The organism is Micromonospora sp. CA-248089 (assembly GCF_050948515.1).
Classification (GTDB): domain Bacteria; phylum Actinomycetota; class Actinomycetes; order Mycobacteriales; family Micromonosporaceae; genus Micromonospora.
In genome coordinates this window covers 6,400,341-6,456,886 of record NZ_CP192016.1, presented here as the reverse complement: position 1 = coordinate 6,456,886, position 56,546 = coordinate 6,400,341, and the positions used below count along the sequence as shown (strand labels likewise).

At 72.7% G+C, this 56,546-nt stretch carries 49 protein-coding genes and 1 pseudogene (2 of these 50 cut by a window edge); 24 read left to right on the top strand and 26 right to left on the bottom strand.

Translation table 11 applies throughout. From position 1 onward, the window contains the following. Both ACQP26_RS30320 and ACQP26_RS30315 read left to right on the top strand, forming a co-directional pair. Positions 1 to 1,456, top strand: partial view of a CCA tRNA nucleotidyltransferase gene (locus ACQP26_RS30320; protein ID WP_433494603.1) — the 3' portion only. The gene continues 5 nt to the left of window position 1, outside the view; only the last 1,456 of its 1,461 coding nucleotides appear in the window; its start codon lies beyond the left edge, outside the window; it ends in the stop codon at positions 1,454 to 1,456. Between the two features lie 177 nt (positions 1,457 to 1,633). Continuing rightward, the gene (locus ACQP26_RS30315; RefSeq protein WP_269703357.1) at positions 1,634 to 3,670 is read left to right on the top strand and encodes a S8 family serine peptidase; all 2,037 of its coding nucleotides are present in this window, start codon (positions 1,634 to 1,636) and stop codon (positions 3,668 to 3,670) included. Positions 3,671 to 3,727: 57 nt separating this feature from the next. On the opposite strand, the gene ACQP26_RS30310 is transcribed toward ACQP26_RS30315, so the two are convergent. Continuing rightward, positions 3,728 to 5,236 (bottom strand): flotillin family protein, encoded by a 1,509-nt coding sequence (locus ACQP26_RS30310; RefSeq protein ID WP_433494602.1) that lies wholly within the window; start codon positions 5,234 to 5,236, stop codon positions 3,728 to 3,730. A 25-nt stretch (positions 5,237 to 5,261) separates the two neighbouring features. Next, positions 5,262 to 5,804, bottom strand: a complete 543-nt coding sequence (locus ACQP26_RS30305) for an NfeD family protein (protein WP_281579462.1) — start codon at positions 5,802 to 5,804, stop codon at positions 5,262 to 5,264. 80 nt (positions 5,805 to 5,884) lie between these two features. Between ACQP26_RS30305 and ACQP26_RS30300 the strand changes: the two genes are divergently transcribed. Then, entirely contained in the window at positions 5,885 to 6,364 is a 480-nt protein-coding gene (locus ACQP26_RS30300; protein ID WP_433494601.1) for a methylated-DNA--[protein]-cysteine S-methyltransferase, read from the top strand. Positions 6,365 to 6,429: 65 nt separating this feature from the next. On the opposite strand, the gene ACQP26_RS30295 is transcribed toward ACQP26_RS30300, so the two are convergent. Both ACQP26_RS30295 and ACQP26_RS30290 read right to left on the bottom strand, forming a co-directional pair. Continuing rightward, complete coding sequence (locus ACQP26_RS30295) at positions 6,430 to 7,509, bottom strand: inositol-3-phosphate synthase (RefSeq protein WP_269703364.1); 1,080 nt, start codon at positions 7,507 to 7,509, stop codon at positions 6,430 to 6,432. Positions 7,510 to 7,532: 23 nt separating this feature from the next. Continuing rightward, the gene (locus tag ACQP26_RS30290) at positions 7,533 to 8,171 is read right to left on the bottom strand and encodes a PadR family transcriptional regulator (protein WP_269703365.1); all 639 of its coding nucleotides are present in this window, start codon (positions 8,169 to 8,171) and stop codon (positions 7,533 to 7,535) included. 175 nt (positions 8,172 to 8,346) lie between these two features. On the opposite strand from ACQP26_RS30290, the gene ACQP26_RS30285 reads away from it, so the two are divergent. The 3 genes from ACQP26_RS30285 to ACQP26_RS30275 all read left to right on the top strand — a co-directional run bounded on the left by ACQP26_RS30285 (position 8,347) and on the right by ACQP26_RS30275 (position 13,491). Beyond that, the gene (locus ACQP26_RS30285) at positions 8,347 to 8,793 is read left to right on the top strand and encodes a DUF5318 domain-containing protein (RefSeq protein ID WP_013289362.1); all 447 of its coding nucleotides are present in this window, start codon (positions 8,347 to 8,349) and stop codon (positions 8,791 to 8,793) included. A 194-nt stretch (positions 8,794 to 8,987) separates the two neighbouring features. Beyond that, positions 8,988 to 11,816 (top strand): transglycosylase domain-containing protein, encoded by a 2,829-nt coding sequence (locus ACQP26_RS30280; protein WP_269703366.1) that lies wholly within the window; start codon positions 8,988 to 8,990, stop codon positions 11,814 to 11,816. Positions 11,817 to 11,934: 118 nt separating this feature from the next. Further along, a complete protein-coding gene (locus tag ACQP26_RS30275) occupies positions 11,935 to 13,491 on the top strand; it encodes a glycosyltransferase family 87 protein (RefSeq protein ID WP_269703368.1) in 1,557 nt (518 codons plus the stop codon). Between the two features lie 21 nt (positions 13,492 to 13,512). Here the strand turns inward: ACQP26_RS30275 and ACQP26_RS30270 are convergent, their stop codons facing one another. Both ACQP26_RS30270 and ACQP26_RS30265 read right to left on the bottom strand, forming a co-directional pair. Next, positions 13,513 to 15,534, bottom strand: a complete 2,022-nt coding sequence (locus tag ACQP26_RS30270) for a hypothetical protein (protein WP_433494600.1) — start codon at positions 15,532 to 15,534, stop codon at positions 13,513 to 13,515. Further along, positions 15,531 to 16,313, bottom strand: a complete 783-nt coding sequence (locus ACQP26_RS30265) for a deoxyribonuclease IV (RefSeq protein WP_281579467.1) — start codon at positions 16,311 to 16,313, stop codon at positions 15,531 to 15,533. Before ACQP26_RS30265 ends, ACQP26_RS30270 begins: the two co-directional genes overlap by 4 nt. Positions 16,314 to 16,948: 635 nt before the next feature. Between ACQP26_RS30265 and rpsF the strand changes: the two genes are divergently transcribed. The 4 genes from rpsF (at position 16,949) to rplI (ending at position 18,591) form a co-directional block, all read left to right on the top strand. Then, positions 16,949 to 17,239 (top strand): 30S ribosomal protein S6, encoded by a 291-nt coding sequence (gene rpsF / locus ACQP26_RS30260; RefSeq protein ID WP_013289357.1) that lies wholly within the window; start codon positions 16,949 to 16,951, stop codon positions 17,237 to 17,239. 82 nt (positions 17,240 to 17,321) lie between these two features. Further along, a complete protein-coding gene (locus ACQP26_RS30255; RefSeq protein WP_018788497.1) occupies positions 17,322 to 17,849 on the top strand; it encodes a single-stranded DNA-binding protein in 528 nt (175 codons plus the stop codon). Positions 17,850 to 17,890: 41 nt separating this feature from the next. Beyond that, entirely contained in the window at positions 17,891 to 18,130 is a 240-nt protein-coding gene (gene rpsR / locus ACQP26_RS30250; RefSeq protein WP_013289355.1) for a 30S ribosomal protein S18, read from the top strand. A gap of 14 nt (positions 18,131 to 18,144) precedes the next feature. After that, a complete protein-coding gene (rplI, locus tag ACQP26_RS30245; protein ID WP_018788496.1) occupies positions 18,145 to 18,591 on the top strand; it encodes a 50S ribosomal protein L9 in 447 nt (148 codons plus the stop codon). Between the two features lie 78 nt (positions 18,592 to 18,669). On the opposite strand, the gene ACQP26_RS30240 is transcribed toward rplI, so the two are convergent. After that, on the bottom strand, positions 18,670 to 19,497 hold the full coding sequence (locus ACQP26_RS30240; protein WP_433494599.1) for a hypothetical protein: 828 nt from the start codon (positions 19,495 to 19,497) through the stop codon (positions 18,670 to 18,672). Between the two features lie 1,260 nt (positions 19,498 to 20,757). On the opposite strand from ACQP26_RS30240, the gene dnaB reads away from it, so the two are divergent. After that, positions 20,758 to 23,577: a replicative DNA helicase gene (gene dnaB / locus ACQP26_RS30235; RefSeq protein WP_433494598.1), complete on the top strand. Its 2,820-nt coding sequence runs from the start codon at positions 20,758 to 20,760 to the stop codon at positions 23,575 to 23,577. A 6-nt stretch (positions 23,578 to 23,583) separates the two neighbouring features. Here the strand turns inward: dnaB and ACQP26_RS30230 are convergent, their stop codons facing one another. The 5 genes from ACQP26_RS30230 to ACQP26_RS30210 all read right to left on the bottom strand — a co-directional run bounded on the left by ACQP26_RS30230 (position 23,584) and on the right by ACQP26_RS30210 (position 29,277). Continuing rightward, positions 23,584 to 24,264, bottom strand: a complete 681-nt coding sequence (locus tag ACQP26_RS30230) for a maleylpyruvate isomerase N-terminal domain-containing protein (RefSeq protein WP_433494597.1) — start codon at positions 24,262 to 24,264, stop codon at positions 23,584 to 23,586. 94 nt (positions 24,265 to 24,358) lie between these two features. After that, entirely contained in the window at positions 24,359 to 24,754 is a 396-nt protein-coding gene (locus ACQP26_RS30225; protein ID WP_281579470.1) for a zf-TFIIB domain-containing protein, read from the bottom strand. 23 nt (positions 24,755 to 24,777) lie between these two features. Further along, a complete protein-coding gene (locus tag ACQP26_RS30220; protein WP_269703381.1) occupies positions 24,778 to 25,410 on the bottom strand; it encodes a phosphoribosyltransferase in 633 nt (210 codons plus the stop codon). Further along, entirely contained in the window at positions 25,407 to 26,750 is a 1,344-nt protein-coding gene (locus tag ACQP26_RS30215) for a glycosyltransferase 87 family protein (protein ID WP_281579472.1), read from the bottom strand. Before ACQP26_RS30215 ends, ACQP26_RS30220 begins: the two co-directional genes overlap by 4 nt. 40 nt (positions 26,751 to 26,790) lie before the next feature. Next, positions 26,791 to 29,277, bottom strand: a complete 2,487-nt coding sequence (locus ACQP26_RS30210; protein WP_433496232.1) for a putative bifunctional diguanylate cyclase/phosphodiesterase — start codon at positions 29,275 to 29,277, stop codon at positions 26,791 to 26,793. 642 nt (positions 29,278 to 29,919) lie between these two features. Here ACQP26_RS30210 and ACQP26_RS30205 point away from each other — a divergent pair. From ACQP26_RS30205 to ACQP26_RS30185, 5 genes and pseudogenes are all read left to right on the top strand, one after another. After that, positions 29,920 to 30,579 (top strand): annotated as a pseudogene (locus ACQP26_RS30205) (AfsR/SARP family transcriptional regulator); the annotation flags it as partial. Between the two features lie 520 nt (positions 30,580 to 31,099). Further along, a complete protein-coding gene (gene moaC, locus ACQP26_RS30200; protein WP_357902186.1) occupies positions 31,100 to 31,591 on the top strand; it encodes a cyclic pyranopterin monophosphate synthase MoaC in 492 nt (163 codons plus the stop codon). Beyond that, on the top strand, positions 31,588 to 32,058 hold the full coding sequence (locus ACQP26_RS30195; protein WP_269703386.1) for a MogA/MoaB family molybdenum cofactor biosynthesis protein: 471 nt from the start codon (positions 31,588 to 31,590) through the stop codon (positions 32,056 to 32,058). The genes moaC and ACQP26_RS30195 overlap by 4 nt, the downstream gene beginning before the upstream one ends. 37 nt (positions 32,059 to 32,095) lie before the next feature. Continuing rightward, a complete protein-coding gene (locus tag ACQP26_RS30190) occupies positions 32,096 to 33,355 on the top strand; it encodes a molybdopterin molybdotransferase MoeA (RefSeq protein ID WP_433494596.1) in 1,260 nt (419 codons plus the stop codon). 47 nt (positions 33,356 to 33,402) lie between these two features. After that, positions 33,403 to 33,816: a molybdenum cofactor biosynthesis protein MoaE gene (locus ACQP26_RS30185; protein WP_269706962.1), complete on the top strand. Its 414-nt coding sequence runs from the start codon at positions 33,403 to 33,405 to the stop codon at positions 33,814 to 33,816. Positions 33,817 to 33,820: 4 nt separating this feature from the next. On the opposite strand, the gene ACQP26_RS30180 is transcribed toward ACQP26_RS30185, so the two are convergent. Both ACQP26_RS30180 and ACQP26_RS30175 read right to left on the bottom strand, forming a co-directional pair. Then, positions 33,821 to 35,245: a glycosyltransferase 87 family protein gene (locus ACQP26_RS30180; RefSeq protein WP_433494595.1), complete on the bottom strand. Its 1,425-nt coding sequence runs from the start codon at positions 35,243 to 35,245 to the stop codon at positions 33,821 to 33,823. A gap of 207 nt (positions 35,246 to 35,452) precedes the next feature. Next, positions 35,453 to 35,998 (bottom strand): DoxX family protein, encoded by a 546-nt coding sequence (locus ACQP26_RS30175; RefSeq protein WP_269703391.1) that lies wholly within the window; start codon positions 35,996 to 35,998, stop codon positions 35,453 to 35,455. Between the two features lie 135 nt (positions 35,999 to 36,133). Here ACQP26_RS30175 and ACQP26_RS30170 point away from each other — a divergent pair, with 135 nt between their 5' ends. Then, the gene (locus ACQP26_RS30170) at positions 36,134 to 36,682 is read left to right on the top strand and encodes a GNAT family N-acetyltransferase (protein ID WP_269703392.1); all 549 of its coding nucleotides are present in this window, start codon (positions 36,134 to 36,136) and stop codon (positions 36,680 to 36,682) included. Between the two features lie 19 nt (positions 36,683 to 36,701). Here the strand turns inward: ACQP26_RS30170 and ACQP26_RS30165 are convergent, their stop codons facing one another. Together ACQP26_RS30165 and ACQP26_RS30160 are read right to left on the bottom strand one after the other, a co-directional pair. Further along, a complete protein-coding gene (locus ACQP26_RS30165; protein WP_269703393.1) occupies positions 36,702 to 37,937 on the bottom strand; it encodes an ATP-binding protein in 1,236 nt (411 codons plus the stop codon). 143 nt (positions 37,938 to 38,080) lie between these two features. Then, a complete protein-coding gene (locus ACQP26_RS30160; protein WP_433494594.1) occupies positions 38,081 to 38,926 on the bottom strand; it encodes an LppU/SCO3897 family protein in 846 nt (281 codons plus the stop codon). An 85-nt stretch (positions 38,927 to 39,011) separates the two neighbouring features. On the opposite strand from ACQP26_RS30160, the gene ACQP26_RS30155 reads away from it, so the two are divergent. After that, a complete protein-coding gene (locus ACQP26_RS30155) occupies positions 39,012 to 40,019 on the top strand; it encodes an EamA family transporter (protein ID WP_433494593.1) in 1,008 nt (335 codons plus the stop codon). Between the two features lie 10 nt (positions 40,020 to 40,029). Beyond that, positions 40,030 to 40,659, top strand: a complete 630-nt coding sequence (locus tag ACQP26_RS30150; RefSeq protein ID WP_433494592.1) for a prepilin peptidase — start codon at positions 40,030 to 40,032, stop codon at positions 40,657 to 40,659. 51 nt (positions 40,660 to 40,710) lie between these two features. Here ACQP26_RS30150 and ACQP26_RS30145 read toward each other — a convergent pair whose 3' ends face one another. From ACQP26_RS30145 to ACQP26_RS30125, 5 genes are all read right to left on the bottom strand, one after another. Next, positions 40,711 to 43,896, bottom strand: coding sequence for a UvrD-helicase domain-containing protein (locus ACQP26_RS30145; protein ID WP_433494591.1), 3,186 nt, complete (start codon positions 43,894 to 43,896; stop codon positions 40,711 to 40,713). A gap of 94 nt (positions 43,897 to 43,990) precedes the next feature. Continuing rightward, on the bottom strand, positions 43,991 to 45,253 hold the full coding sequence (locus ACQP26_RS30140; protein WP_281579478.1) for a metallophosphoesterase: 1,263 nt from the start codon (positions 45,251 to 45,253) through the stop codon (positions 43,991 to 43,993). Positions 45,254 to 45,273: 20 nt separating this feature from the next. Further along, entirely contained in the window at positions 45,274 to 45,519 is a 246-nt protein-coding gene (locus ACQP26_RS30135; RefSeq protein WP_433494590.1) for a MoaD/ThiS family protein, read from the bottom strand. Between the two features lie 2 nt (positions 45,520 to 45,521). After that, complete coding sequence (moaA, locus tag ACQP26_RS30130) at positions 45,522 to 46,535, bottom strand: GTP 3',8-cyclase MoaA (protein WP_281579480.1); 1,014 nt, start codon at positions 46,533 to 46,535, stop codon at positions 45,522 to 45,524. Further along, on the bottom strand, positions 46,532 to 47,446 hold the full coding sequence (locus ACQP26_RS30125) for a fructosamine kinase family protein (RefSeq protein WP_433494589.1): 915 nt from the start codon (positions 47,444 to 47,446) through the stop codon (positions 46,532 to 46,534). Before ACQP26_RS30125 ends, moaA begins: the two co-directional genes overlap by 4 nt. Positions 47,447 to 47,598: 152 nt before the next feature. On the opposite strand from ACQP26_RS30125, the gene ACQP26_RS30120 reads away from it, so the two are divergent. Beyond that, entirely contained in the window at positions 47,599 to 48,798 is a 1,200-nt protein-coding gene (locus tag ACQP26_RS30120; protein WP_433494588.1) for a DUF4192 domain-containing protein, read from the top strand. A gap of 119 nt (positions 48,799 to 48,917) precedes the next feature. On the opposite strand, the gene fdhD is transcribed toward ACQP26_RS30120, so the two are convergent. Continuing rightward, positions 48,918 to 49,772 (bottom strand): formate dehydrogenase accessory sulfurtransferase FdhD, encoded by an 855-nt coding sequence (gene fdhD / locus ACQP26_RS30115; RefSeq protein ID WP_269703408.1) that lies wholly within the window; start codon positions 49,770 to 49,772, stop codon positions 48,918 to 48,920. A 237-nt stretch (positions 49,773 to 50,009) separates the two neighbouring features. On the opposite strand from fdhD, the gene mobA reads away from it, so the two are divergent. From mobA to ACQP26_RS30100, 3 genes are all read left to right on the top strand, one after another. Next, entirely contained in the window at positions 50,010 to 50,648 is a 639-nt protein-coding gene (mobA, locus tag ACQP26_RS30110; RefSeq protein WP_433494587.1) for a molybdenum cofactor guanylyltransferase, read from the top strand. Further along, positions 50,645 to 50,902, top strand: a complete 258-nt coding sequence (locus ACQP26_RS30105; RefSeq protein WP_091415945.1) for a DUF6457 domain-containing protein — start codon at positions 50,645 to 50,647, stop codon at positions 50,900 to 50,902. Before mobA ends, ACQP26_RS30105 begins: the two co-directional genes overlap by 4 nt. Before the next feature lie 65 nt (positions 50,903 to 50,967). Continuing rightward, positions 50,968 to 52,095: a T3SS (YopN, CesT) and YbjN peptide-binding chaperone 1 gene (locus ACQP26_RS30100; RefSeq protein ID WP_281579484.1), complete on the top strand. Its 1,128-nt coding sequence runs from the start codon at positions 50,968 to 50,970 to the stop codon at positions 52,093 to 52,095. A 7-nt stretch (positions 52,096 to 52,102) separates the two neighbouring features. Here ACQP26_RS30100 and ACQP26_RS30095 read toward each other — a convergent pair whose 3' ends face one another. Together ACQP26_RS30095 and ACQP26_RS30090 are read right to left on the bottom strand one after the other, a co-directional pair. Continuing rightward, positions 52,103 to 53,059: a zinc-binding dehydrogenase gene (locus ACQP26_RS30095; RefSeq protein ID WP_433494586.1), complete on the bottom strand. Its 957-nt coding sequence runs from the start codon at positions 53,057 to 53,059 to the stop codon at positions 52,103 to 52,105. 55 nt (positions 53,060 to 53,114) lie between these two features. Continuing rightward, positions 53,115 to 53,573: an Lrp/AsnC family transcriptional regulator gene (locus tag ACQP26_RS30090; protein ID WP_091413428.1), complete on the bottom strand. Its 459-nt coding sequence runs from the start codon at positions 53,571 to 53,573 to the stop codon at positions 53,115 to 53,117. 59 nt (positions 53,574 to 53,632) lie between these two features. On the opposite strand from ACQP26_RS30090, the gene ddaH reads away from it, so the two are divergent. Then, positions 53,633 to 54,466, top strand: a complete 834-nt coding sequence (ddaH, locus tag ACQP26_RS30085; protein ID WP_269703417.1) for a dimethylargininase — start codon at positions 53,633 to 53,635, stop codon at positions 54,464 to 54,466. A gap of 67 nt (positions 54,467 to 54,533) precedes the next feature. On the opposite strand, the gene ACQP26_RS30080 is transcribed toward ddaH, so the two are convergent. Next, positions 54,534 to 55,754 carry an ABC transporter substrate-binding protein gene (locus ACQP26_RS30080; protein ID WP_433494585.1) on the bottom strand — a complete coding sequence of 407 codons (1,221 nt, stop codon included), beginning with the start codon at positions 55,752 to 55,754 and terminating at the stop codon, positions 54,534 to 54,536. A gap of 48 nt (positions 55,755 to 55,802) precedes the next feature. Beyond that, on the bottom strand, positions 55,803 to 56,546 hold the 3' portion of the coding sequence (locus ACQP26_RS30075; RefSeq protein WP_433494584.1) for an alpha/beta hydrolase family protein. The gene runs 84 nt beyond the window's last position; the window shows 744 of its 828 coding nt (coding positions 85-828); its start codon lies beyond the right edge, outside the window; it ends in the stop codon at positions 55,803 to 55,805.

Genomic DNA, 56,546 nt, shown 5'->3' with positions numbered 1-56,546 from the left:
CGAAGCCTCCGCCTCCCACGCCGCCGACCGCCGCGAACTGACCGCCGCGCAGCGCAACGCCGTCGCCGAACTGCTCCGAGTCTCGCCGGTCGCCGACGAGCTGGGCCGGCGCTTCGCCCGGGCCGGTCACGAACTGCACCTGGTGGGCGGATCCGTCCGCGACGCGCTGCTCGGCCGGCTCGGCAACGACCTCGACTTCTGCACCGACGCCCACCCGGACGACACCATCAAGGTCATTCGCGGCTGGGCGGAGTCGATCTGGGAGACCGGACGCGAGTTCGGCACCATCGCCTGCCAGCGCGACGGCCTCAACCTGGAGATCACCACGTTCCGCGCGGAGGTCTACGACCAGGTCAGCCGCAACCCGGTGGTGCAGTACGGCACGAGCCTGACCGAAGACCTCAAGCGCCGCGACTTCACCGTCAACGCGATGGCGGTCAGCCTTCCCGACCACCGGTTCACCGACCCGTACGGCGGGCTGGCCGACCTGGCCGCCAAGATCATTCGTACCCCCGGGACGCCGCAGGAGTCGTTCCGCGACGACCCCCTGCGGATGCTGCGCGCGGCCCGGTTCGCCGCCCAGCTCCGCTTCGCCGTCCACCCGGACGTCCGCGCGGCGATGACCGAGATGGCCACGGACCTGGACCGGATCACGGCCGAGCGGATCCGGGACGAGTTCACCAAGCTGCTCTGCGGCGCCGACCCGATCACCGGGCTGCGCCTGCTCGTCGACACCGGGCTGGCCGAGCGCTTCCTGCCCGAGCTGACCGGCCTGAAGCTCACCATCGACGAGCACGCCCAGCACAAGGACGTCTACGAGCACACGCTCACAGTGGTCAGCAACGCCATGTCGCTGGAGTTCGACGGCTGCGACTTCGTGCTGCGGATGGCCGCGCTCATGCACGACGTCGGCAAGCCGGCCACCAAGGCGGTCGGCGCGGACGGCCGGGTCAGCTTCCACCACCACGAGGTGGTCGGCGCCCGGCTGACCAAGAACCGGATGAAGGCGATGCGCTACTCCAAGGAGATCACCTCCCAGGTGGTCAAGCTGGTCGGGCTGCACCTGCGCTTCTACGGGTACGGCCGGGGCGAGTGGACCGACTCGGCGGTGCGCCGGTACGTCACCGACGCCGGTGACCTGCTGTCCCGGCTGCACAAGCTGACCCGGTCCGACTGCACCACCCGCAACCGGCGCAAGGCCGCGCAGCTCGCGGCCGACTACGACGCGCTGGAGGAGCGGATCGCCCGGATCGCCGCCGAGGAGGACCTGGCCCGGGTACGGCCCGACCTGGACGGCAACGCGATCATGGAGCTGCTCGGCGTACCGCCGGGGCCGGTGGTCGGTCGCGCCTGGCAGTACCTCAAGGAGTTGCGCCTGGAGCGCGGGCCGCTGGACCGCGACGAGGCCGAGGCGGAGCTGCTGCGCTGGGCGCGCGACGAGGGCATCACCGGCTGAGACCGGCGTCCTTGATCTGACGACGATACGGCGGCGTGTCGACCGAACGGGTGACCCGTTCCGGTCGATGTCTCCCGCATGATGAGTCATCGGCAGCCGCCGAATCGACAGATGCGGCTGGTCCGATCTCATCCGCCCGTCCGCTCCGGACGGTCGCTTGACACGGGGAGTCAATTCATGACACGTCACGGCGGCCTGCGCCGCTCCGCGCTGGTGGGGATCGCCCTCACCAGCGCCACCTCCATCCTCTGCGCCACAGTCGCCGGGCCGGCCCTCGCCGACCCGAAGCGACCGTCGGTCCGCGGCGCCGGCACGGCCGAGGCGGTGCCCGGCCGGTACATCGTGGTCCTCAAGAAGGGCAAGACCCCTCCGGCCAAGGTGAAGTCCGCCGCGTCCGCGCTGGCCGGCGAGCACGGCGGCACCGTCCGCCGGGTCTTCGGCAAGGCGCTGAACGGCTACTCGGCCACCATGGACGCCCGGCAGGCCGCGCGGCTCGCCGCCGACCCGGACGTCGAGTACGTCCAGCAGGTCCAGCGCTGGAGCACCGCCGGCACCCAGACCACCCCGCCGTGGGGCCTGGACCGGATCGACCAGCTCAAGACCCGGACCGACGGCAAGTACACCTACCCGGCCACCGGCGCCGGGGTGACCGCGTACGTGATCGACACCGGCATCGACATCGACCACCAGGACTTCGACGGGCGGGCCCGCAACGGCTACGACGCGGTCGAGCAGGACAACGTCGCGCAGGACTGCGACGGGCACGGCACCCACGTGGCGGGCACTATCGGCGGCACGACGTACGGCGTCGCCAAGGGCGTCGACCTGGTCGCCGTCCGGGTGCTCAACTGCGACGGCGCGGGCGACACCGAGCAGGTGATCGCCGGCATCGAGTGGGTCACCGCCAACGCCACCGGGCCGTCCGTGGCGAACATGAGCCTCGGCGTCGACCGGGTCGACCAGGCCGTGAACGACGCGGTCACCCGCTCGATCGCCTCCGGCATCACCTACGCGGTCGCCGCCGGCAACAGCATGCAGGACGCCTGCGCCTCCTCCCCGGCGAGCGTGCCCGCCGCCATCACCGTCGGCGCCACCGACCGGGTCGACATGCGCGCCTGGTTCTCCAACTACGGCCGTTGCCTGGACCTGTTCGCCCCCGGCACCGGCATCGTCTCGGCCAAGGCCGGCACCAGCGCCGGCACCGAGTCGATGAGCGGCACGTCGATGGCGTCCCCGCACGTGGCGGGCGCCGCCGCACTGCTGCTGGAGGAGCACCCGGGCTGGTCGCCGCAGCAGGTGCGGGACTCGGTCGTGACCACCGGCATCGGCGGCGCGGTACACGACATCATGGGCTCCACCGACCGGCTGCTGCACATCGGCTCGGCCGTGACGGCGCGCGGCTCGTACGGGCTCAAGGCCCGGGTCAACGGCCGGTACGTCACCGCGGAGAGTGCCGGGACGAAGCCGCTGATCGCCCGGGGCACCGCCATCGGCGCCTGGGAGAAGTACGACGTGGTCGACGCCGGCGGAGGGCTGTTCGGCCTGCGGGCGCGGGTCACGAACAAGTTCGTCACGGCGGAGAGTGCCGGCGCGAAGCCGCTGATCGCCCGCGCGGCCACCATCGGCGCCTGGGAGAAGTTCCAGATCATCGACAACACCGACGGCACGATCAGCCTGAAGGCGGCGATCAACGGCAGGTACGTCACCGCGCCGAGCGCCACCTCCCCGCTGATCGCGAGCAAGACCGCGATCGGCACCGCCGAGAAGTTCGACTTCGACGCACCGGCGCCGCTCGTGAGCATCAAGTCGGTGGCCAGCGGCAAGTTCGTGACGGCGGAGAGCGCCGGGGCGAAGCCGCTGATCGCCCGCGCGGCGACGGTCGGCGCCTGGGAGAAGTACGAGCTGGTAAACGTCGGCGACGGTTTCGGCACCTTCGGCCTGAAGGCCCAGATCAACGGCAAGTTCGTGACGGCGGAGAGCGCCGGGGCGAAGCCGCTGATCGCCCGGGGCGCCTCGATCGGCGCGTGGGAGGGGATGTCGTTCCTCGACTACAACGCCGACGGCTCGGTCTACCTTTACGCGAACATCAACGAGAAGGCGGTCACCGCCGGCAGCGCCGGCACCAGCCAGCTCATCGCGGGCCGGACCATCGACTGGAACAGCCCGACCCTCGGTCTGGGTGCCGGCGAGAAGTTCGTCGTCGCCGTGCTCTGACCCGTACCACCGCGCGACGCCCGCCGGCTCCCCGAGGGGAACCGGCGGGCGTCGTCGTCACGGGGTGACGGTGGTGCCGTCCACGGTGGTCTTGCCGTTGTTCTGCGCGCTGCTGCCCAGCCGGGCTAGCAGGCCGGCCAGGTCGATGCCGGTCAGGTCGCTGCCGAGCTGCAGCCCCTGGGCGACGTTCCCGGCCACCGACTTGGTCAGCGACGACGCGCCGTCGGTGGAGATCACCGTCATCTTGTCGATCGCGCCGATCGGGGCGCTGGCCGCGCCGACCACCTCGGGCAGCACCTTGACCAGCAGGTCGAGCACGGCCGCCTCGCCGTACGCGGCGAACGCCTCGGCCTTGCGGGCCATCGCGTCGGCCTCGGCCTGACCCTTGGCGAGGATGGCCGCGGCCTCGGCCTGGCCCTCCCGCTCGACCGCCTCGGCGATCGCGGAACGGCGACGCTGCTCGGCCTCACCCTCCTTGGCGCCCTCGATCGCGTTCGCCTCGGCCAGCGCGGCCCGGCGGGCCCGCTCGCCCTCACCGGTGAGGCGGGCCTGCTCGGCGGAGGCCTGCGCGGCCGCGATCGTGGCCTGGCGCTGCGCGTCGGCGTTGAGCACCGCCGCGTTGCGGTTCGCCTCGGCCTCCTGCTCGACCTTGTACCGGGCGGCGTCGGCCGGCTTGCGCACCTCGGTGTCGAGCTGGCGCTGCTTCAGCTCGGCGTTGCGCTCGGCCACCTTCTGCTGCTCGGAAAGGATCGCCTGGTCCCGCTCGGCCTGCGCGAGCGGACCGGCCGCGGCCGACTTCGCCTTCGCCGCGTCGATCTCGGCCTGGATGCCGGCCTGCTTGAGCGCCAGGTTCCGGTTCGCCTCGGCGATCGCCTCCTCGGCGAGCAGCCGCTCCTGCTCGGCCTGCTGGCGGGCCCGCGCCTCGGCGATGGCCGCGTCCTTGAGCACCCGGGCCGCCTCGGGCCGCCCCAGGTCCTGGAGGTAGGAACCCTCGGCCGAGATGTCCTGGAGCTGGAACGTGTCCAGCACCAGGCCCTGGTTGGTCATCGAGTGCTCGGCCTCCTCGGCGACCGCGCTGGCGAACGCCGCCCGGTCCCGGATGATTTCCTCGACGGTGAGCCGCCCGACGATCGAGCGCAGCGCGCCGGCGAGCACCTCGCGGGTGAAGTTGTCGATCTCCTCCTGCTGGTTCAGGAAGCGCTGGGCGGCGGCGCGGATCGCGTCCTCGGTGCCGCCGACCTTCACGATCGCCACGCCGTGCAGCTCGGTGCGGATGCCCTGCTTGCTCACCGCGCCGCGGATGCTGACGTCGATCCGGCGGCTGGACAGGTCGAGCGACTGGAGCTTCTGCACCACCGGCAGCACGAACACCGAGGCGCCGAGCACGACCTTCTGCCCGGACATGTCGGTGGAGCGGGCTCCGTCGGCGGACTGGGTGGTGCGGCCCTTGCGGCCGGTGACGATGAACGCCTGGTTCGGCCCGGCCACCTTGATCCGGGACAACACGAAGAGGACGAGGACGACGGCGAGGAGGACCGCGCCGCCGATGGCGACGAGCAGGGGCATGGGGGTTCCCGTCTGTGTGGTGGTGTCAGTAGGTCTCGACGTGCACGCTGGTCTCGCTCAGGGCTTCGACCACGAAGATGCGGGTGCCGACCGGGATCGGCCCGTCGGCGCGGGCGTTGAGCTTCACCGGCTGGCCGGCGAGGCGTACCCGCACCTCGCCGTAGCCGCCGCTGGGGATCGGCGTCACCACCAGGCCGATCGCGCCGGCCAGGTGGTCGCGGGTGGGTGTGGCGTCGGTGCGCATGGTGCGGGCCGCGCGGCTGAGCCGGGCCGCCAGCCAGCCGGTGGGCACGGCGGCGAGCGCGCCGCCGGCCACCGCCGCCGCGATCATTCCGGGGGTACGACCGCCGAGCAGCTCGTTGACGATCGCGCCGCCGAACCCGAACGCCCCGGTGAAACCGGCGGCCGCCTCCAGCGACACCGGCCCGTCGACGTCCGGCTGGCCGAAATGGAGCACGCCCGAGCCGAGCAGGGCGAGGGTCAGCACGCCGACACCGATCCCGCCGATGATCAGGAAGATGAGCGTCCCGGGTGCCATGACCTGCACGGTATCGGCGCCGTGCAACATCGACTTCGCTCAGCGCTCGCCCAGCCCGCCCTCAGAGAGCCCGGCCGGGGAAATGTCGCGGGCGCGCGACAATGGGTGGCATGCGCTGGACCGTGCTCGACTCACCGATCGGGGAGTTCTCCGTCGGCACCGACGACGACGCGGTGCGCGGCGCGCACTTCGGCCGGGTGGACGGGGCGGCCGACGAGCCCGGCGACGCGGTGGCCCGGCTGGCGGTGGCGGAGCTGCGGGCGTACTTCGCCGGTGAGCTGACCGAGTTCACGGTGCCGGTGTCCGCGCCCCGCGGCTCGAAGTTCGAGCGCGCCGTCTGGCGGGAGATGACCCGCATCCCCTACGGCGAGACGACTACCTACGGCGAGGTGGCGAAGGCGGTCGGCGACCCGGGTGGCGCCCGGGCGGTCGGGGTGGCCTGCAACCGCAATCCGGTGCCGGTGATCGTGCCATGTCACCGGATCGTCGGCGCGGGCGGCAAGCTGGTCGGCTTCGGCGGCGGGCTGCCGCGCAAGGTGACGCTGCTGGAGCTGGAGGCGTCGGTGGCGCTGCGGCGCGCCTGGTCCTGACGTACGCGAAGAAGGAAGGCCGGGTCCGCGCGGACCCGGCCTTCCTTCTCGTGCGTGTCAGCGCGTCAGCGCTCGACCTCGCCGGCGATGAACGCCTCGACGGCGGCGTGCGCGTCGTGGTCGGCGTACTGCTCCGGCGGGGACTTCATGAAGTACGAGGAGGCGGAGAGGATCGGGCCACCGATCTTCCGGTCCAGCGCGATCTTCGCGGCGCGGACGGCGTCGATGATGACACCGGCCGAGTTCGGCGAGTCCCACACCTCGAGCTTCAGCTCCGCGTTGAGCGGGGTGTCGCCGAAGGAGCGGCCCTCCAGGCGGATGTACGCCCACTTGCGGTCGTCCAGCCACGGCACGTGGTCGGACGGGCCGATGTGCACGTCGCTCTTGCTCATCTCGTGCGGGATCTGGGAGGTCACCGACTGGGTCTTCGAGATCTTCTTCGAGACCAGGCGGTTGCGCTCCAGCATGTTCATGAAGTCCATGTTGCCGCCGAAGTTGAGCTGGTACGTGCGCAGCAGCTCGACCCCGCGGTCCTCGAAGAGCTTCGCCAGGGCGCGGTGCACGATGGTGGCGCCGACCTGGCTCTTGATGTCGTCGCCGACGATCGGCAGGCCGGCGTCGGTGAACTTCTGCGCCCACTCCGGGTCGGAGGCGATGAAGACCGGCAGGGCGTTCACGAACGCGCAACCGGCGTCGATCGCGGCCTGGGCGTAGAACTTGTCGGCCTCCTCGGAGCCCACCGGGAGGTAGGAGACGACCACGTCGACCTGGGCGTCGCGCAGCGCCTGCGCCACGTCGACCGGCTTGGCGTCCGACTCCTCGACGATCTCGCGGTAGTACTGGCCCAGACCGTCGAAGGTCGGGCCGCGCTGCACGGTGACGCCGGTCGGCGGCACGTCGCACAGCTTGATCGTGTTGTTCTCGCTGGCGACGATCGCCTCCGCGAGGTCCATGCCCACCTTCTTGGCGTCCACGTCGAACGCCGCGACGAACTTCACGTCGGAAACGTGGTAGTCGCCGAAGGTGACGTGCATGAGACCCGGGACGCGGTCGTTCGGGTCGGCGTTCCGGTAGTACTCCACGCCCTGTACGAGGGACGAGGCGCAGTTACCCACACCGACGATGGCGACGCGGACGGAGCCCATAGCGTCTGCCTCCTTCTTCTTCATCACGGCCGCTCTTTCCTGGACGTTCCAGGCGTGGGCGGGCTGTCGTTGTCTCCTCGGCCACCGGCCGTCCCGGGTCGCGGGTCGGCCGGGGCCCGGCCGGAGCGCTCGTTGGCGATGAGCTCCTCCAGCCAGCGGACCTCGCGCTCACAGGCGTCGAGCCCGTGGCGTTGCAGTTCCAGGGTGTACGCGTCGAGTCGCTCGGCTGCCCGGCCGAGCACGTCACGAAGACCTTCGCGACGTTCCTCGATCTTGCGACGACGACCTTCCAGGATCCGGAGCCGGGTGGCCTGGTCGGTCCGGGCGAAGAACGCGAAGTGCACGCCGAAGCCCGTGTCGTCGTACGTCTCGGGTCCAGCCTGCGCTATGAGCTGGGCGAAGCGTTCCTTGCCCTCCGCGGTAATGGTGTAGACCACCCGACCGCGTCGGCTGGTCAGCGCGGGAACCTCCTCGGCGGTCGCGGGCGTCTCGGCGGCTTCGGTGATCCATCCCGCCGCCTGCAGCCGGCGCAGGGTCGGGTAGAGAGAGCCGTAGCTGATCGCCGCCCGGATGGCGCCGAGCTTGGCGGTCAGCTCCTTGCGCAGCTCGTAGCCGTGCATCGGCGCCTCCTGCAGGAGGCCGAGGATGGCGAGCTCGAGCACGGGCCATCCCTTCTTTTCCCCCTGCGCGGAGTGCTAACCACCGCGATGTATCGGTCCGATACATCGCACGTTAGCGGAGAGGGGAGGGTGGGGCAAACCCCTGCTTACGCGACGCGCTCATCACGCATCGTGACCATGGTCGCCTGGGTTCGCCGGAGCGCGTACCCTTTCCCGCATGCGTACGCAGCGCCAGGTCGTCGACTACTCGCTCCAGAAGCGGGCTGTGCTGCGTGAACTGCTCGCCGGGCGGATCGGCACGTACGACGTCTGCGACGCCTCGCCGTACCTGAAGAACGCTGCTCGTTTCCACGGCGAGCCGACCGACCACCGCTGCCCGATCTGCCGCAGCGAGAACCTGATCCACGTCCACTACATTTACGGGGACGAACTCAAGCAGTCGGCCGGCCAGGCGCGTACCCGGGCCGAGTTGCCCGTCCTGGCCATGACGCTGCGTGAGTTCCAGGTGTTCGTGGTGGAGGTATGCCCCGGCTGCGACTGGAACCATCTCGTCGAGCAGTTCCTGCTCGGCCGGGACGGCCTCGCGGGCGAGGCGGAGGACGCGGACGAGTCGGTCGCGGCCAACGGCTCCACCCCTCGGCGAAGGCGAGAGGCGCAACGGTGAACGCGGCTGTCCCGATCGCTGTCGGCCCATTCCCCGGGCGGCAGGATCGACAGCCTTTACGCGTAATTGGTCCGAATAGGTCGGATTTGACGGGCGCGCGCCGGTACCGCCGGCGGGTAACGTCCCGTGTTCCAGCTCACGGCAACCCGGTGGCGGCGCCCCCGCGCCCCACCGCGACCGGCAGGGTGTGAGGAATGAACTACGGCGATCCCAGTTCTTCGCGTGGGCGGGCCCAGATCCCGGGCCCGAACGGCGACCCCGGTTCCGAAGGGAGCCGGGGCGGGAACGGTTGGTCCGGCGCGGCGGACGGCGGCGCCTCGGCGCGCGCCTCCGTGACACCGTACGGCGCGGGTGGCCGGGCCTCGGTCGGCGGCGCCGCTCCGGTGCCGCGCGGAGCGTCCGGCTCGGCCTCGGTCGGCCGGGCCGGCGCAGGCGGCCGCGCCTCGGTGCCCGTCTCGCCGGCTCCCGGCGCCTCCGGGCGCGCCGGCGCCGGCCGGGCGTCGGTGCCGGTGTCCCCGGCCGCTCCAGCTGGGCGGGCCTCGGTGGGCGCGGCGAGCGTGGGCGCGGCAAGCGTCGGCGGGCGTGCGAGCGTGGGCGGACGCGCGAGCGTCGGCGCGGCAGCAGTCGGTGGCCGCGCCCGGGTGCCAGGTGCCGCCGGCGGTGGTCCCGGCGGCCCCGGCGGTCCGCTCGGTCCCGGCCGGCGTGGCCGCGGTGAGGACCCGGCGCGCGCCAAGAGGCGCCGCCGGATCAACATCCTGATCGCCGGCTTCGCCGTGTTCATCATGCTCGCCGGCATCGGCGTGGTGAGCTTCACCTGGTACTCCACCAAGGTGGTGCTCCCGGAGGACACCATCCCACCGCTGTCCACCACCGTCTACGACTCGACGGGCACCGCGATCGCCCGGATCGGCGACCAGAACCGGCAGCTCGTCACCATCGACCAGATCCCGGAACACGTCCAGCACGCGGTCGCCGCGGCGGAGGACCGGAACTTCTACAAGCACTCCGGTGTGGACTACAAGGGCATCGCCCGGGCCGCGTGGAACAACCTCACCGGCGGCGACAAGCAGGGCGCCTCGACCATCACCCAGCAGTACGCGCGCAACGCGTTCGAGAACCTGAACCAGGACACGTACGGCCGCAAGGTGAAGGAGGCGATCCTCGCCTCCAAGCTGAACGACAAGTACGACAAGCGCGTGATCATGCAGCACTACCTGAACGTCATCTACTTCGGCCGGGGCGCGTACGGCATCCAGGCGGCGGCACGGACCTACTTCGGCAAGGACGTCAAGAGCCTGACCGTGGCCGAGGCCGCGGTGCTCGCCGCGCTGATCAAGCAGCCGGAGCCGAGCGCCACCCACCAGGGCTACGACCCGGCGATCAACCCGACCGCCGCGCTGGACCGGTGGAACTACGTGATCAACGGCATGATCACGGAGAAGTGGCTCGATGCGCCGAACAAGCCGAACCACCCCACCGAGTACCCGAAGAACATCGCGAAGCCGTCGAAGAACAGCGGTGGCGGCTTCGGCATCGACACCCCGTACGGCAACATCGTCAACTACGTCTCGCAGGAACTGCGCGAGATGAAGCTCTGCACCGACAACGAGGCCGAGGCGACGGAGAAGAAGCCGCTGTGCGCCAAGGCGCTCAGCCGCGGCGGCTACAAGATCACCACCACCATCAACCGGAAGATGCAGGAGGCGGCGCTCGACGCGGCCCAGCGGGCCAGGAAGAAGTCCGAACTCGCCGGCCAGCCGTCGAACCTGATGGCCGCCGTGGTGGCCATCGACCCGAAGACCGGCCGGGTGCTCGCCTACTACGGCGGCGACAACGGAACCGGCACCGACTACGCCGGGAAGAACGTCGACAACGGCGTGGTCAGCGGCGGGCACTCGCCGGGTTCGAGCTTCAAGATCTACACGCTCGCCGCGGCGCTGAAGGAAGGCATCTCGCTCAAGTCCCGGTGGAAGGGTACGGCGTTCACGCCGAAGGGCACCAAGTTCAAGGTCAGCAACGCCGGCGCGGACCGGGTCACCTGCGGTGACTCCTGCACGCTCGAACAGTCGACGCTGAAGTCGCTGAACGTGCCGTTCTACTACATCACCGAACAGATCGGGCCGGACAAGGTGCTCGACATGGCCAAGCAGGCCGGCGTCACCACCATGTGGCAGACCGACACCAACCCGGCCAAGGCACACGACCTGACCAAGGCCGACCCGAAGGACCTGGCTCCCTCGCCGTTCTTCCACGTCATCGGCTACGGCCAGTACCCGATCACCGTGCTCGACCACGCCAACGGCGTCGCCACCTTCGCCAATCAGGGCGTCTACAACAAGGCGCACTTCATCCGCAAGGTGGAGAAGCAGAACCCGGACACCGGCAAGTGGGACGTGCTCGGTGGCGAGAAGCTCAAGCCACAGCCGCGGATCGACCCGGAAGTCGCCGCCGACGTCACCTCAGTGCTGAAGCAGTACCCGGGCCAGATCAACAAGCGCCTCGAGGAGGGCCGTCAGGTCGCCGAGAAGACCGGCACCTGGGAACTCAACGACAAGACGACCGCCAACGGTGACGCCTGGATGATCGGCTACACGCCGCAGCTCGCCACCGCGGTCTGGGTCGGCAACGTCAAGGACCGCAAGGCGATCAAGTACAAGGACGGCCGGGACATCAGTGGCGCCCGGATGCCGGGTGACATCTTCCAGCGCTTCATGAACGACGCGCTCAAGGGCAAGGACAAGGAAGAGTTCCCGCCCGCGGCGAACATCGGCAAGGACGACACCGGCAACGGCGAGGCGCCCCCGCCGGCGAACGAGCCCGGCCAGCCCGGCGGCCCGAACTGCGACCCGCTCGGCCTGTTCTGCCCCGGCGGCACGCCCGGCGGCGGCACCCCGGGTGGTGGCGGCGACCAGGGTGGCACCAACCCCGGTGGAGGCGGGCTCCCCGGCGGTGGTGGACGGCCCGGTGGCGGCGGTGGCGGCGGTGGGTTGCTACCGAGCACACCACCGACACGACAGAACTGACGTACCACCTGACGACGGCGGCCGGACCTCGGGTCCGGCCGCCGCCGCGTTTCGCGTACCGGAATTTCTCCGCGCGCGACGGGACGGCGACCCCCGGTGTACGGCAGGATGCCTCACCATGAGCACCCAGTCGCCCGCAGGCATCGATGAGCCCGGCGCGTCCGAGGCGGCGCCGCGATCGGCAGAGACGATCGACCATCCGTCCCGCTCGGACTGGTTCGTCCGCGGCGCCTCCGGACTGATCGGCGGTCCGCTCGGCGACCACGCCGCAGCCCTGGACCGGCCCGCCGGCCGGGAGAGCCGGTTCTGGACCGCCGGCCGGATCGTGCTGGCGCTGGTGTGCCTGACGCTGGCCCTGCACTGGGTGCAGAAGTCGCCCTGCCAGGACGGCGCCTGGCAGAACAACATCCAGTACACCCGGATGTGCTACACCGACGTGCTGGCGCTCTACTACGCCGAAGGGCTCAACGAGGGCAAGGTCCCCTACGCCGACCACCCGGTGGAGTACCCGGTGCTGACCGGCTACTTCATGGGCGCCCTCGGCCTCCCGGTGCACGCCCTCGGCTCCGACAACCCCGCCATCAACCAGGGCCAGTGGTTCTACAACCTGAACGCGCTGGTGCTCGGCGCGCTCGCCGTCGCCACCGTCGCGGTGATCCTCAGCCTGCGCCGACGACGACCCTGGGACGCCGCGTTGTTCGCGCTCTCCCCGGCTCTGGTACTCACCGCCACCGTCAACTGGGACCTGCTCGCCATCGGCCTGGCCGCGTTCGGCCTGCTGGCCTGGGCACGCGCCCGGCCCGACCGGTACGCGCTGCTGCTGCCCGGAGTAGCAGGAGTCCTCATCGGACTGGGCGGCGCGGCCAAGATGTGGCCGCTGTTCCTCCTCGGGCCGATCCTGGTCCTCGCGTTGCGCGCCGGCAAGATGCTGGCCGGGCTCGTCGCCACGGCGACCGCGCTGGTGACGCTCGTGGCGGTGAACCTGCCGGTGGCAATCCCGTACCGGGAGAACTGGGAACGCTTCTTCGACCTGAACACCACGCGCCCCATCGACTGGGGCACGCTCTGGTACATCGGCCGCTACCTGGACGGCCGGATCAGCCCGTCCTCACCCGGCGAACTCGGGCCCTTCGAGTGGCTCAACGCGAACATCCCCACCCTCAACTGGCTGTCGTACCTGCTGTTCGGGCTGGCCTGCCTCGGCGTGGCCGGGCTGGCCCTGCTCGCGCCGCGCCGCCCCCGGCTGGCCCAGCTCGCCTTCCTTGTGGTCGCCGCGTTCCTCATCTTCAGCAAGGTGTGGTCCCAGCAGTTCGTGCTCTGGCTGCTGCCGCTCGCGGTGCTCGCCCGGCCGCGCTGGGGCGCGTTCCTCGCCTGGCAGGTCGCCGAGGTCGGCTACTTCGCCGCCTTCTACGGCGAACTGCTCGGCACGGCCATGTCCCGGCCGGTCTTCCCCGAGGGCGTCTTCGTGCTGGCGTCGAGCCTGCGCCTGATCACCGTGGTGGTGCTCTGCGGGTTCGTCATCCGGGACATCGTGCGGCCCGAACTGGACGTGGTCCGGCACACCTACGCCGACGACCCGGACGGCGGGGTGCTCGACGGCGCACCCGACGCGCCCTGGCATCAGCGCTGGCGGGCACGAGCCGCCGAACGGCCCGCCGAACCCGTTCCGGTGTGACCGAGCCGGTCGTGTTCCGGTCTACAGGCGGAAGACGACCGCCTCGCCGACCTGCTCCCGGGTCACGCCCGGCGCGTCGACCGGCCGGTCGAGCATCCCCTCCCACGGGGTGCCCGCCAGCTCGTCGCGCAACACGACCACGTTCTTCACGCCGATCTGCCGTAGGTAGTCGACGCTCGCGTAGTCCGGGAAGCTGACAGTCGCCTCGCGGATCTGGGCCTGCGAGCGCGGCGTGAAACCGCTGCCGCCGTTCACCATCGGCTGGAACCGGTCGGTGGACCAGAGCATCACCGGCTGGTCGAGGTTCTGGCTGCTCGGCAGCACCAGCATCGGGCCGTCCACGGTCCGCATCGCCGCCGGCTGCAGCGGCACCACCGGCTGCGGCGTCGCGTTCAGCCCTTCCACGAGCACCAGCGCCAACGGCAGCAGCGTGGCCAGGCGCAGCCACGGGCCCGGCCACGGCGGCACCCGCTCGGCGGCCAGCTCGCGTACGCGCATGCAGAACGCGGTGACCGCGCCGGCCGCGAGCAGGCCCAGCAGCAGCGTGGTCCAGAGCATCATCCGGCCCGGCGTCCGCAACCCGCTCCAGCCCGGCAGGTAGTCGAACAACGGCACGTAGGTGAACCGGCCGCCGAAGAACCGGGTGCCCATCGCCAGCGCCATCGTCACGAGCACCCCGGCGAGCAGGAAGATCCGGTGCCGGACCCGCCAGACCGAGAAGAACAGGCCACCGGCGGCGAGCGCGTAGAGCACGAAGCCCGGCAGCAGCGTCATCTCCGGATGCCAGGGCAGCACGGCGCGGGCGCCCTCGTGCAGCCCGCCCCAGACCCGGGACTCGGCCGGGGCGGTGAAGAACCCGCTCGCCGGTGGCGAGTAGAGCCCGATGTCGCCGAGCGTCCGCTCCGCGTTCGGGTGCAGCTCGGCCACCCTGAAGTAGGGCACCGCCAGCGCCGCGCCCACGGCGGCGAAGGCCAGCCCGCCGAACACGTCGGCCAGGAACAGCCGCCGCCCGAACGGACGCCGCACCCGGCGCCGCCGCACGAACCACAGCACCACCGCGACCAGACCGGTCCCGGCCAGCATGTACGCGAACGGCAGCCCGATGCCGAACCCCAGGCTGAGCTGCCACGCGGCCACCAGCCACCCGGCGAACGCCCAGCCCGCGTGCCGGCGACGCGGCCGGTAGCCGTACCGCAGCGACCAGCCGTGACCCCGGGCCAGCATGGCCAGCGCCAGCGGGATGCCGCCGTTGGAGATGATGTGCAGGTGCCCCGCCTGGGCCAGCAGCCACGGCGCGTAGGCGAAGCTCGCCCCGGCCACCGCGCCGCCGATGCGGCCCGCACCGAGCTGCCGGGCCAGCACGTACGCACCGAACGCGGCGAGCGCGTGCGCCAGCACGAACATGATGTTGTAGCGCAGCACGGCGTGCTCGGGACCGACCCCGATCAGGCCGGCCGGGGCGTACCCGAGGAGCGTGTCGGAGAACGCGAAGCTCCAGTTCTCCGGATAGAACGTGTTCGCGTGCCACAGCATCGCCGGGTCGGTGCGCAGGATGTGGCCGGACCACGCCATCTGCCACGCCTGCAGGCTCGGATCCCAGTAGTCCTGCGGCAGTGTGTGCCGCGGATAGCGCAGCGTCGGCCAGGTCATCGCCGCGGCCAGGGCCAGCGCGGCGACGGCGGCGAGCGTCCACTCGTGCGCCAGGAACCGGCCGACCGTGCGGACGGCCCGGCGGGCCCGGCCGAGCGCCGGCTCCGGCGCGGGGCCGAACGCGGACCAGGGGTCGGCGGGCTCGTCGCCGGCCGTACCCGTTGCGCTCTTGTCCCCGCCCTCGGCCGTGTTCCCTGCCGCCTCGTCCCGGGCCTCGGCCGCCTTTGCGGCGGCCTCGTCCTCGACGGAGCTGCCCCCGGCACTCCCGGCCTCGTCGGAAGAGGGCGCCCCGGCCTTCTCCGTCTCGTCCGGCCGGCTCTGCGCGCCCGTCCCGTCCGGCCGGGGCTCGGCGCCGGGCCGGCGGCCGGTCGTGCCGGACTGCTCGGTCGTCACGCCGCCGCGCCCAGCTGCCCGCGCAGGAACGCGATGTCGGCGGCCTGACCCTCGACGCCGCCGGGGGTCTCCACGATCACCGGTGCGCCGGCCGCGCGGATCACCGCCACCAGAAGCTCCGGGTCGATGGCGCCGCCGGTGAGGTTGTCGTGCCGGTCCTGGCCGGAGTTGAACGCGCCCTTGGAGTTGTTCGCGTGGATCAGGTCGATCCGGCCGGTGATCGCCTTCACGCGGTCGACCAGGCCCAGCAGTTCCTCGCCGCCCGCGTACGCGTGGCAGGTGTCCAGGCAGAAACCGACCTCGTGGTCGCCGAGCGCGTCCCAGAGCCGGGCCAGCGCGTCGAGGTGCCGGGCACAGGCGTTGTCACCGCCGGCGGTGTTCTCGATCAGCACCGGCAGCGGGAAGCCGCCGGAGTCCGCCGCGTACGCGAAGGTCTTGCGCCAGTTGTCGAAGCCGACGGCGACGTCGTGGCCGGCGTTGACGTGGCCGCCGTGCACGATCAGGCCCTTGGCCCCGACGTCCGCCGCGGCGGTGGCGTGGGCGAGCAGCAGCTTGCGGCTGGGGATGCGGATCCGGTTGTTCAGCGTGGCCACATTGATCACGTACGGCGCGTGCACGTAGAGGTCGACGTCGGCGCCGCGCAGGCGCTCGGCGTCCTCGCGCGGCTTCGGGGCCTTCCAGCCCTGCGGGTCGGCCAGGAAGAACTGGACCGCCTCGGCCTGCCGGGCGGCCGCCTCGGCCAGCGGGTCGGTCGGGTCGACGTGGGCTCCGATTCGCATGCAGGGCAGCCTACGTCGCGCCTGCGACGGTCGGCGCGCTCGCGCGAGGCACCCGGCGGGTCGAACGCGTCACCACCCGGCCCGGCGGTCGTTGTCCGAGGTGGGATCGATGGTCGACGCTCCGCCCGCACGTGGTCCACAGCACGGACGGGCGAGGGTGGACCCCCGGTGACGGGACGCCCCGCCGTGCGGCCCGGCACGACGGGGCGGGATCCGCTCGTCGTCCCGGTACGGGAGGTCGGCAGTAGGAGCAATTCCTCCATTTACCCCAAGTGGTGACGAGAGCCATTGTATGGTCATAGCAGGTGACAACACGATAAAGCTCCGCGGGGCGTCTTCGATCCAACCTCATCGGTGTGGTCGTTCCTCCCCAGGTCCCACCCAAGGAATGCGGACGGGACGCCCCGCGGTCCCGTGGACAGGGGTCCACCTGCCGGCTCGCCGGAGGTGGACCCCTGTCGCCGCTCCCGGCTCGCCGGGGCCACCGGCCCGGCCATGATCGTCCGGACCGGCTATCCTGGTCCGGTTGTCCGTGTGTCCGACCGGGTTCCCCCGGCACCGGCCACGGGCGACGACGCACGACCTCCTGCCACGGAAGGACCGTGGCCGCCTAGCCCACAGGAGGTGAGCACGTCTTGCGTCATTATGAAGTCATGGTGATCCTCGATCCCAGCCTCGAGGAGCGCACCGTCGCCCCGTCGCTCGACACGTACCTGAACGTGATCCGGACCGCGGGTGGCTCGGTGGAGAAGACCGACGTGTGGGGCCGTCGGCGCCTCGCGTACGAGATCAACAAGAAGGCCGAGGGCATCTACGCCGTCATCGACCTCCAGGCGACGCCGGAGGCCGTTGGCGAGCTGGACCGTCAGCTCCGACTCAACGAGTCGGTGCTGCGCACCAAGGTCATCCGCCCGGAGATGCGCTGAGCATCTAGACCCGGCACGTCCGGATCACAAGCCTCATCCACGCTGTCGTACGGCTCTGAGAGCCTGTACGGCACAAAGATGAGTGCGCGAGGAGATGGTCATGGCAGGAGACACCACCATCACGGTCATCGGCAACCTGACCGATGACCCCGAGTTGCGATTCACCCCCTCCGGTGCGGCGGTCGCCAAGTTCCGGGTCGCTTCGACGCCCCGCTTCATGGACAAGGCCTCCGGCGAGTGGAAGGACGGCGAGCCGCTGTTCCTCTCGTGCACGGTCTGGCGCCAGGCCGCCGAGAACGTCGCCGAGTCGCTGCAGCGCGGCGCTCGCGTGATCGTGTCCGGCCGGCTGCGCCAGCGGTCGTACGAGACCCGCGAGGGTGAGAAGCGCACCGTCATCGAGCTGGAGGTCGACGAGATCGGCCCGTCGCTGCGCTACGCCACGGCGAAGGTGCAGAAGATGTCCCGCTCCGGTGGCGGTGGCGGCGGCTTCGGTGGTGGTGGCGGCCAGGGCGGCGGCGGAGGCAACTTCGACGACCCCTGGGCCTCTGCTGCCCCCGCCCCCTCCCGCGGTGGTTCGGGCGGCAACTTCGACGAGGAGCCTCCGTTCTAATGGCGCCGAGCGCCCGCGATCGCAAACCAGGAGCACGAGCAATGGCTAAGGCTGCGGCCCTTCGCAAGCCGAAGAAGAAGGTGAACCCGCTCGACAAGGACGGGATCACCTACATCGATTACAAGGACACCGCGCTGCTGCGCAAGTTCATCTCCGACCGCGGCAAGATCCGCGCTCGGCGGGTGACCGGCGTCACCTCGCAGCAGCAGCGGCAGATCGCCCGTGCGGTCAAGAACGCCCGCGAGATGGCGCTCCTGCCGTACACGGCCACGACCCGCTGAGAGGAGGCACGGACATGAAGATCATCCTGACTCAGGAGGTGTCCGGCCTCGGCTCTCCGGGCGACATCGTCGAGGTGAAGGACGGCTTCGGCCGTAACTACCTGCTGCCGCAGGGCTTCGCGATCGCCTGGACCAAGGGCGCGGAGAAGCAGGTCACGGTCATCAAGCGGGCCCGCTCGGCCCGCGAGATCCGCGACCTGGGCCACGCCACCGAGGTCAAGACCCAGGTCGAGGGTCTGAAGGTCAACCTGAAGGCCCGCGCCGGCGACGGCGGGCGGCTCTTCGGCTCGGTCACCCCGGCCGAGATCGTCGACGCCGTCAAGGCCGCCGGCGGCCCGACCCTGGACCGCCGCCGGCTGGAGCTGCCCGGCCACATCAAGGCGCTCGGCTCCTACCCGGTCAGCATCCGGCTGCACCCCGAGGTGACCGCCAAGTTCGACCTGAACGTGGTCAAGGGCTGACACCCGAAGCACGACGCGAAAGGCCCGCACCAGTTCCGGTGCGGGCCTTTTCGTATCCCCGCCGACCCACCGCCGGACTCAGCCGAGCGGATTGCCCGTCACCGCGCTGATCACCACAGTGGACAGCCCGCCACCCACGACCGCCGCCGCCAGTGCCACGGTCGCCGACCGCCACGTCGTCCCGACCTGCCGCAGCAGCACCGCCACCACCAGGCTGCTCACCATCGCCAACCCGAACCGCGGCGCCGCCGACACCAACGAATCCAGCGCGTGCGCACGCTGCGAGTCGCATCCCCCGCCGGTGATGTCCGTGACGCACCCCGCCGGAGGCTGACCACTCAGGAACAGCAGACCGACCACGAGCAGTACCGCCGGCACCAGATAACACGCCGCCGTGTAGACGAGCGGCCGCAACGGACCACCCGGATCCGGGTCCAGCAGGTCGTCTTCCAGCCGGCGGCCCCACGAACCGCCGCCGATCGTCTCCACCCGCCGCCGCAACGTCGACGGCGCGGGTTCCACCGGGCGACGGCGAGGCACCGCACGCGGACGCGGCGCCGAGTACGCCACCGCGGGCGAACGCGGAGCCGTCGACGGCGTCTCCATCCACCGCGGATCGTCACCCGACAGCCGGGTACCGGACCAGAACGCCTCGGCCCGTTCCGGCGACGCCCAGCCCTCCCGTACCGGCGGCGCCGTACGGTCCCACGGGTCGGCCGCCGGGTACCGGTCGTCGGTGTCCCGCACCGGCTCCAGGAAACCGGTGTCCGTGAACCGGTCCCACTCGCCCGTGTGCTCCGTACGGTCCCACCGACCCTCCGCCCGCTCCCAGCGGCTCGCGGGCACCGGTCGGTCCCAGGCGTGCACCCCCGACGCGTCCCACGGATCGACAGCCGGCGGCTCCACCCGTTCACGCTCGGCCGCTCGGCGGCGCTGCCACGGATCCGCACCCGGCCGCGCCGGCTCCGACGGCGCCGCCGCCCGCCCCCAGGCCGGCTCCGACTCGGACGCCCTTGCCCGCCCCCAGGTCGGCTCCGGCTCCACGGCCGGCGACGGCGACCGGCCCGCATCCGCCGCCGGCCACTCCGCATCCGTCCCCGAGCGGGACCACGCGTCGTCCGAGGCGGCCGGCCGCGACCACGAGGATTCCGACCCCGCGGGTGGCGGCCAGGAGGAGGAAGCCGACCGTCGCGGCCGACCCGCCGGCCGTTCGCCGTCCGACCCAACCGGCCCTTCGCCCGAACCCGTCGACTCCGGCAGCCCCGACCAGATCACCTGCGGCCGGCGCGTCGCCGCCCGGCGCGGACGGCTCCGGGGTGCCGCCCCCGACACCGGCACGTCGTCCTCGTCCGCCCGCCGGTTGCCCACGTACCCCCGCTCCTGCGGGGCGTCCATCGTCCACTCGGCGGTGTGGTCCGACAACGGACCCGCACCGATAGCGCGCAGATCCCGCCGGTCGTCGTCGCGCCGGCCGGCCGCCGCCCGCCACCCACCGCCGGACGAGGGCGTCTCCACCTCGTCTTCGTCCGGCGCGGCGTGCCGCCCGCCGCCGTCCGCGCGACTCACACCGGATTCGAGCGCCCAACGGGGAAGGTACGTCTCCACCGGCTCGTCCTGGCCACGTTCGACCGCCCGCCGCCGGCTCGCCGTGCGGTAACCCTCCGGGGCGTACGAGCCGGCCCGGCGCGACCCGGCGGGCTCGTCCCAGGAACCGCTCGGCCGTCGCTCGCGCGGGCTGTCCTCCCCGCTTCCCCAGTCCCGGTGTCTCACGGCCGGAGCGTGACCTCTCTCAACCCGAAAGTAAACCCGCTGTCCCAGGTGTCGCCGTTCGCAGCGATAGTACGGGACGAACGACGACAAAGCTTGGCCGGAAATCTTCCGTCCACAGGGTGGGGAAAGGAAAAGCCCAGGTCAGAGGGGATACGCCCGGAATTCCCCATCACTTTTCCACACCCTGTGCACACCCTGCGCACATGCCTGTCCCCAGACGTCCACAGGTTGTCCCGAGGCTCATCCACCGGCCTTGTTGAGCGGCTGACCTCGGGTTCCGTATCGTGGTCCCCCGACCGCCGGGCGATGACCCCCGATCGACCGGAGGGTCGGCGGAGAGTTGTCATACCCCGGCGATAGAGCTGGACTCGATCCGACGCAGCGAGGGGGGAACCCGTGTCGGTCACCGACGAGACGCGTGCGGAACGGACCGGGGGATCCTCACCCGAGCCGCCGCCGCGCGATGCGCCCTTCGAGAAGACACCACCTCAGGACGTCGCCGCCGAGCAGTGCGTGCTCGGCGGCATGCTGCTCTCCAAGGACGCCATCGCGGACGTCGTGGAGATCCTGAAGACGAACGACTTCTACCGGCCGGTCCACGCCACCATCTTCGACGCGATCCTGGACATCTACGGGCGCGGCGAACCCGCCGACCCGATCACCGTGGCCGCCGCGCTCGCCGACTCCGGCGATCTGGCCCGCATCGGTGGCGCCCCCTACCTGCACACGCTGATCGCCAGCGTGCCCACCGCCGCGAACGCCGCGTACTACGCCCGCATCGTCGGCGAGCGGGCCGTGCTCCGCCGGCTGGTCGAGGCCGGTACCCGGATCGTGCAGCTCGGCTACGGCACCGGCCAGGGCGGCAGCCGCGACGTCGACGACGTCGTCGACCTCGCCCAGCAGGCCGTCTACGAGGTCACCGAGAAGCGAGTCAGCGAGGACTTCGCCGTCCTGGCCGACATGCTCCAGCCGACGCTCGACGAGATCGAGGCGGTCGGCGCCCAGGGCGGGGTGATGACCGGCGTGCCGACCGGGTTCACCGACCTCGACCGCCTGCTCAACGGCCTGCACGCGGGCCAGCTCATCATCGTGGCCGGCCGGCCCGGTCTCGGAAAGGCGCTCGCACTCGACACCCCGCTGCCCACCCCACAGGGCTGGACCACAATGGGTCAGGTGCGCGTCGGCGAGCAGCTCCTCGCCGCGGACGGCACGCCGACGACGATCACCAACGTCTTCGACGTGATGGACGACCGCCCCTGCTACGAGGTCGAGTTCTCCGACGGAAGCGTCATTGTGGCGGACGCCGAGCACCTGTGGAAGACCACCACCCGGGCCAGCCGACGCCAGCCGGAAGCACGCCGGCGGCACCACTGGGCCGAGCCGGCGTTGGCGAAGGTGCGGGAGGCCGAGGCGGCCGCGTCCGCCGCACCGCACCGCCTGGTCACTCTCGCGGAAACCCTGGAACAGGTCGGCCCGGAATTCCGGAACGTGCTCCACACGGTGGCGCAGACGGTGGGTTCCAACGGCCGGGTCGCCCGACCGGTGACCCGGGCCGGCAAGACACGCAACTGGACGGCCCCGGGCTACCCGGTGGGCGCGTTGATCTCCGGCCTCCGTGCACGCGCGGAGCGACCGGTGAACGCCGGCAGTCGCGCCGAGCACGACGGGATCGTCACGACGGCGCAGATCGCGGCCACGCTCCGCACCTCGACGGCCGACCGCCGTCTCAACCACGCCGTGCGGAACTGCGCGCCGCTCCGACTTCCGGAACGCGACCTGGCCGTCCCGCCGTACACCCTCGGGGTGTGGCTCGGCGACGGGCACACCGGGGCCAGCCGCTTCACCACCGCGGACGCCGAAATGGTCCACCTCGTGACCCGGGACGGCTTCCTGGTGCGCCCGAGCGGTCCCATGGTCTACAGCGTGCATCTGCCCACGCCGGCCAGGGCGGTGGACCGCACCTGCGTCGACTGCGGCGGCTCCACTCGTGCCCTGCGGGAGAACCCCGGAACCCGCCGCTGCGCCGAGTGTCACGAGCGCAACGGCTCCTTCCTGGCCCTGCTCCGCCACCTCGGGGTGGCTTACGACAAGCACATTCCGCAGGACTACCTGCGCGCCTCCGAGAACCAGCGCCGGGCGTTGCTCGCCGGTCTCATGGACACCGACGGCACGGTGGCGCCGACCGGGAACCTCCAGTACACGTCCACCTCGCGGCGCTTGATCGACGGCGTGCGGGAACTCGTCGTGAGCCTGGGCTACCGGTGCACCATGACCGAGCGCAAGGTGCGTGGCCGTACCGAGGAGTCGTCGGTCGCGTACACGCTGAACTTCTCCACGCCGGACACGGTCTTCCGGCTGGATCGGAAGCGGACCGCCCATGCGGCCCGACGCCGGACGTCCTCGGACGTCCGCTCCCACTCCCGCTTCATCGTGGACGTCCGTCCGGTGCCGAGCGTTCCGGTGCGCTGCGTGACCGTCGACAATCCCGACCATCTGTATCTGGCGGGCCGCTCGATGATCCCGACGCACAACAGCACGGCGAGCATGGACTTCGCCCGCAACGCGGCGATTCGCGCCAACCAGGCGGCGGCGATCTTCTCGCTGGAAATGAGCAAGGTCGAGATCGTCATGCGGCTCCTCTCGGCCGAGGCACGCGTACCGCTGCACGTGCTGCGGAGCGGGCAGCTCTCCGACGACGACTGGACCAAGCTCGCCCGCTGCATGGGCGAGATCAGCGAGGCGCCGCTCTTCGTCGACGACACGCCGAGCATGAACCTCATGGAGATCCGGGCGAAGGCGCGACGGCTCAAGCAGAGGCACGATCTGAAGCTGATCGTCGTCGACTATCTCCAGCTGATGACCTCGCCGAAGCGCACCGAGAGCCGGCAGCAGGAGGTCGCGGACCTGTCCCGTGGCCTGAAGCTGCTCGCCAAGGAGGTCGAGTGCCCGGTGATCGCGGTGAGTCAGCTGAACCGTGGTCCCGAGCAGCGAACCGACAAAAGACCGCAATTGTCCGACTTGCGTGAATCTGGCTCGATTGAGCAGGATGCGGACGTTGTCATCCTTTTGCACCGCGACGACTACTACGACAAGGAGTCGCCGCGAGCGGGCGAGGCGGACTTCATAGTCGCCAAGCACAGGAATGGGCCGACGGACACGGTGACTGTCGCGGCCCAGCTGCACCTGTCGCGCTTCGTGGACATGGCGATCGTCTGAGCGGCGTCAGCCGAGCAGCGGGAACCAGCCGGCGGCCTCGCCCAGCTCCAGCCGGTCCCGGTCGGTGAGCGGCACCCGCCCGGCGGCCTTCAGCAGGTAGTCGTGGTCGTCCCAACCGGCCGGCCGTACCGCGTCGTCGCTGAGCAGGCCGTCCATCGTGGTCACCGCGACCCGCGTCGGGTCCGCCGCCGGCCGCGGCGCGTCCGGCAGATCCACCACCAGGTCCAGGTGGTGGATGACCGCCTCGGTGGTCAGGGTGGCGAGCAGATGGGGTACGCGCAGCACGTGGCCCTGCGTGGTCACGTACCCGTCGGGGTCCGCGGCGGTGGCCGCGCGGACGGCGGCGGGCGCGGTGTCGGCCCAGAGGCGGACCACGCTCGTGGGCCGGTCGAAGGCGGCGGCGGAGCGGCGTGCCCACCAGGCGTGCCGCGCGCTCGTGTCGTCGTCGCCGGGGGTGAAGGCGCGCCAGTAGCTGACGTCGTCCACGTCGGCCGGCCCGGACGCGGGGCTGGCCAGGGCCACGAGTGCGCGCTGGGCGTCGCAGAGCACGTGGAAGAGCAGGTCGGCGACGACCCAGCCACGACACCGGGTGGGTCGTTGCAGGCCGGCGTCGTCCAGCGGTGTGACCACTGCGGTGATGCCGTCGTACGCCTGGGCCAGCGCCTCGTGCTGCCGGATCGGGCTCATGCCGTGCAGCCTGCCACGGTGGGGCGGGTGCGGCACGGCGACGAGCGCGCCGGGTCGATGCGGTGCACCGGCCCGGCGTGCGCGTGCCCGGCGGTCAGTCGAACAGTTCGCCGAGGAAGCCGTGCTTCTTCTTCCGCCGGTAGTGGCCGTGGTAGCCGTAGTGCTGCTGCTGACTGTGGCCGTACGCGGGCTGCGCGTAGCCGTGGCCGGGCGGCGGCGGAGGAGGGGGCGGGGGGACGGCGCCGTAGCCGGGCTGGTGCGGCGCGGCGGCGGGCGGGGGCGGCGGGGGCGGCGGGTAGCCGGCACCGGACGGGGCGGGCTGCCGGGCGCCGCCGTGCTGCTGGTTCCAGTTGGCCTCGGCATCGAACAGCTTTTCCAGCTCGCCGCGGTCGAGGAAGATGCCCCGGCATTCGCCGCACTGGTCGATGACTACTCCGCTGCGCTCGTACTGGCGCATTTCTCCGCGGCACTTGGGACAGGTCATCTGCATGACAACGACGGTACCGGGTGTTTTCACGCGGTGGCGGTCAGCGCCTGCGTGACCTCGTCGTCGGAGACCTCGTGGAAGTCCTCGTAGTACCCGCCGACGGCGGCGAAGTCGTGCGGGAGTTGGCAGCTCACGACCGTGTCGGCCGCGGCGGCGAGCATGTCGTACGCCTGCTCGGAACCGACGGGGACGGCGACCAGGACGCGGGTGGCGCCGAGGTGGCGGGCGACCTGGACGGCGGCGCGGGCGGTGGCGCCGGTGGCGAGTCCGTCGTCGACGATGACGGCGGTGCGCCCGGTGAGGTCGAGCGGTGGGCGGCCGCCTCGGTAGCGCCGTTCGCGGCGGTCCAGTTCGGCCTGTTCGCGGCGGCGGACCTGGGCCCTGTCGTTCTCGCTGATCCGGTCGGCGACCATCTCGTTGAGGACCTGCACGCCGCCGGGGCCGAGCGCGCCGTACGCGACCTCGGGCGCCCAGGGCACGCCGAGTTTGCGGACGACGAGCACGTCCAGGGGTGCGCCGAGCCGGTCGGCGACCACCCGGGCGACGGGTACGCCGCCGCGGACCAGGCCGAGCACGAGGACGTCGGGCCGGCCGGCGAGGTCGGCGAGTCGCTCGGCGAGTTCACGTCCCGCCTCGGTCCGGTCGCGGTAGGTGGTCATTCCTCAGGTGTACGCCTTCCGGCCGGGTCGCGCGGGGCGGTTGCCGGGAATGTCGCCCTGTCGTCCGGTCGGGTGAGCGCCAGCGCGGGGGCGAGGACGAGCAGGGCGGCCGGGTAGAGCAGGTAGCCGAAGCGGGTGGAGGGCATCAGCAGGATCGCGGCGAGCAGCCCGTACCCGCAGATGAGGGCCGTGGCGGCGGCGGTGCGGGGCGGGCGGCGCAGCAGCCGGACGGCGATGGCTGCTCCGGCGGCGACGAGCAGCGCGGCGGCGACGGCGCGGCCGGCCGGGAGTGTCTCGGCGATGAGGTGTCCGGGGAAGGGCGACTGGGCGGGGCTGGTGACGAGGCCGTGGCCGAGCGGGAAGCGCAGGACGTTCTCGACGAGGGCGTCGCGGTCGACGAGCAGGACCGGGACCAGGGCGAGGACGGGCAGGCCGACGGCGCCGAGGGCGGTGCGGGTCGCGGACCGGCGGGTGGCGGCCCAGCAGATCAGCACGACGGCGATCGGCCAGGCGAAGAGTTTGAGGGCGCCGGCGGCGCCGACCGCGAGGCCGGCCCGGCCGGGCCGGCCGGCGGCGGCGAGCGCGAGGGCGAGGAGGCAGAGCGCGAGTACGGGGAGGTCGTCGCCGCCGGTGGCGAGGGTGAGCGCGCAGACGGGCAGGACGGTGGCGGCCTGGACGGCGCGCAGGACGGCGGCGTCGCGGCGGGGTGCGTCCGGGCCGCCGCCGGTGCGCAGCGTGGCGACGAGGGCGACGACTGTGAGTGCGGTGACCACGGCGAACCAGACGCGGGAGTCGGTCCACCAGGTGTCCAGGGCGGCGCGGGGCAGCCCGAACAGCGCCATGCCGGGCTGGTACGGGGTGTAGCCGAGGAGTTGTTCGCCGGGTGGCAGGGCAGCGATGGCGTCGGGTCCGAGGTAGGGGGTGCCGTGTTCGGCGAGGCGGGCGCCGGCGTGTTCGACGACGATCACCTCCTCCTGGGCGCGGTCGGTGCGTCCGCCGGCGCGTTCGATGCTCTGCGTGACGACCGGCAGGAGCGCGGTGGCGGCCCAGGTGAGACCGGCGACGGTCCAGCGTGCGGGCAGCCCGGCCAAGGGGGTGCCGGGGTGGCGGCGGCGGGCGAGCAGTTGGGTGGTGGCGGCGAGCGTGGCGAGGGCGTACCCGATGGTGGCGACGGCGCCCCAGGCGCGGTGCGGGGGGAGTGTTGAGGTGGCGGCGGTGATCGCGGCGAAGACGGTGGCGGCGGCGTAGAGGCCCAGGTCGAGGGCGAGGCCGCCGGCGGCGGTGTCGAGTGCCGACCAGCGGCGGGAGACGGGGGTTGCCGGGTCGGCGTGGGCGGTCACGCGGGCCAGTGTGGCAGACCGGCGGGGTGCCCCGGCCGGGTCAGGGTTGCCGGGCGTCGGTGGCGGTGGGGGGTGCCGGGCGGGTGCGGCCGGTGCGGCGGCCGGGGAGGCGGATGACGGCGCCGGTGTCGTGCAGCGCGGGTGCGAGCGCGCCGGTCCGGCCGCCGTGGCCGCGTTGGAGGGTGGCGAGCAGCGCGGCGGCGGGTAGCGGGCGGGCGAACAGGTGGCCCTGTCCGGCGGCGCAGCCGAGTTCCCAGAGCGCGCGGCGTTGCGGTTCGCTCTCCACGCCTTCGGCGACGACGGTGAGGTCGAGGCTGCGGCCGAGGTCGAGGGTGGAGCGGATGACGGCGGCGGCTTCGGGGGCGGTCTCCATGGCGCCGACGAAGCTGCGGTCGATCTTCAGTTCGTGTACGGGGATGCGGGAGAGCAGGGAGAGCGACGAGTATCCGGTGCCGAAGTCGTCGAGTGCGAGCCGGACGCCGGAGTCGCGTAGCCGGCTGAGGACGCGGTCGACGACGTCGAGTTGGCTGAGTGTGAGTGTCTCGGTCAGTTCCAGCACGAGGCGGTCCGGCGGGAGGTCGTGGGCGCGCAGCCGGGCCAGCACGGCGCCGGGGAAGCGGGCGTCGAGGAGGCTGCGCGGGGACACGTTCACCGAGACGGGCAGGTCGAAGCCGGCGTCGCGCCAGGATCCGGCGGCGATGAGCGCCTGGTCGAGGATCGCCTCGGCGAACGCGGGGAGGAGCCCGGACCGTTCGACCGCTTCGAGGAAGCGCAGCGGGTCGATGAGCCCGTGGGTGGGGTGGTGCCAGCGGGCCAGGGCCTCGGCGCCGATCACCTCGCCGCTCGCCAGGTCGACGATGGGCTGGAAGTTGACGGTGAACTCGTGGTCGGCGACGGCGCGGGGCAGTTCGCCGCCGAGGGTGAGTCGGCTCAGGTCGGCGGTGTCGCGGGCCGGTGCGTAGGTGGCGACGCGTTGCCCGGCGCGTTTGGCCTGGTACATGGCCACGTCGGCGCGTCGCAGCAGTTCCGCCATGCCGCCGGTGGCGGGGGCGACAGCGATGCCGCCGCTGGCCTCCACGCTGATCCGCATGCCGTCGAGGTCGAGCGGGTCGTGCAGTGCCGCGAGCAGGGCTTCGGCGCGGTGGGCGGCGACGGCCGGGGCGGGCAGGCCGCGCAGGAGGACGGCGAACTCGTCGCCGCCGAGCCGGGCGACCAGGTCGTCGGGGTTCGCGGCGTCGCGCAGCCGCTCGGCGACCTGGATCAGTACCCGGTCACCGGCGCCGTGCCCGAGGGTGTCGTTGACCTCCTTGAAGTGGTTGAGGTCGATCAGCACCAGGGCGGTGACGCCGTCGGCGTGCCGGGTGGTGAGCTGGGCGCTGCCCTCGTCGAGCAGGTGCCGGCGGTTGGACAGGCCGGTGAGGGCGTCGTGGGTGGCGGCGTAGGCGTGGTCCTCGGCGATGCGGGCGAGTTCGGCGTACGCCTGGGCGTTGCGGACCGCGGTGCACAGGGCGGAGGCGAAGGTACGCAGGGTGTACTGCTCCCGCTCGGAGAGCTCCACCGGACCGGCGAACCGCAGCCGCAGGACGCCGACGTCGTCGGTCCGGTCGTGGCCCTCCAGGGCGACCGGCATGACCTGACCGTCGACGGCGCTGGGCTGGGGGGCGACTCCGTCGTACGCGATGTTCGTGCTGTCGCCCCGGATGGTGCGTCCGCCGTCGCGCAGCTCGATCTCGACCTCGTCGGCGGAGAAGAGTTCGCTGGCTTCGGTGACCGCCGTGGTGAGCACCTGGTCGAGGTCGACCACGTTGAGGGCGTCGGTGGTCCGGGCCAGGCGCTGCCATGCCTGTTGCTCGGTGCGGGTGCGGATCCGGGCGGAGTAGGCCAGGTGCAGGCTGAGGACCAGCGGAGGCACGGCGAGCAGTAAACGGGGGTCGGCCCGCAGGATGAGGACGGTGCACGCGGCCACGAGGAAGCGGACAGCGAACCCGGCGACCCGCAGGTCGAGGTCGGTACGGAACTGGCGGGCGATGGGCGTCCCGGACGCGAGGGCGATGACCGGCATGGCCAGGAGATCGTCGAGTAGCGCCGCTACCAGGTAGACGACCCCCAGCAGCAGCAGGATGTGGAGCGGCTCATGGGGTGGCCAGATCCCGCCGAACAGCAGTGTGACGAGCGCGCTGCCGCCGGCGACCAGCGTGTGCTTCGCGACGGCGAACGTCGTCTTGATGGGCGCCAACCGAGTGACTGATCCGCAGCCCACACCGACGCCGGTTGCCAGGATTACCCAGGAGGCCGGGGCGACGGCGAGACCGATGACGATCGCGGTCTCGACCCAGGCGAAGGCCAAGGTGGTCGACCGTATGCGCAACGGGGTCTTGATCACCGTGGCCAAGGCGACCGTCACCACCAAAGCTGTGACGGTCACGAGATCACGGACCGAATCGGGCGGCTGGTTCCGGACGGTGAGCAGGGCGGCGAGCACGACGAACGCCGCGCAGCCGCTCACGCTGTACACGAGCAGGCGCAGAGGCGGTTCGACAACCCTTCGACTGTCCGCCGTTCGGCTCAACCGGCATCACCCGCCGCTCACCGTCGGAATGCGATGAGCGGCAGCCTACCTCTTCGCCGGGGCCGTGAGAACCTTCAGGTCCATTCGGTGCTACGCATTGATCGCCCCTCCTCAGATATCAATTGGATCGTGATTGCAGATGGCCGGAGTTCTCTCAGGTCCATTCGGTGCTGCGCATTGTCACGACCCTCCTCGGATATCTCTGTTTGGGCGGTTGAGGCGCCCCCTGTTCCCTTGAAGAGCAGGTTAGAGCGAGGTGAGGCTGATAAGAAAGCATTAATGTCGGTATGCGCAATATAAGTAACTATTGCGGATTAAATGACGTTCTGTCCATGCGCTGTAAGCGGAGCGGAGCCGACCGTATGCTTCACGTACCCGCCCAGTCGCTCAGCGCCATGGGAAAGGCCAAAGCCTCTCTCGTCGCCTGTAGCGTCGCCGTGACGGCTGGACATTACAACCGTTGCTCGGGCGGCTTTCATCGTCGGGACGGATGAGGAGTGGCGGTGCGTGGCCCCCCTGGATGGGGCAACGGCCTTGCGGCCGATCGATTACGCTGCGGCCTGGGCGTGGACGGGAGCCGACTGAGGCTGGAACAGCACCATGGAAATCCAAGTTGTCGGTGGTTTGGCGGTGCGGCTCGGCACGGCCGACCTTTCGCTCGGGACACCCAAACAGCAGTTGGTGTTGGCGCTACTGATTGTGCGGGCCAACCAGTTGGTCCCGGTGCACGAACTGGTTGACGAGCTGTGGCCCGACGGCCCACCCCGCTCCGCGATCGCCAACGCGCGGACCTACGCCGCCAACCTGCGGCGAGGCCTCGACTCGTCCGGGGTCGAGAGGCTCAGGATTGTCCGTGAACAAGGTGGCTACCGCCTTGTCGCCGACGAGAATCTGATCGACCTGCACCGGCGGACCGCGCGCTGGCGCCAGGGCCGGGAGCTGATGCGTGCGGGAGAACCGGCGCAGGCGATCACGTTGCTGAAGGATGCGGTTGATGCTGCAGATCCACTGCTCGCGGGGTTGACGCTGGGGCCGGTGCTGACCGTCCGGCGGGAAGCGATGAACCAGGAACGCCGTGCAACGCTGGAGCTGCTGGCGGAGGCCCACCTCAGCATGGGGAATCCGGAATCGGCGGTGTCGTTTCTGCGGGATCAGGTCCCGCGCGAGCCGCTTTGGGAACGAGCACAGTGTCTCCTGATGCGTGCCCTCATCGGGGCCGGTGACGCAGGTGGCGCCCTCGCCGTCTACCGCGCCACTCGCGAAGCGTTGTCCGACCAGCTCGGGGTGGCACCCAGCGCGGAGATGGAGCGACTTCGGATGGCGGCGACCCAGGCTCGACGCCGGATTCCGGAATCGGCGCGCGAGGTGGAGCCCATCCGGAGTGGTGCTCATAAGCGCAATTGGTTGCCACGAACGGTGATGAATTTCGTCGGCCGGGAGGAAACGGTCGATCGATTGTTGTACGAAGTGGGCGAGGCTTCCGGGCAAGGTCCGACGATCCGGGTGATCGACGGCATGGCGGGCTGCGGCAAGACGACTCTCGCCCTGCACGTGGCCTCCCGGTCGGCCGAGCGCTTCCCCGACGGGCAACTCTTCGTCGACCTGCGGGGACACAGCGCGCGAACACGGACGAACGAGGCCCCCACCGTCAATTTCCCCCCAGCGAATCGACGGTGGGCAGGTGAGGAGGGGCGTCGTGCATCGGCACCCGAAACGGCGCTCCTCCCCGCCGCCGGCCGCCTCACCCCGCGACGTCGTACCCGGCGGATAGGGTCGGGCCGTGACCGAACCCGCGCAGCTCACCCACGTCGACCCGGCCGGTGCGGCCCGGATGGTCGACGTCTCCGCCAAGCCGGTCTCGGGCCGGCTCGCGGTCGCCGCCGGCCGCCTGCGCACCACCGCCGAGGTGGTGGAGTTGCTGCGCCGCGACGGCCTGCCCAAGGGCGACGCGCTCGCCGTCGGCCGGCTCGCCGGCATCATGGGCGCCAAACGCACACCCGACCTGATCCCGCTCTGCCACCCGATCGCGCTGCACGGCGTGACCGTCGACCTGACACTCACCGCCGACACGGTGGAGATCACCGCCACCGCGAAGACCGCCGACCGCACCGGCGTGGAGATGGAGGCCCTGACCGCCGTGGCGGTCGCCGGGCTCGCCCTGGTCGACATGGTGAAGGCCGTCGACCCGGCCGCCTCGGTGGACGCCGTCCGGGTGCTCCGCAAGGAGGGCGGCAAGACCGGCGAGTGGGTCCGGCCGGAGGACCGGCCGTGATCCGGGCCCGGGTGATCGTGGCGTCCAACCGGGCCGCCGCCGGGGTGTACGAGGACACCAGCGGCCCGCTGCTCGTGACCGGGCTGCGCGAGCTGGGCTGCGAGGTCGACGCCCCGGTGGTGGTGCCGGACGGCGAACCGGTCGGCGACGCCCTGCGTGCCGCCCGCGCCGACGGCGTCGACGTGGTGCTGACCAGCGGCGGCACCGGCATCACGCCGACCGACCGCACGCCCGAGGTGACCCGGGCGCTGCTCGACTACGAGATCCCCGGCATCGCCGAGGCGATCCGCGCGCACAGCCGCGACGCAGTGCCGACCGCGGCGCTGTCCCGCGGGCTGGCCGGGGTGACCGGCCGGACGCTCGTGGTCAACCTGCCCGGTTCACGCGGCGGCGCCCGGGACGGCCTGGCCGTGCTCGGGCCGATCCTGCGGCACGCCGTCGACCAGCTTCGCGGCGGCGACCACTGAACCCGCGAGGCACGTGCTCCGGCGTTAGGCTCGCCGGATGAGCACGGAAACCGAAGCCGCCGCGGCCGAGGCGGCCACGCCACCCCCGGCCGGGTGGGAGGAGGCCCGCTCCCGGGTGTACGCGGTGGGCCTGTCCGCCGCGCTCCCCGCTGTCGCCCGTCCGCTGGCCGAGGCCGACGGGCACACGCTGGCCGAGCCGCTGACCACGCGTACCGACCTGCCCGCGTTCCCCACCTCCAGCGTGGACGGCTGGGCGGTGCGCGGCCCGGGGCCGTGGCGGGTCGTCGGGCGGGTGCTCGCCGGGCACACCGCATCGCCGCTGGAGGCGGACGGCAGCACCGTCGAGATCGCCACCGGCGCGATGGTGCCCGAGGGCACGACGGCGATCCTGCGGATCGAGGAGTCGGCGCGTACGGCGGACGGCCTGGTGTCCGGCACGCCCCGACCAGCACCGGAGTGGCGGGAGCCGGGTGAGGAGGCGCACCTCGGGGAGGAGCTGCTGCCCGCCGGCACGCCCGTCGACCCGGCGGTGATCGGCCTGGCCGCCTCCTGCGGGCACGACACGCTGCGGGTCCGCCGCCCACCCCGGGCCGCGCTGCTGGTCTTCGGCGACGAACTGCTCACCTCGGGTCCGCCCGGCGCGGGCCGGGTCCGGGACGCGCTCGGCCCGTCGGTGCCGGCATGGCTGCGTCGCTACGGCTGCCAGATGCGCGCCGCCGACGTGGTCGGGCCGGTCGCCGACACGCTGCCCGCGCACGTGGCGGCGTTGCGCGGCGCGCTCGCCAACGCCGACCTGGTGTGCACCACCGGCGGCACCATGCACGGCCCGGTCGACCACCTGCACCCGACGCTGGAGGCGCTCGGCGCCGACTACGTGGTGAACACCGTCGCGGTGCGCCCGGGTTTTCCGATGCTGCTCGCCCGCCTGGTGGACGGCGACGGCCGGGTGCGGTTCGTGGCCGGCCTGCCCGGCAATCCGCAGTCGGCGGTGGTGGCGCTCGTGTCGCTCGTCGCGCCCCTGCTCGCCGGTCTCACCGGCCGGCCGATGCCGGTGCTGCCGCACGTGACGCTCGCCGAGCCCATTCCCGGGCGCGGTGACTACACCCACCTGGCACTCGCCCGCCGGGACCGCGTCGCCGGCACCGCGTACCCGGTGCGGCACGTCGGCTCGGCGATGCTGCGCGGACTGGCCGGCGCGGACGGGTTCGCGGTGATCCGGCCCGGCACCAGCGGCGCGGCCGGTGACCGCGTGCCGTTCGTGCCGCTGCCACTGACCCCCGGGGAGCGATTCGGGTGAGCGCGACGAACGAACCGACGGGAGACGTCGTGACAGTGGACGCAGGCATGGTGCTCGGCACGGTGACCGACCGGCCGCTCGACCTGGCCGAACACGAGGCGGCGGTGGCCGACCGCCGGGCCGGTGCGGTGGTGTCCTTCCAGGGCGTGGTCCGCGACCACGACCACGGGCGGGCGGTCACCCGGCTGGAGTACGAGGGCCACCCCACCGCCGAGGCGGTGCTGCGCGAGGTGGCGGCCGAGGTCGCGGCCGACCCGCAGGTGTACGCGGTGGCGGTGTCGCATCGGATCGGCCCGCTGGAGATCGGGGACGTGGCGCTGGTGGCGGCGGTCAGCACGGCGCACCGGGCCGCCGCGTTCGCGGCCTGCGCACGGCTGGTCGACGAGGTGAAGGCCCGGCTGCCGATCTGGAAGCGCCAGGTTTTCGACGACGGCACCGAGGAGTGGGTGAACTGCCCCTGAGGGCTCAGCGCCGGGCGGCGAGCGCGGCGGTACGGCCCCACCGGTCGTGGTAGAACGCCGGCTCCGCGCCGGGGCGCCACGGCAGCGCCGCCACGAGCACGATCAGCGCGATGGCCAGGGAGTTCTCCATCAGCGCGCCGAACAGGCCGTCCTGGTAGTGGGACACCTCGGGGAGTTGGTGCTCGTACGGCCAGATCGGTGAGATCAGGAACAGCAGGTAGAGCCCGAGCGCGCCGACGCCGTGGCGGAGCCCGGTGAGCGTCGGGTACCAGATCGGCGGACGCAGTGCCGGCACCCCGTTGGCCGACGGGCCGCCGGTGCCACGCAGCGGCAGGCCACGGCTGGCGTCGCGGCGGCGGACCGCGGCGTCGGCCAGCACGATGATCGCCGGGATGACCCAGATCAGGTGATGCGACCAGGAGATCGGGCTGATCACGTTGGCGGTGAGCCCGACCAGCGTGAACGCGGTCAGCTCGTCGCCGTCGGCGCGGGCGCTCATCGCGCGGGAGAGGCCCAGCGCCAGGATCAGCACCGAGAACGCCAGCCAGAGCAGGCCGGGCGTCTCGATCGAGTCGTAGAGCCGCGCCAGCAGACCGGCGAGGGACTGGTTGGCGGTCATGTCCGCCGCGCCGACCCGTTCGGTCTGCCAGAGCACACCGGCGAAGTACGCGCGGGACTCCTCACCGACCACACCGAACGTCGCGACCGTCACGCCGATCGTGGTGGCGACAGCGGTGAGCGCGGCCCGCCACTGCCGGGTCAGCATCAGGTAGGCCACGAACAGCGCCGGGGTGAGCTTGACCGCGGTGGCGAGCCCGATGCCGACACCGGCCCAGGCGCCGCTGTAGACGAACCGGGCCAGCGGCGAATCGGCGGTCTCGTAGTGGGTGCCCCGCTTGGCCCGCCAGCGCAGGCCCACCATGTCCGCCATGATCAGCGCGAACAGCAGCAGGTTGACCTGCCCGTAGCCGAGTGTCTCCCGGGACGGCTCGATGGCGACGGCGAGCGGGGTGGCGATGCCGACCGTGAACCAGAGCGGCCAGCCGAGCCGATCCACGACGGGACGCAGCAGCGCCGCGAGGACGACGGCGAGTGCGCCGATGCTGGCGAGCGCGTTGACGAAGCCGGCGCCGTCGACCGGCAGCCAGGACATCGGCAGCATGACCAGGGCGGCGAACGGCGGGTAGGTGAAGCCCAGCGTGGTCGAGGGCGCGACGAAGTCGTACAGCTCGTTGCCGCCGGCCCACCACAGCACGGCGCCGTGGTAGATCTTCATGTCGAAGAAGTTGTACGGCCGTCCGAAGGCGCCGATGGCGAGCCACGCGGCGTACGACACGGCGGCGACGACGCCGAGACGCACGACGATCCGGCGGTCGACGCGGGAGGTCGGAGCGAGGCGGTTGGTCCGTCTACCGACTGTCGTCGGCATGGCGTGGCCACCCCCGTACCAAGGTCGTCGTACCCGTCCAGGTCCAGCACGGAGCCTAGAACGGCGCCTCACGTTGCTGCCTCCCGCGTTACGCGACCGTGTCCGATCCCACACGTGTTTGCGACATTTCCACCGCGTTAACGGGTCTCGGATGGTTCAGGTGATTGGTGGCCTTGCGGGGGGTGGTGGGCCGTACGAAATGCCTGGTCAGCCGGGCATGCGGCGGGCGGTGGCCGCGGAGCGTACCGCGATCTTCGCCTCGCGACGCGCGGTACGGACCGCGCGCTTGACCGACCGGCGCGAGTGGTCGATCTGGTGGCCGGCGCGCCAGCGCAGGCCCGGCTTGCCCTCGGTGTCGGCGGCGGCGAGGAGGAGGCCACCGAGCAGGCCGACGTTCTTCAGGAAGTGAACCTGGTTGTTGTTGCGGGCGGCCGGGTCGTCGTTGGTCCAGAAGGGGTGACCGGCGGCGGTCGTCGGAACCAGCGTGCCCGCGAGCACCAGCGCGGCCGGGCGGGTGAACCGGCCGGTCGCGAGCATCAGGCCGCCGACGAGCTGGGTGGCGGCGTTGGCCCGGATGAGCGAGACCGTGTCGGTGGGGATGCGGGGGTGCACGTTCCGGATGAGCGGAGCGACCTTCCCGGTGACCGGTTCCGCAGCCTGCACCAGACGTTCCGGGTTGCGCAGGTTGCGGGCGCCGCTGACCACGAAGATGCCGCTCAACATGACTCGGGCGAGGGAGCGCACGGGCTTCATGGCTCAGTCTTACCCCGTCGAGGGCGTCGTCATCCCCGCAACACACGAAAGGTATCGGCCGACGTGGACGTCCGAACGGTATCGATTTCAGCGACCGTCGCGGATGGACCGGTCGCGTTCGGTAAGGTCGCGCGGGTGACGACGCTGCGACTGCGCCCGGAGGGCCCCGCCGACGAGGCGCCGGTGGCCCGGGTGCTGGCCGCCGCCTTCGCCCGCCCCGACGTGGCCACCCCACCGGAGGTCGGCCTGGTCGAGGAGTTGCGGCACAGCCCGGCGTGGATCCCGGAGCTGGCCATGGTCGCCGAGTACGGCGGCGAGGTGGTGGCGTACGCGCTGCTCACGCGCGTGGGCGTACGCACCGACGACGGTCGTACGTGGCCGGCGCTGGCCCTGGGTCCGGTGGCTGTGGCACGGCACCGGCAGCGGCTGGGGCACGGCACGGCGGCGGTGCAGGCGGCGCTGGACGCGGCAGCCGAGTTGGGCGAGCGGCTGGTGGTGGTGCTGGGGGATCCGGCGTACTACCGGCGGTTCGGGTTCGGCCCGGCGGACCGGCTGGGCCTGACCAGCCCCTGGTCCGGGCTGGGTGAGCCGTGGCAGGCGCTGGTGCTGCCGCCGACGGTGAGCGAGGAGCCGCCACCGCCGGCCGGCGAGGTGGTCTTCCCGCCACCGTGGTCGCGCGTCTGAGGCCGTTTCAGAGCAGCCGTCAGGCGGGCTGGGTGCGCAGGTAGCGGCCGAAGTGCGGCACGGTGAACGCCACCGTCCCCCGCTCGCCGGAGTAGATCAGCCCCTTCTTGATCAGCGCGTCCCGGGCCGGGGACAGGCTGGCCGGCTTGCGGCCGAGCGCGCGGGCGATCTCGGCGGTCGGCACCGCCGCGTCCATGTCGTCCCGGCCGCCCTCCTCGCCGTCGACCAGCGCCAGCGTGGCCATCGCGCGCATGTACTCGCGTTCGGCCGGCGTGGCCCGCTCGAACCGGGAACCGAAGAACCCCACCGCCAGCTCGGCCTCCGCCTCGGGCGCGGCGACCCGGACGTCCGCCGCGGTGATCGGCGAGCGGGGCGCGTGGTCCCAGGTTGCCTTGCCGTACGCCTGGACGAAGTAGGGATAGCCGCCGGACTTCTCGTAGAGCAGGTCGAGGGCTTTCTGCTCGTACTCGACCTCCTCCCGCTCGGCCGGGGCGCAGAGTGCCTGGTCGGCGGCGATCCGGTCGAGCCGGTCGATGCGCTGGTAGCGGTAGAGCCGCTCGGAGTAGGACTTGGCGGCGCTGAGGACCGCGGGCAGGTGCGGCAGGCCCGCGCCCACGACGATGAGCGGCGCGCCGAGCTGGGACAGCTCGTGGCAGGCGGCGCAGAGCGCGGAGACGTCCTCGGCGCCGACGTCCTGCATCTCGTCGATGAAGATCGCGATGCCGGTGCCGACGTCGGTGGCGACCGCCGCCGCGTCGCTGAGCAGTTCGACCAGGTCGATCTCGATGTCGCCGGAGTCGGCGCGCCCGCTGCTCGCCGGTACGTCGATGCCGGGCTGCCAGCGGTCGCGCAGCTTGGGCGCCGCGCTGCCGCGCCCGGTGGGGGCGGAGCGTTGCGCGAACGCCTTGAGGACGCCGAGGAACGCGTCGATCCGGTCCGGGGCGCGGTGCCGGGGTGCCAGTTCGCGGACCGCCATGTGTAGCGCGGCGGCGATCGGGCGGCGCAGCGACTGGTCCGGCCGGGCCTCGATCTTGCCGGTGCCCCAGAGGTGGCTGATCGCCTCGGAGCGCAGCGTGTTGAGCAGGACCGTCTTGCCCACCCCACGCAGGCCGGTGAGCATCAGGCTGCGTTCGGGCCGGCCGCGGGCGATCCGTTCCAGCACCACGTCGAAGACGTCCAGTTCCCGCCCCCGCCCGGCGAGTTCGGGCGGGCGCTGGCCGGCGCCCGGTGCGTACGGGTTGCGGACCGGATCCACGAATCGCACAGTATCGGGTTCTCTAGCGACCAGGCTAGATGCGCGTAGAGGCGGCTACCGCGTGTCGGCCTCGATACAAAACTAGGGCTGTCTAGCGTGGATGCTAGACAGCCCTAGTTTTGGTTACCGACATTCGTGGAGGGTCAGCGGCGCTTCAGGCAGAGCACGAAGTCGAGCGTGTCCAGCTCGCTGTCGAAGAAGTACCAGTCGGTGTACCCGGCCACCTTCCCGCACTTGGCCTCCGCGTCCTTCTTGCCGCTCGTCGCGCCGTCGATGCGGCGCAGCACCTCGTACGTCTTCGGGGCGCAGTCGGCGATCACCAGCTTCGGCTGGCCTCCGCCGCCCTCGTTGGCGACGCACTGGCCCGCCTTGACGAAGCGCGGATCGGTCGAGGAGGCCGGGGCCGCCGTCGTGGGCGTCGTGTCGGCCGGCTCGCTCGGCGCGGCCTCACCGGTCGGATCCGCGGCCGGCGCGGTGGCAGCGGTCGTGCCGCCGGTCGGGGTCTGCTCGTCCCGGCCGAGCATCCAGTACGCCCCGGCGCCGCCCAGCAGCAGCACGGCCAGCACGACCACCACCACCAGAAGCGGGCCCTTGCCCCGCTTCGGCGGCGGCGTCGGCTCGGCGTACGGCGGAAGCCCACCGCCGTACTGCGGTCCGGCGTAGGGGTCACCCGGTTGGCCCTGCTGCGGGGACCAGGCCGGGCCCGGCTCGAAGCGCTGCGTCGGCGGCCCGTACTGATCGGCCGGCGGTCCGTACCGGTCGGCGGGCCCGTACTGGTCGGGCGGCCCGTACTGGTCGGCGGGGCCGTACTGGTCGGCAGGGCCGTACGGCCGTGCCCCCGGCGGCGGGCCGTACCGCGGATCCGGCTGCGGGGCGTAACGCGGGTCGCCCTGCGGGGCGTAACGGGGGTCGGGCTGCGGGGCGTAGCCGTCGTCGGGCCGTCCCCACGGCTCGGGAGAGCCGCCACCCGGTGGACCGAAGTTCGACATGAACGCCTCCTGCGTACGCCAGTGCTGAGAGGCCGGCCACCAACTGGGGACGCCGACGCCGTGGCCACCGTAGCGTGGTCAGACGATGAGCTCACGCCCCACGAGTGCGACGAACGTTGTCGATTCCGCGACGCCGCCCGCCCGCACCGCCCTGATCTGGACCGCACTCGTGCTGGTCTACCTGCTCTGGGGCTCGACGTACCTGGGCATCCGGGTCGCTGTCGAGTCGTTGCCGCCGCTCATTTCGGCGGCGATGCGGTTCGCCGCCGCCGCGGTGGTGCTCGCCGTGGTGCTGCGCCTGCGACGCGGACCCGGTGCGTTGCGGGTGCCCGCGCGCCGCGTCGGCTCCGCTGCGCTCATCGGCGTGCTGCTGCTGGCGGGCGGCAACGGACTGGTGGTGCTCGCCGAGTCCGGCCCGCCCGGGACCGCCGTACCGTCCGGTGTCGCGGCGCTGCTCGTCGCCACCGTGCCGCTGCTCGTGGTGCTGCTGCGCACGGCGGGTGGCGACCGGCCACGACCGTGGACGTTCGCCGGGGTGGCCCTCGGCTTCGCCGGTCTGGTCCTGCTCGTGCTGCCCCGGGACGGTGTCGACGGCGTGCCGGTGGCCGGCGCGCTCACAGTGGTCGCCGCCGCGACGAGCTGGTCGGTCGGCTCGTACCTGTCCGGCAGGATCCCGATGCCCGCCGACCCGTTCGTGGCCACCGTCTACGAGATGGTCGCCGGTGCGACGGTGCTCGCGCTCGTCGGAGTGGCCCGCGGGGAGCTGCGCGGCTTCTCCTTCGCCGACGTGACCGGTCGGTCCTGGGCGGCGATGGCCTACCTGATGGTGGCCGGATCGCTCGTCGCCTTCACCGCGTACGTCTGGCTGCTCGCCCACGCGCCGATCTCCCTGGTCTCCACGTACGCGTACGTGAATCCGGTGGTCGCGGTGGCGCTCGGCGCGTTGTTCGTCGCGGAACCGATCACCTCGCAGGTGCTGATGGGCGGCGCGGTCATCGTGGTCGGCGTGGCGGTGGTGGTGAGCACCGAGCGGCCCCGCCGGTCCCCGCCACCAGCCGTCGACGGGACGGCCGGGGAGCCGGCCGGGCGGTAGCGTCCCGGCCGTGTCGGCGCTGCTGGTGACGGGGATCGCGCTGCTCGGCGCACCAGCCGGGTGGGTGGCCGTGCCGGTCGGCCGGTCGCTCGTCCCAGGGCACCCTGGCGACGCTCCGCGCCGGAGCACCCTCGCCCTGGCAGGTGTCGTGGTGTTCGGCGGGCTCGCCGCCACCAGGGGCACCGACCCGGCGCTGCCCGCGCTGCTGCTGGTCGCCGCCGTCGGGCTGGTCCTCGGGGTCACCGACGTGACGGCGCTGCGTCTGCCCGACCCGCTGGTCGGCGTGGTCGCGCTCGGCGGCGGGCTCGGCCTGATCGCGGCCACGGCGGCGACCGGCGAACCGCGCCGCCTGGCCGTCGCGGTGGGCGGGGCCGCGCTCTCCTTCGTCGGGTACGCGCTGCTGGCCCTGCTGCCCCGCGCCCGGCTCGGCTTCGGCGACGTGAAGCTCGCCGCCGCGCTCGGGCTGCCGCTGGGCTGGCTCGGCTGGCCGGCACTGCGGCTCGGCCTGTTCCTGCCGCACGTGCTCGCCGGAGTGGCGGTGCTCGTCCTGCTCGCCGCCGGCCGGGTACGCCGGGACACGCCGGTGCCGTTCGGCCCGGCGCTGCTCGGCGGCGCGTGGCTCGCGGCCGTCCTCACCTGATCGCCGCCGGCCGGCCCGGCCCGTGTCCGTGGCCCGCCGGACCCGCCGCCGTCAGATCAGCCGGAGCTGGTGGTCCTTCGGGCGGCGGGGTTCGGTCGCGTCCAGGCGCTCGAACAGCGCCGGGTCGATCACGTCGAGGAACGGCGACGGGCGGGTGTCGCGTTCCGCGCCGTGCCGGGCGCGGCGGCCCGCGTGGCTGACGTAGAGCCGGTCCTGCGCCCGGGTCAGCCCGACGAAGAACAGCCGTCGCTCCTCGGCCACCGCGTCGTCGTCCGGCTCGGAGCCGGGCCAGCGCAGCGGCAGCAGGCCGTCCTCGGCGCCGACCAGGAACACCACCGGGAACTCCAGGCCCTTCGCGGCATGCAGCGTGAGCAGCGTGACCGCCTCGGCGCGCGGGTCGAGCGCGTCCACCTCCGCGCCGGTGGCGAGCTGGTTGAGGAACAGCTCCAGGTCGTCGCCGCACCGCCGGGCCAGCGGGGTGAGCAGGTCCACCGCGGTGCGGACGTCCTCGGGGCGTACCGCGCCGGAGCCGTCGAGCGTGGGCACCGCGAACCGCTCGGCGAGGATCTGCCCGGCCTGGCGTACCCGGGCGGTGAGCGAGCCGTCGAGTCCGGCGTGGCGCAGTTCGCGGGCGATCGCCGGCACGCCGGGACGGTCGCGCAGCCGGTCGTGCGAGCGCTTCTGCACCGGGATGTTCGCCCGGGCCAGCGCGTCCACGATCGGTGCGGCCTGCGCGTCGGTGCGGTACAGCACCGCGATGTCGGAGAAGGACAGCGAGGTGGCCCGCCCGTCGATCCGCCCCGAGTCGAGCGAGCGGTGGGACAGGCCGCCGACCAGTTCGTCCACGGTACGGACCACGAAGTCGGCCTCGTCGTGGGGAGAACTCGCCGCGTACCGGCCGACGAGCGGCGCCTCCGGGTCGAGCCGGGCCGGGTCGAGGCGCCGGCCGCGCACCAGCGACGACGGCGCGATGGCCTGCACAGCGGCGGCCAGGATCGGCGCCGAGGAACGGTAGTTGCGGTTCAGCCGGACCAGCCGGGCGTCGGTGAAGTCCTGCGAGAAGCGCAGGAAATAGCCCACGTCCGCACCCCGGAACGAGTAGATCGCCTGGTCCGGGTCACCGATCGCGCACAGGTTGCCGTCCGGCGGGCTGAGCAGCCGCAGCAGGTCGTACTGCACCGCGTCGACGTCCTGGTACTCGTCGACGAAGATCCACTTCCACCGCTCGCGGTACTCCCGCACCAGCTTCCGGTCCCCCTTGAGCAGGGCCACCGGCAGCGTCAGCAGCTCGTCCAGGTCGACCAGGTCCCGCTTGCGCAGCAGTGCCACGTACCGCTCGTCGTCGTCACCGGCCTCGGCGCGCGCCGCTGCCCGGTCCGCGTCGTCGGCGATCCGGAAGTCCGCCGGCAGCCCGGCCGCCGCCGCGTTCTCCCGCAGCACGGTCAGGCCGAGCGAGTGGAACGTGCCGACGGTGACGTCCTCGGCGACCGGGCCGAGCAGCCCGTCCAGCCGGTGCCGCAGCTCCTCGGCCGCCCGCCGGGTGAACGTGATCGCCAGGCACTGGTCGGGGAAGACGTTCAGCTCCGCGCAGAGGTAGGCGATCCGGTGGGTGAGCGTCCGCGTCTTGCCGGTGCCCGGACCGGCCACGATGAGCAGCGGACCACCCGGCGCCGACGCGGCCACCCGCTGCATCGCGTCCAGCCGGTCCAGCAGGCCGGTGCCGACCTCCTCCATCCCGGCGAGCATCGGCTCGAACGGTTCGTGCGGAGACGGCGGCGGCGCGATCGGAGGCGCGGGCGGCGGCGTGCGCTTCGGCTCCGGCCGGGCCGCCGCCGGGCGCTTGGCCTTCGGCTTCGGTGCCGGCTCCGCGGGCCGCCGCTGCGCGGGCACCGGTACGTCGAACAGCGTCTCCTGCCCGGCCCGGCCACCCGAGGCGCCCAGTTCCGCCGGATCGAACAGGGTGATCACGCCGTACTCGCCGTCGTAGCCCGGCACCCGGCGCACGTCGCCGCGGCGCAGCCGGCCGATGCCCTCCGCGAGCAGCTCGCCGCCGACCCGGCCGATCTCCTCGATCGGGGTACGCGTGAGGATCTCCAGCTCCGGGCCGAGCGCGGCGATCAGCTCGTTGAGCTTGCCCTCGACCTTCTTCGACCGCGCGCCGACCCGGTTCAGCTCGCCCAGGATCTCGGCCAGCGGCACCAGGTGCGCCACCTCGCGCGCGTGCGCCGGACGGTGACCCACCGGCCGGTCCGCCAGCTCCTCGACCCGGCTGAGTACGCCCACTGTCAGCGGTTTGCCGCACTCCGGGCAGCGTCCGCCCGCCTGGCGGGTCCGCTCCGGCGACCAGTTCACCCCGCACAGGCGGTGCCCGTCGGCGTGGTACTTGCCCTCCTCCGGGAAGAACTCCACGGTGCCCGCGAGCCCGTCGCCGGTCCGCAGCGCCTCCCGGATGGCGAAGTAGTCGCGCGGGGCGGTGAGGACCGTGGCCTCCCGGGCCAGCGCGGGCGGCGAGTGCGCGTCCGAGTTCGACACCAGCTGGTAGCGGTCCAGGCTGCCGACCCGCCAGTTCATCTCCGGGTCGGACGACAGACCGGTCTCCACCGCGAAGATGTGCTCGGCCAGGTCGGCGTAGCAGTCCGCGATCGCGTCGAAGCCGGACTTCGAACCGAGCGCGGAGAACCAGGGCGTCCAGATGTGCGCGGGCACCAGGTAGCCGTCCGGGCTCGCCTCCAGCGTGATCTCCAGCAGGTCGCGGGAGTCCAGCCCGAGGATCGGCCGGCCGTCCGAGCCGAGGTTGCCGATCCGGCCCAGCGCGGTGTTGAACCGGGCCACCGCGTCCAGGTCCGGCAGGTAGATCAGGTGGTGCACCTTGCGGGTGCGGTCGTCGCGCTTGTAGATCGTGGAGATCTCCACGCTCAGCATGAACCGGACCGGGTCGGCCTCCGCCTCACTGGCCAGCCGGGGCGGCAGCCGCCGGGCCACGTCCCGCTCCGCCTCGGGCGAGAGCCGGTACAGGCCCGGCTCGGCCGGGTGCAGCGTCTCCCGCAGGTGGTCGTACCAGGCGGGATGGGTGAAGTCGCCGGTGCCGAGCACGCCGATGCCCTTGCGCCGGGCCCACCAGGCCAGGTTCGGCAGGGTCAGGTCGCGGCTGCACGCGCGGGAGTACTTCGAGTGGATGTGCAGATCCGCGACGTACGGCGGGAGGCCACCGGGGGGTGCGGCGCTGAACGGAGGCACGCCGCATCCTGTCACGTCCGGTCCACCGCCCGCCCGTCGCCACGCGTACGGGTGACCTGAGCAATGCGGTGCTGGACTCGGCGGCCCCGGCACGCTATTGCGCGCGCAGCTCGACGAGCGTCACCTGGGGAGGCGCACCCACCCGTACCGGCGGGCCCCAGAAACCGGCGCCGTTCGTGACGTACACCTTCGTGCCGTCGACCTCGCCGAGACCGGAGACCACCGGCTGCTCGAGCTTCACCGCCAGGTTGAACGGCACCATCTGGCCGCCGTGGGTGTGCCCGGAGAGCTGGAGATCGACACCGAACTTCGCCGCCTCCTGCGCGGCCACCGGCTGGTGCGCCAGCAGCACCACCGGCCGGCTCGGGTCACGGTCGCCGAGGGCGGCGGCGTAGTCGGCGGGCCCGGCCACCCCGGTCCCGGCGGCGCTGACGTCGTTCACCCCGGCCAGGTCCAGCACGCCACCCCGGGCCTGGATCTCCTGCCGCTCGTTCTGCAGCACGCGCAGGCCGAGCCGGTCCACCTCGCGGACCCACTCCTCCACGCCCGAGTAGTACTCGTGGTTGCCGGTGACGAAGAAGTTGCCGTACCGGGACCGCAGGTCGCGCAGCGGCTCGGCGGCCTCGCCCAGCTCGGCCACCGTGCCGTCGACCAGGTCACCGACCACGGCGACCAGGTCGGCGTCCATCCGGTTGATCATCGCGACGATCCGCTCGGTGTGCGCCCGGCCGCGCAACGGCCCGAGGTGGATGTCGGAGACGGTGGCGATACGCAGGCCGTCCATGCTCCGGGGCAGCTTCGCCAGCGGGATCTGCACCCGGTCGAGCTGCGGCGGACCCATCGCGGTGCGGACGCCGTACCCGGTGACGCCGGCGGCGGTGAGCCCGGCGAAGATCGCCGCCCCGCGGGCGAGCAGCAACCGCCGGGAGGGGTCGTGGTCCGGCGCGGGGGTGCCGGCCGGCGGCGCGTCGGCGTTGTCGACCGGCGGCGTCGTCGCACCCTCCGCCGTCGCCGCGCCCACGAGTGCGGGCTCGGGCTCCGGGCCGGCGGCGACCGCCGAGCGGGCCCGGCGGCGCAGCACGAGCCGGACCACCGCGGTCGGCACTTCGAGCACCAGCAGCAGCACCAGCAGGTAGAACATCAGCGCGACCCAGAGGTAGCCGGGCCAGGCGAGCCAGTACCAGCCGTTGCGCGTGCCGGCCATGGTCACCGGTACGAGCACCGCCAGCGCCGCGATCGCCACCGTGCCCGCCCGGCGCCACCGCCCCGGGCGCGTGGTGTCCCGGACCAGCCGCTTCCACAGGTAGAAGTGGATCAGGCCGATCACGAGCACGACGAAGCCCAGGAATGCCGCCATGGCCAGCACGTGTGCCCCCCTCAGCCGCCCGCGAAGGGCGGCAGCACGTCCACCGTCACCCCGGCCGGCAACAGTGCCTGTCGATCATGACAGGCCACGCCGTCGACCAGAAAACTCGCCGCCTTCAGCACCACCGCGAGGCGTTCGCCGTGCCGGGCGGTCAGGTCATCGAGGAGTTCGTCCAGAGAGCGGCCGGCGGATGCGGTCTCCTCGAAGCGACCGGCGGCAGCCCGGGCGCCGGCGAAATAGCGGACCGTGAGTTCCATCCTCAGCCTCCGATCGCCGACATCGAGCGCGCGGGCTGGAGGAACGTCGGATCGTCGATGCCGTGCCCGGCCCGCTTGGCCCACATCGCGGCGCGCCAGCGGCGGGCCAGTTCCTCGTCGTCGGCGCCGTCGCGCAACGCGCCGCGCAGGTCCGACTCCTCGGTGGCGAACAGGCAGTTGCGCACCTGGCCGTCGGCGGTGAGCCGGGTGCGGTCGCAGTCGCCGCAGAACGGCCGGGTCACGCTGGCGATCACCCCGACCCGGGCCGGCCCACCGTCCACCAGCCACGTCTCGGCCGGTGCCGCGCCCCGCTCGGACGGGTCCGGCGTCAGCGCGAACGCGGCCTGCAGGGAGGCCAGGATCTCGTCGGCGGTGACCATCGTCGAGCGGTCCCAGCCGTGCTGCGCGTCGAGCGGCATCTGCTCGATGAACCGCAGCTCGTAGCCGTGCGCGAGCGCGAACCGGAGCAGCGCGGGTGCCTCGTCGTCGTTCGTGCCGCGCATGAGCACCGAATTGATCTTCACAGGGGTCAGCCCGGCCTCCGCGGCCCCGGCCAGCCCGGCGAGTACGTCGGCGAGCCGGTCCCGGCGGGTCAGCGCGGTGAACCGGTCCCGGTCCAGCGTGTCGAGCGAGACGTTGACGCGGTCCAGCCCGGCTTCGCGCAGCGCGGACGCCATCCGGGCCAGGCCGATGCCGTTCGTGGTCAGCGAGATGCGCGGCCGGGGCGTGAGCGCGGCGACCGCCGCCACGATGCCGGGCAGGCCGGGCCGGATGAGCGGCTCACCGCCGGTGAAGCGCACCTCGGTGATGCCGAGCCGGGACACCGCGACACCCACCAGCCGGACGATCTCGTCGTCGGTGAGCAGTTGCGGATTGGCCAGCCAGGGCAGACCCTCCGCCGGCATGCAGTAGGTGCAGCGCAGGTTGCACTTGTCGGTGAGCGAGACCCGCAGGTCCCGGGCGACACGGCCGTACCGGTCGGCGAGGACGCCGTCGGCCGTCCGGGGGGCGCTCATCTGTCGACCGTAGCGCGGTCGGGCCCCCGGAGGGCGGCACGGGCGGTGGAGCGTACGGCGTCCGCGTACGCGGCACCGAAGATCGCGGTGTGCACGAGCAGCAGATGCAGCTGATGCAGCGGCACCCGTTCCCGCCACCCGTCGGCCGGTGGCCACGCCTCCCGGTAGGCGGCCATGATCCGATCCAGGTGCGGTGGGCCGCCGAACAGCGCGAGCTGCGCCAGGTCGGTCTCGCGGTGGCCGCCGTGCGCGGCCGGGTCGACCAGCCACACTCGGCCGTCGGCGCCCCAGAGCAGGTTGCCCGGCCAGAGATCGCCGTGCAGCCGGGCGGGCGGCTCGTCACCGCCGAACTCGCCGATCCGGTCGACGACCTGCTCGACGAGCGCCGCCCCGGCGCCGTCGAGCGCGCCGTCGTCGACCGACATGCGCAGGTAGGGAAGGAGTCGGCGCCGGGCGAACCAGTCCGGCCAGGGACCGGGGTCGGGCGTGTTGTCCTGCGGCAGCGCGCCGATGAACCCGGCCCGGTCCGCGCCGAACGCGGGCGCCCCGGCGCGGTGCAGCCCGGCCAGGTCGCGGCCGAACGCCTCCGCGGCCTCCGGCGTGGGCTCGCCGGGCTCCACCCAGTCGAGCGCCAGCAGGTCGGGCAACGCGACCAGCACGTCCGGTACGGGCACCGAGCCGGCCTCGCGCAGCCAGCGCAGCCCGGCCGCCTCGGCGGCGAAGAAGCCCTCCGGCAGCGGACGCGCGGCCCGTTCCGGCCACGTCTTCGCGAACACCGAGTGCCCGTCGTCGAGCGTGAGCCGGGAGGCGGTGCAGATGTCACCACCGGAGACCGGCGTCTCCCGGATCCGCTGGTGGGTCAGGAAGGTAGGCAGGTGCTCCGGGTGTGCCCGCAGGTATGCCAGGTCCATGTGCGCAAGGTAGCGGTTACCTCGGACATCCGTGTGCCGAGAAGCGCCGCCGATCACCGCTGACCTGGACCGATACGCTCCGTATCTGTGGACGGACCGCGTGTCGTCCACAGGGGCGGACGCGGTGGTACGCCACCGCCCACGCTCCCGGCATGAACTCCACCGAGCCAGCGCGCCTCTCCGTCCGTTCACCGGCCGACATGGTCGCGGCCGTGCCCTACCTGCTCGGCTTCCATCCCGCCGACAGCGTCGTGGTGGTCGCGGTACGCGGCCGGCGCGTCGTCTTCGCCGCCCGCGGCGACCTGCCCGCACCCGGCGCCGACCCCGGCCCGGCGGCCCGGCACCTGGCACAGGTGGTGGCCCGGCAGGACGCCGACGCCGCCACGGTCGTCGGCTACGGTCCGGCCGCCCGGGTGACAGGAATAGTGGACGCGATCGGCGACGCGCTGACCGCCACCGGGCTGGTCGTGCTCGACGCGCTGCGCGTCACCGAGGGCCGCTGGTTCTCGTACCTCTGCTCCGAGCCGGCCTGCTGCCCGCCCGAGGGCACCCCGTACGACCCGGCCGCCAGCCAGGTCAGCGCGGCTGCCGTGTTCGCCGGTCAGGTCGCGCTGCCCGACCGGGCCGCGCTGGTCGCGCAGGTGTCCCCGCTCGACGGGCCGGTCCGGCTCGCCATGCGCCGGGCCACCGGCCGGGCGCGCCTCCGCCTGGCCGCGCTCACCGGCCCTCCGTCCGCGTCGTCGGGCAGCCCGGTTAACGGCGCACCGACCGACGGCTCCGAGCCGGGCGGACAGTCGCCGGTCCCGGCGGACGGCCCGGCATCGGACGGACAGTCGCCGGTCCCGGCCGGCGGCCCGGCAACGGACGGACAGTCGCTGGGTCCGGCCGACGGCCCCGCATCGAGTGCGGCGCCGCGTGCGGTGCGGACGGCGGGCACGGCGGCAGTGCGTGCCGCCTTTCGCCGGCAGCGGCGCGGCGAGCGGCTGGACGACGACGAGGTGGCCTGGCTGACGGTGCTCCTCGTCCACGTGGCCGTACGCGACCACGCCTGGTCCCGCACCGACGGCCGGGACGAGGACATCAGCCTCTGGACGGACGTGCTGCGACGCGCCGAGCCGGACCTGATCGCCGCGCCGGGATGCCTGCTCGCGTTCGCCGCCTGGCGCTGCGGGCACGGGGCACTGGCCGCTGTCGCCCTGGAGCGGGTGCTGTCCGCCCACCCCGGCTACTCACTCGCGGTGCTGCTCGACGAGGCGCTCCGGCGCGGCCTCGCCCCGGCCGCGCTGGACGGGTGGCCCGGTCCGGACGACGGCGCGGTGCTGCGGCGCCGCCGACGCCGACCCCGCCGGTGAGCGCACATCCGCCCGCCGGGCCGACCCCGCCGGTGACCGCTCACCCGTCCGCCGGGCCGACCCGGCCGGAGACCGCTCACCCGTCCGCCGGGACGGCCACGTCCGCGACGCCGGTGCCGTCAGCTGCCGACGCGCGCCGCCCCGGTGTAGACGTTCATGGTCGGCCCGCGCAGGAAACCGACAAGCGTCATCCCGGCCTCCTCGGCCAGCTCGACCGCGAGCGTGCTGGGTGCGGACACCGCCGCGAGCAGCGGCACCCCCGCCATCCACGCCTTCTGGGTGAGTTCGAAACTGGCCCGCCCGGAGACCAGCAGCACGTGCCCGGCCAGCGGCAGCCGCCCCTCCCGGGCGGCCCAGCCGAGCACCTTGTCCACCGCGTTGTGCCGCCCGACGTCCTCGCGCAGCACGACCAGCTCCCCGTCGGGGGTGAAGAGGCCGGCGGCGTGCAGGCCGCCGGTGCGGTCGAAGGCGCGCTGCGCGGCGCGCAGCCGGTCCGGCAGCGCGGCCAGCAGTTCGGCGGTGACCACCAGCGGGTCGTCCCGCACCGCGAACTGCGAGCGGGTCCGTACGGAGTCGATGCTGGCCTTGCCGCACACGCCGCACGAGCTGGTGGTGTAGAAGTTGCGCGACGGGTCGGTGACGGGCTCCGGCACACCGGGCGAGAGCACCACGTCGACCACGTTGTACGTGTTCGGCGTCTCCGCCCCGGCGCACAGCTGCGCGGTGTGCACGTCCTCCGCCGACCGGATCAGCCCTTCGGTGAGCAGGAAGCCGATCGCCAGGTCGAGATCGTCACCGGGCGTACGCATGGTCACCGCCAGCGGCCGGCGTCGGCCCGGACCGGCCGCGCCGACGCGGATCTCCAGCGGCTCCTCCACGGCCAGGGTGTCCTGCCGTCGGATCCGCCCCCGGCCGTCCCCGGCCGCGTCGAGGTCGATCCGCAGCACACCACGCCGATCAGTCGCCCGTCCCATGCCGCCATCCTCCCCGGACGTCCCACCGGCCGCACCTCACCCCACACCTTCCCGCCCTCGACCGCCCCGGCCCCCGGCCCCCCCAGGCCGATGATCGACACCAGTTCGGCGAAGTGGCGGTGTCGGATGCCACACTTCGCCGAGAAGCAGTCGATCAACGTCGGATAACCGCCGAACAATGCCGGACGCCCGCCCGAGCCGGGATGCGGCGGTCGTGACTGTGGCTACTGTGAGGCGATGACGGGGTACGCGGCGATCCTGCTCGCCGGCGGTGCGGCCCGGCGGATGCGCGGCGTGGACAAGCCGGCCCGTACGGTCGGCGGCCGGCCGATGCTGCACCGGGTGCTGGAGGCGGTGGCCGACGCGGACCAGCGGATCGTGGTCGGCTCGTCCGGCCCGGTGCCGCAGGGGGTCCGGACGACGCGGGAGGAGCCGCCCGGAGGTGGTCCGGTGGCCGCCACGGCGGCCGGGCTGGCGCTGCTCGACCCCGGTACGACGACTGTCGCGGTGCTCGCCGCCGACCTGCCACTGCTCACCCCCGCCGCGGTGGCCGAGCTGCGACGCGCCCTCGCCGCAGGGCCGGCCGACGCTCATCCCGCCGGCCGATCCGACGTACCGACGCCCGCGCTCTCCTGTTACGTGGACGGGGACGGCCGCCGCCAGCACCTCTGCGCCGTCTGGCGGGTACCGGCCCTGCGGACCGCCCTCGACCGGCTCGCCGCGGCGCGGGGCGGCTCGCTCGACGGGGCGCCGGTACGCGGGCTGCTGGCCGGCGTCGCCGTACGCGAGGTGTCCTGGTCCGCGTCCGGGCCGCCGCCCTGGTTCGACTGCGACACTGACGAGGACGTACGCCGGGCGGAGGAGTGGACGAGATGACGGTGCTGGACGACTGGGTCACGGCGGTGTGCGCCGAACTGGACCTGGACCCGGCGGGGGTGCCCGTGCCGACAGTGCTCGACGTGGCCCGGGACGTGGCCCACCAGGTGGTCCGGCCGGGCGCGCCGGTCACCGCGTACCTGCTGGGGCTGGCGGTGGGGCGCGGCGCGGACCCGGCCGCGGCGGCCGAGCGGCTCAGCGCGCTGGCCGGTTCCTGGCCGGTGGATCTGGGTGGTTCCACACCTGGGGATTAGCGCCTCGCGCGGGATTCGGTCTCCCTCGCGCGTGGGTAGGGTGGCGGGAACGGACGGAGGCGATCATGACGGCAGACCACCCCTCGGCGCCGGTCGACAAGCCTGCCGGCGGCACGCCGGAGCACCACGCCACCGGCGGCACGCCGGAGCACCACGAGTCGATCCTGCTCGACGAGCCGACCACAGCCGATCTGCGGGCCAAGGTCACCGAGGCGTGGCGGGAGTTCGCCCGGGCGCTCGCCGACCAGCTGCGCGCCCTGCCTGCCGGTGGGCACCTGGAGGTCACGCTCGACCCGACCGCCTCGGGCACCGGGGACGCCGTCTACTCGGTGAGCGTGGACGCGGGCGAGGAGGGGCGCCTCTCGGCCCGTGCGGTCGGCAACGCCACGCTGCCGCAGGGCTACCGGCTGGACCGGGCGGCGGTGGCCGACATGGTGGCGCTCGGCTGGTCGCCGCCGGGCGTGGTGCCGGGTTCCGGGGAGCAGTTCGGGCTGGACTGCGGCACCGACGAGGCGACCCGGCTGGCCGCCGTGCTCTCCCGGACGCTGCGTGACGTCTACGGGGCGCCGCATCCGGCCTTCCTCGTCTACCTGGTGCACGACACCGAGGGCGAGCCGTTGCCAGCGGAACCGCTCGGTACCGCGCGCAGCGAGTTCGGCCCGGACCGGGACGTCGAGGCCGACCTGGACGAGGCGCTGGCCGCGGCGGCGGCCGCGCAGTCGGGCGAGAACGACGTGCTGGCCCTGGAGGAGCGGGTCCGCACCGTCGTGTCGACCATGCTGAAGTCCGCGTCCGACCAGCTTCAGGTCGACTCCGACGGGGACATCAACATCCGGGCCGGATCGGCAATGGTCTTCGTGCGGGTGCGGGACAACCCGCCGCTCGTGGACGTCTTCTCGCCGGTGCTGACCGAGGTGGAGCCGACCGAGCGCCTCTACGTGAAGCTCTCCGAGCTGACCAACCGGATGCCGATCGGCCGGCTCTACTGCGCCGACGACACGGTGTGGGCTTCGATCCCGGTTTTCGGCCGCAACTTCCAGCCCACCCACCTGATGCTCGCGGTGCAGGTGATGACCGGTCTCGCCGACGAGTTGGACGACCGTCTGCACGGCGAGTTCGGCGGCAAGCGCTTCTTCGGCGAGGGCGACAAGCCGGCCCGGGCCGAGGAGCACCGCACCGGCATGTACCTCTGAGCGCTGCTCAGCGTACGTCGAGCAGGGTCTTGCCCAGGGTTTCCCGGGCCTCGATCGCGGCGTGCGCGGCGGCAGCCCGTTCCAGCGGGAAGCGCTGCCCGATCAGCGGCCGCAGCCGCCCGGCCGCGCCCTCGGCGAGCGCCGCCTCGGTGAGGGCGCGCAGCTCGTCCGGGCCGGGCCGGGGGCTCAGCAGCGTCACCCCGCGTGCGGCTGCCGACTCGGCCGGGATGTCCGCCCAGGTGCCGCCGGCCAGCCCGAAGCTGAGCATCCGTCCGCCGGGTTCGAGCAGGTCGAACGCCTCCCGGGCGAGCGGCCCGCCGACGCCGTCGAACACCACGTCGACGGCGCCCACGGCGTCCCGGACCCGGTCGGTCCAGCCCGCCTGCCGGTAGTCGACGACGACGTCGATCCCGGCGGCACGGAGCACGGCCACCTTGCGGGAGCCTCCGGTGGCGGCCACCACCGTGGCGCCGGCCCGTGCGGCGAGTTGGACCAGCAGCGAGCCGACGCCGCCGGCCGCCGCCTCCACCAGGACGCGGTCGCCTCGGCGCAGCCCGGCCGCCCGGGCCAGCATCAGGGCGGTCCGGCCGTCGGCCATCAGTGCCACCGCCGCGTCCAGCGGCAACCCCGGGGGTACGGGGACAGGCGCACCCTGGTCGACCACGACGCGCTCGGCGTACCCGCCGGTGCCGCCGGTGGCGGTGACCACGACGCGGCCGGCGAGCGCCGGGTCGACGCCGGGTCCGAGTTCGGTGATCGTGCCGCCGACCCCGTTACCGGGGATCACCGGCAGTTCGGCGCCGAACGGCCCGAAGCCGCTGGCCCGGAACATCGTCTCGACGAACGTGATGTTCGCGTGTGCCACGTCGACGAGCACCTCGCCCGGTCCGGGTGCCGGGTCGGGTGCCGTCCCGGGCACGAGCACCTCCGGTCCGCCGAACTCCCGCAGCCACACCGCACGCATACCGCCTCCTCGCTTCACGCCGGTCCCCAGTGCACGACATGAAGCCGGGTTGAGGTCAAACCGTTGACGGTCCGACGCCGGGGGACTCGACCAGCCGGGAGAGCACGATGGTGCTGCGGGACGAGGTGACGAACGATTCGGCGCGCAGCCGTTCCAGCGCCTCCTCCAGGTGGGAGATGTCCGCGGCGCGCAGGTGCACGAGCGCGTCCGCCTCGCCGGAGACGGTGTACGCGCCCACCACCTCGGGGTGCCGGCGGGCGGCGGCGCCGATCTGCGCCGGGGTGGTCCGGCCGGCGCAGAACAGCTCGACGAACGCCTCGGTGGTCCAGCCGACGGCGGCCGGGTCGACGACGGCGGTGAACCCGCGGATCACCCCGGCGGATCGGAGTCGGTCGACCCGTCGCTTGACGGCGGGGGCGGAGAGTGACACCCGGCTGCCGATGTCCGCGTACGAGGCGCGGGCATCCGCCACGAGTAACGCAATGATTCGCTGGTCAACCGCGTCTATCTGCAACGTTCTGCTCCTGGGAAGCAATGCTTGTGGCTGTTACCAAAGTTGTACCGTACCTACTCTTGGTGACCGTGAACCAGCAGCGAGTCTCGCGAAAGCGGACATATCTCATGTGCTCGCCCGAGCACTTCACGGTCGAGTACGCGATCAACCCGTGGATGGACGTGACCACGCCGGTCGACGCCGACCTGGCGGTCAAGCAGTGGGACCGGCTGCGGGAGACGCTCGTCGGGCTGGGGCACGAGGTGCACCTGCTGACTCCCGAGGCGGGCCTGCCGGACATGGTGTACGCCGCAAACGGCGCGTTCGTGGTCGACGGCACCGCCTACGGCGCCCGGTTCAAGCACGAGCAGCGGTCCGCCGAGGCCGCCGCGCACCGGGCGTTCTACGAACAGCAGGGCTGGCGGTTCATCGCGCCGAGCGAGACCAACGAGGGCGAGGGCGACTTCGCGTACCTGCCGGAGGCGCACGGCGGGCTGGTCCTCGCCGGGTACGGCTTCCGGACCGAGCCGGCCGCGCACGCCGAGGCGCAGGAGGCGCTCGGGCGGCCGGTGGTCTCGCTGCACCTGGTCGACCCGCGCTTCTACCACCTCGACGTCGCGCTGGCCTCGATCGACGACGAGAACGTCGTCTACTACCCGGGAGCCTTCTCCGCCGCCAGCCAGAAGGTGCTGGCCCAGCTCTTCCCGGACGCGATCGTCGCGGACGACGAGGACGCGCTGGCGTTCGGCCTGAACCTGGTCAGCGACGGGCTCAACGTGGTGCTGAACAACGAGGCGACACGGCTCGCCGGCAGGCTCAAGGCGGCCGGCTACCACCCGGTCCCGGTGGAACTGGCCGAGCTGAAGAAGGGCGGTGGCAGCGTGAAGTGCTGCATCGCCGAACTGCGGCACTGAGCCACGCCTCGACGCGAAGGGCGGCCTCCCGGTGGGGAGACCGCCCTTGCGCGTGTACGAGGGCCGGTCAGCCCAGCGTCGCCAGCTCGTTGATCACGACGTTGGAGAGCAGCCGGCCGTCGGTCTGCACCCGGCGCAGGTACCACTTCTGCTGCGGGGTACGGGTCTGGTTGAACTGCCAGGTGCCGCGCGGGCTGTCCACCTGGCCGACCTTGCCGAGCGCCAGGTTGACCTGCTGCGGCGAGGGGTTCCCCCCGGCCAGCCGGATCGCCTTGTCCAGCACCAGCGCGGCGTCGTAGGAGGCCATCGCGTACGTGGTGGGCGCCGAGTTGAACGTCTTCCGGTACGCCGATGCGAAGATCCGGTTCGCGGTGTTGTTGAGGTCGGCCGAGTAGTTCAGCGCGGTCTCGATGCCGTACGACTCGATGAGCTTGCGCTCGCGGCCCTTCTCCCCGTCGTCGAGCTGGTCGAGCGCGGTGCCCTCGGTGAGGAAGCCGGGGGCGTAGATCGGCCCCCGGTAGCCCGCGGCGTAGAGCTGCTTGACGAACTGCACGGCCTGCGCGCCGGAGTAGTGGCAGAACACCGCGTCCGGCTTGCGCCCGAGCGCCTTGCGGATGGGCCCGGAGTAGAGCGACCGGGACGGGTTGGGGTCGTCCTCGGTGAAGATCGGGTCCTCGGTGAGCCGGCGGCCCCGCTCGTACGCGCGCCGCAGCCCTTCGATGACGTCCTGGCTGCCCGTGCCGCGGGTGCCGAAGATGGCGATCCGGCTGGAGGCGTCCAGCTTCTGGCGCAGGTACTCGCCGAGCGCCTCGCCGGGCTCGGTCAGCACGTACGACGTGCGCCAGATGTAGACGACGCCCTGGAGCGTCGCCGGGGAGGCGTTGGAGCCCAGCAGGGGCACCCGGGCCTCCTCGACCGCGTCCTTGATGCCGGTCATCACGGTCGGGCTGACCACGCCGGTGAGCGCGAGCACGCCCTCTTTGAGCAGCCGGTCGACGGCGGCCTTGCCGGTGGCGGCGGTGTCGCCCTCCTCGGCGGTCACGAGCGTGACCGGGTGGCCGGCGATCTGCTGACCGCGCATGCTGAGGAAGAGCTGGAAGCCGTTGGTGATCTCGTCGCCGATGGCCTTGTTCGCCCCGCTGCCGGGCACGATCAGTCCGACTTTGATCGGGCTGCCGGATCCGGCCTGCTCCCCGGAGTCGTCCCCCGAGCCGCACCCCGCCGCCAGTCCGGTGGTGCCCAGCGCGGCCAGCAGTTGCAGGGCCCGCCTGCGGTTCATCTGTGCCACCGACTTCCTTCCCGACGGGGCGGCCATGGTGCACGCCCCTTCGGCGTTCTACCTGGTCGACGACGCTGCGTCAATGCCCGGAAGATCATCGTGAAGCGACCGCAACGCCTCGACGACCTGCGGCCATGCGGTGGAGCCGGGTGCGATCAGCCCGAAATGCTCGCATTCGGGCAGCTCAACAAGCGTGGCGGAGCCGCCGGCGGCCCGATCGGCCGCTACCCAGGACCTGCTGATCGCGACCGGGACCTGTATATCTTGATCACCGTGAATCACTACTGTACGTGTTCGGATGGGCACCAATACCGATGGATCGGCCGCCGCGTACCGGTCCGGCACGTCGTCCGGGCCGCCGCCGAGCAACGCGGCCACCGCCCCCTCGTCCAGGTCCAGCCGGTACGCCTGCGCGAGGTCCGCCACCGGCGCGAGCGCGAGCACCCCGCCGACCGTTTCCGGGGCGTGCGCCGCCACGTACAGGGCCAGGTGCCCGCCCGCCGAATGACCGACCAGGATCGGCGGCACGGGCGCCACCCGGCCGGGCAGCGCGGCGGCGGCGAGTTCCGGCAGCGCGGCGATCCCGGCGCGGACGTCGGTGAGCGTGTGCGGCCATCCTCCGCCCGGCCGGCCGGTCCGGCGGTACTCGATCTGCGCGACCGGGTGGCCGAGCGCGGCGAACGCCGCCGCCATCGGGCCGGTGTGCCTCCGGTCGTACTCCGCCCGCCAGAAACCGCCGTGCACCACCACCACGAGCGGCCGGGGCGGTCCGTCGCCGGCCGGCAGGCGCAGGTCGGCGAG

Bases quoted from the DNA above. Each gene is read 5' to 3' on its own strand.
- ACQP26_RS30310 (WP_433494602.1), bottom strand. From the start codon at position 5,236: ATGCCCCTGCTCGTCGCCATCGGCGGCGCGGTCCTCCTCGCCGTCGTC.
- ACQP26_RS30225 (WP_281579470.1), bottom strand. From the start codon at position 24,754: ATGCAGATGACCTGTCCCAAGTGCCGCGGAGAAATGCGCCAGTACGAG.
- ACQP26_RS30100 (WP_281579484.1), top strand. From the start codon at position 50,968: ATGACGGCAGACCACCCCTCGGCGCCGGTCGACAAGCCTGCCGGCGGC.
- ACQP26_RS30220 (WP_269703381.1), bottom strand. From the start codon at position 25,410: ATGACCACCTACCGCGACCGGACCGAGGCGGGACGTGAACTCGCCGAG.
- ACQP26_RS30190 (WP_433494596.1), top strand. From the start codon at position 32,096: ATGAGCACGGAAACCGAAGCCGCCGCGGCCGAGGCGGCCACGCCACCC.
- rpsR (WP_013289355.1), top strand. From the start codon at position 17,891: ATGGCTAAGGCTGCGGCCCTTCGCAAGCCGAAGAAGAAGGTGAACCCG.
- ACQP26_RS30155 (WP_433494593.1), top strand. From the start codon at position 39,012: ATGAGCTCACGCCCCACGAGTGCGACGAACGTTGTCGATTCCGCGACG.
- ACQP26_RS30265 (WP_281579467.1), bottom strand. From the start codon at position 16,313: ATGCGAATCGGAGCCCACGTCGACCCGACCGACCCGCTGGCCGAGGCG.
- ACQP26_RS30315 (WP_269703357.1), top strand. From the start codon at position 1,634: ATGACACGTCACGGCGGCCTGCGCCGCTCCGCGCTGGTGGGGATCGCC.
- moaA (WP_281579480.1), bottom strand. From the start codon at position 46,535: ATGAGCGCCCCCCGGACGGCCGACGGCGTCCTCGCCGACCGGTACGGC.
- ACQP26_RS30120 (WP_433494588.1), top strand. From the start codon at position 47,599: ATGAACTCCACCGAGCCAGCGCGCCTCTCCGTCCGTTCACCGGCCGAC.
- ACQP26_RS30125 (WP_433494589.1), bottom strand. From the start codon at position 47,446: ATGGACCTGGCATACCTGCGGGCACACCCGGAGCACCTGCCTACCTTC.
- ACQP26_RS30180 (WP_433494595.1), bottom strand. From the start codon at position 35,245: ATGCCGACGACAGTCGGTAGACGGACCAACCGCCTCGCTCCGACCTCC.
- ACQP26_RS30230 (WP_433494597.1), bottom strand. From the start codon at position 24,264: ATGAGCCCGATCCGGCAGCACGAGGCGCTGGCCCAGGCGTACGACGGC.
- ACQP26_RS30280 (WP_269703366.1), top strand. From the start codon at position 8,988: ATGAACTACGGCGATCCCAGTTCTTCGCGTGGGCGGGCCCAGATCCCG.
- ACQP26_RS30305 (WP_281579462.1), bottom strand. From the start codon at position 5,804: ATGTTGCACGGCGCCGATACCGTGCAGGTCATGGCACCCGGGACGCTC.
- ACQP26_RS30140 (WP_281579478.1), bottom strand. From the start codon at position 45,253: ATGGCGGCATTCCTGGGCTTCGTCGTGCTCGTGATCGGCCTGATCCAC.
- ACQP26_RS30160 (WP_433494594.1), bottom strand. From the start codon at position 38,926: ATGTCGAACTTCGGTCCACCGGGTGGCGGCTCTCCCGAGCCGTGGGGA.
- fdhD (WP_269703408.1), bottom strand. From the start codon at position 49,772: ATGGGACGGGCGACTGATCGGCGTGGTGTGCTGCGGATCGACCTCGAC.
- rplI (WP_018788496.1), top strand. From the start codon at position 18,145: ATGAAGATCATCCTGACTCAGGAGGTGTCCGGCCTCGGCTCTCCGGGC.
- ACQP26_RS30275 (WP_269703368.1), top strand. From the start codon at position 11,935: ATGAGCACCCAGTCGCCCGCAGGCATCGATGAGCCCGGCGCGTCCGAG.
- ACQP26_RS30095 (WP_433494586.1), bottom strand. From the start codon at position 53,059: ATGCGTGCGGTGTGGCTGCGGGAGTTCGGCGGACCGGAGGTGCTCGTG.
- ACQP26_RS30285 (WP_013289362.1), top strand. From the start codon at position 8,347: ATGCGTACGCAGCGCCAGGTCGTCGACTACTCGCTCCAGAAGCGGGCT.
- mobA (WP_433494587.1), top strand. From the start codon at position 50,010: ATGACGGGGTACGCGGCGATCCTGCTCGCCGGCGGTGCGGCCCGGCGG.
- ACQP26_RS30135 (WP_433494590.1), bottom strand. From the start codon at position 45,519: ATGGAACTCACGGTCCGCTATTTCGCCGGCGCCCGGGCTGCCGCCGGT.
- ACQP26_RS30300 (WP_433494601.1), top strand. From the start codon at position 5,885: ATGCGCTGGACCGTGCTCGACTCACCGATCGGGGAGTTCTCCGTCGGC.
- ACQP26_RS30295 (WP_269703364.1), bottom strand. From the start codon at position 7,509: ATGGGCTCCGTCCGCGTCGCCATCGTCGGTGTGGGTAACTGCGCCTCG.
- ACQP26_RS30185 (WP_269706962.1), top strand. From the start codon at position 33,403: ATGGTGCTCGGCACGGTGACCGACCGGCCGCTCGACCTGGCCGAACAC.
- ACQP26_RS30175 (WP_269703391.1), bottom strand. From the start codon at position 35,998: ATGAAGCCCGTGCGCTCCCTCGCCCGAGTCATGTTGAGCGGCATCTTC.
- ACQP26_RS30105 (WP_091415945.1), top strand. From the start codon at position 50,645: ATGACGGTGCTGGACGACTGGGTCACGGCGGTGTGCGCCGAACTGGAC.